54 protein-coding genes, 2 tRNA genes and 10 pseudogenes (1 of these 66 cut by a window edge) are annotated in these 50,924 nt (G+C 44.6%); 30 read left to right on the top strand and 36 right to left on the bottom strand.

Features of this window, described 5'->3' with window-relative positions:
* Nucleotides 1-588: HEAT repeat domain-containing protein (locus tag JCM16159_RS09860; RefSeq protein WP_243666542.1), on the top strand; the 588-nt coding region annotated here is incomplete at its 5' end.
* Nucleotides 589-733: 145 nt separating this feature from the next.
* Here the strand turns inward: JCM16159_RS09860 and JCM16159_RS09855 are convergent.
* Nucleotides 734-1,375, bottom strand: coding sequence for a class I SAM-dependent methyltransferase (locus JCM16159_RS09855; RefSeq protein WP_243666541.1), 642 nt, complete (start codon nt 1,373-1,375; stop codon nt 734-736).
* 49 nt (nt 1,376-1,424) lie between these two features.
* Here JCM16159_RS09855 and JCM16159_RS16755 point away from each other — a divergent pair, with 49 nt between their 5' ends.
* The 4 genes and pseudogenes from JCM16159_RS16755 (at nt 1,425) to JCM16159_RS09840 (ending at nt 3,592) form a co-directional block, all read left to right on the top strand.
* Nucleotides 1,425-1,586, top strand: a complete 162-nt coding sequence (locus JCM16159_RS16755; RefSeq protein ID WP_243666540.1) for a hypothetical protein — start codon at nt 1,425-1,427, stop codon at nt 1,584-1,586.
* Nucleotides 1,587-1,629: 43 nt separating this feature from the next.
* Entirely contained in the window at nt 1,630-2,277 is a 648-nt protein-coding gene (locus JCM16159_RS09850) for a DMT family transporter (protein ID WP_367834443.1), read from the top strand.
* 57 nt (nt 2,278-2,334) lie between these two features.
* Nucleotides 2,335-2,703: pseudogene (gene rplX / locus JCM16159_RS09845) on the top strand (50S ribosomal protein L24); the annotation flags it as partial.
* 147 nt (nt 2,704-2,850) lie between these two features.
* Nucleotides 2,851-3,592 (top strand): annotated as a pseudogene (locus JCM16159_RS09840) (30S ribosomal protein S4e).
* Here JCM16159_RS09840 and JCM16159_RS09835 read toward each other — a convergent pair.
* Complete coding sequence (locus JCM16159_RS09835; protein WP_054857706.1) at nt 3,586-4,236, bottom strand: hypothetical protein; 651 nt, start codon at nt 4,234-4,236, stop codon at nt 3,586-3,588. The pseudogene JCM16159_RS09840 and the gene JCM16159_RS09835 sit on opposite strands and share 7 nt — an antisense overlap.
* Nucleotides 4,237-4,255: 19 nt before the next feature.
* Nucleotides 4,256-5,547, bottom strand: a pseudogene (glyA, locus tag JCM16159_RS09830) (serine hydroxymethyltransferase).
* 134 nt (nt 5,548-5,681) lie between these two features.
* Between glyA and JCM16159_RS09825 the strand changes: the two are divergent.
* On the top strand, nt 5,682-7,484 hold the full coding sequence (locus JCM16159_RS09825; RefSeq protein ID WP_054857714.1) for an ATP-dependent DNA ligase: 1,803 nt from the start codon (nt 5,682-5,684) through the stop codon (nt 7,482-7,484).
* Between the two features lie 3 nt (nt 7,485-7,487).
* On the opposite strand, the gene JCM16159_RS09820 is transcribed toward JCM16159_RS09825, so the two are convergent.
* Entirely contained in the window at nt 7,488-8,033 is a 546-nt protein-coding gene (locus JCM16159_RS09820; protein ID WP_054857705.1) for a hypothetical protein, read from the bottom strand.
* A gap of 37 nt (nt 8,034-8,070) precedes the next feature.
* On the opposite strand from JCM16159_RS09820, the gene JCM16159_RS09815 reads away from it, so the two are divergent.
* The 5 genes from JCM16159_RS09815 (at nt 8,071) to JCM16159_RS09795 (ending at nt 11,542) form a co-directional block, all read left to right on the top strand.
* A complete protein-coding gene (locus JCM16159_RS09815; RefSeq protein ID WP_054857704.1) occupies nt 8,071-9,036 on the top strand; it encodes a carbohydrate kinase family protein in 966 nt (321 codons plus the stop codon).
* A gap of 282 nt (nt 9,037-9,318) precedes the next feature.
* Nucleotides 9,319-9,447 carry a hypothetical protein gene (locus JCM16159_RS19280; protein WP_367834439.1) on the top strand — a complete coding sequence of 43 codons (129 nt, stop codon included), beginning with the start codon at nt 9,319-9,321 and terminating at the stop codon, nt 9,445-9,447.
* Between the two features lie 6 nt (nt 9,448-9,453).
* Nucleotides 9,454-10,149 carry a nucleotidyltransferase family protein gene (locus tag JCM16159_RS09805; RefSeq protein WP_054857703.1) on the top strand — a complete coding sequence of 232 codons (696 nt, stop codon included), beginning with the start codon at nt 9,454-9,456 and terminating at the stop codon, nt 10,147-10,149.
* A 50-nt stretch (nt 10,150-10,199) separates the two neighbouring features.
* Nucleotides 10,200-10,982: a hypothetical protein gene (locus tag JCM16159_RS09800; RefSeq protein WP_054857702.1), complete on the top strand. Its 783-nt coding sequence runs from the start codon at nt 10,200-10,202 to the stop codon at nt 10,980-10,982.
* Entirely contained in the window at nt 10,979-11,542 is a 564-nt protein-coding gene (locus JCM16159_RS09795; protein ID WP_054857701.1) for a hypothetical protein, read from the top strand. Before JCM16159_RS09800 ends, JCM16159_RS09795 begins: the two co-directional genes overlap by 4 nt.
* Nucleotides 11,543-11,578: 36 nt before the next feature.
* On the opposite strand, the gene JCM16159_RS09790 is transcribed toward JCM16159_RS09795, so the two are convergent.
* The gene (locus tag JCM16159_RS09790) at nt 11,579-12,517 is read right to left on the bottom strand and encodes a hypothetical protein (protein WP_054857713.1); all 939 of its coding nucleotides are present in this window, start codon (nt 12,515-12,517) and stop codon (nt 11,579-11,581) included.
* 227 nt (nt 12,518-12,744) lie between these two features.
* Between JCM16159_RS09790 and JCM16159_RS09785 the strand changes: the two genes are divergently transcribed.
* Genes JCM16159_RS09785 through JCM16159_RS09770 form a run of 6 tightly spaced genes read left to right on the top strand, consistent with a single transcriptional unit; the run spans nt 12,745 to nt 17,727 of the window.
* Nucleotides 12,745-14,130: a cation diffusion facilitator family transporter gene (locus tag JCM16159_RS09785; RefSeq protein ID WP_243666538.1), complete on the top strand. Its 1,386-nt coding sequence runs from the start codon at nt 12,745-12,747 to the stop codon at nt 14,128-14,130.
* A gap of 28 nt (nt 14,131-14,158) precedes the next feature.
* Entirely contained in the window at nt 14,159-14,488 is a 330-nt protein-coding gene (locus tag JCM16159_RS19275) for a DUF2067 family protein (protein WP_367834438.1), read from the top strand.
* Nucleotides 14,485-14,802: a DUF2067 family protein gene (locus tag JCM16159_RS19270; protein WP_367834442.1), complete on the top strand. Its 318-nt coding sequence runs from the start codon at nt 14,485-14,487 to the stop codon at nt 14,800-14,802. Before JCM16159_RS19275 ends, JCM16159_RS19270 begins: the two co-directional genes overlap by 4 nt.
* Nucleotides 14,803-14,832: 30 nt before the next feature.
* On the top strand, nt 14,833-15,396 hold the full coding sequence (locus JCM16159_RS16750; RefSeq protein WP_243666537.1) for a glycosyltransferase: 564 nt from the start codon (nt 14,833-14,835) through the stop codon (nt 15,394-15,396).
* A gap of 14 nt (nt 15,397-15,410) precedes the next feature.
* Nucleotides 15,411-16,406 carry a glycosyltransferase gene (locus JCM16159_RS16745; RefSeq protein ID WP_243666536.1) on the top strand — a complete coding sequence of 332 codons (996 nt, stop codon included), beginning with the start codon at nt 15,411-15,413 and terminating at the stop codon, nt 16,404-16,406.
* Nucleotides 16,407-16,440: 34 nt separating this feature from the next.
* Complete coding sequence (locus JCM16159_RS09770; RefSeq protein WP_243666535.1) at nt 16,441-17,727, top strand: geranylgeranyl reductase family protein; 1,287 nt, start codon at nt 16,441-16,443, stop codon at nt 17,725-17,727.
* Nucleotides 17,728-17,741: 14 nt separating this feature from the next.
* On the opposite strand, the gene JCM16159_RS19265 is transcribed toward JCM16159_RS09770, so the two are convergent.
* Nucleotides 17,742-17,840: a hypothetical protein gene (locus tag JCM16159_RS19265; RefSeq protein ID WP_367834437.1), complete on the bottom strand. Its 99-nt coding sequence runs from the start codon at nt 17,838-17,840 to the stop codon at nt 17,742-17,744.
* A gap of 277 nt (nt 17,841-18,117) precedes the next feature.
* Complete coding sequence (locus JCM16159_RS09765; protein ID WP_054857699.1) at nt 18,118-18,942, bottom strand: metallophosphoesterase; 825 nt, start codon at nt 18,940-18,942, stop codon at nt 18,118-18,120.
* Nucleotides 18,943-19,064: 122 nt separating this feature from the next.
* Here JCM16159_RS09765 and JCM16159_RS09760 point away from each other — a divergent pair, with 122 nt between their 5' ends.
* Complete coding sequence (locus tag JCM16159_RS09760; RefSeq protein WP_054857698.1) at nt 19,065-20,003, top strand: hypothetical protein; 939 nt, start codon at nt 19,065-19,067, stop codon at nt 20,001-20,003.
* Here the strand turns inward: JCM16159_RS09760 and JCM16159_RS09755 are convergent.
* Nucleotides 19,998-20,633: an AAA family ATPase gene (locus JCM16159_RS09755; RefSeq protein WP_054857697.1), complete on the bottom strand. Its 636-nt coding sequence runs from the start codon at nt 20,631-20,633 to the stop codon at nt 19,998-20,000. The genes JCM16159_RS09760 and JCM16159_RS09755 overlap by 6 nt on opposite strands.
* A 69-nt stretch (nt 20,634-20,702) precedes the next feature.
* Between JCM16159_RS09755 and JCM16159_RS16735 the strand changes: the two genes are divergently transcribed.
* Entirely contained in the window at nt 20,703-20,873 is a 171-nt protein-coding gene (locus JCM16159_RS16735) for a hypothetical protein (RefSeq protein WP_243666534.1), read from the top strand.
* Nucleotides 20,874-21,080: 207 nt separating this feature from the next.
* Nucleotides 21,081-22,074, top strand: a pseudogene (locus JCM16159_RS19260) (Gfo/Idh/MocA family protein).
* Here JCM16159_RS19260 and JCM16159_RS09745 read toward each other — a convergent pair.
* The 5 genes and pseudogenes from JCM16159_RS09745 to glpK all read right to left on the bottom strand — a co-directional run bounded on the left by JCM16159_RS09745 (nt 22,048) and on the right by glpK (nt 27,150).
* Nucleotides 22,048-22,881, bottom strand: coding sequence for an alpha/beta hydrolase (locus JCM16159_RS09745; RefSeq protein WP_054857696.1), 834 nt, complete (start codon nt 22,879-22,881; stop codon nt 22,048-22,050). The pseudogene JCM16159_RS19260 and the gene JCM16159_RS09745 overlap by 27 nt on opposite strands.
* A gap of 49 nt (nt 22,882-22,930) precedes the next feature.
* Entirely contained in the window at nt 22,931-23,401 is a 471-nt protein-coding gene (locus JCM16159_RS09740; protein WP_054857695.1) for a CoxG family protein, read from the bottom strand.
* Nucleotides 23,398-24,690, bottom strand: a complete 1,293-nt coding sequence (locus JCM16159_RS09735) for an FAD-dependent oxidoreductase (RefSeq protein WP_054857694.1) — start codon at nt 24,688-24,690, stop codon at nt 23,398-23,400. Before JCM16159_RS09735 ends, JCM16159_RS09740 begins: the two co-directional genes overlap by 4 nt.
* Nucleotide 24,691: 1 nt before the next feature.
* Nucleotides 24,692-25,417 carry a glycerophosphodiester phosphodiesterase gene (locus JCM16159_RS09730; protein WP_054857693.1) on the bottom strand — a complete coding sequence of 242 codons (726 nt, stop codon included), beginning with the start codon at nt 25,415-25,417 and terminating at the stop codon, nt 24,692-24,694.
* 160 nt (nt 25,418-25,577) lie between these two features.
* Nucleotides 25,578-27,150 (bottom strand): annotated as a pseudogene (gene glpK / locus JCM16159_RS19255) (glycerol kinase GlpK).
* A 76-nt stretch (nt 27,151-27,226) separates the two neighbouring features.
* On the opposite strand from glpK, the gene JCM16159_RS09720 reads away from it, so the two are divergent.
* Together JCM16159_RS09720 and JCM16159_RS09715 are read left to right on the top strand one after the other, a co-directional pair.
* Nucleotides 27,227-28,252, top strand: coding sequence for a pyridoxal phosphate-dependent aminotransferase (locus JCM16159_RS09720; protein WP_054857692.1), 1,026 nt, complete (start codon nt 27,227-27,229; stop codon nt 28,250-28,252).
* 185 nt (nt 28,253-28,437) lie between these two features.
* Complete coding sequence (locus JCM16159_RS09715; RefSeq protein ID WP_054857691.1) at nt 28,438-28,692, top strand: hypothetical protein; 255 nt, start codon at nt 28,438-28,440, stop codon at nt 28,690-28,692.
* Nucleotides 28,693-28,844: 152 nt separating this feature from the next.
* Here the strand turns inward: JCM16159_RS09715 and JCM16159_RS09710 are convergent.
* The 4 genes from JCM16159_RS09710 to JCM16159_RS19250 form a co-directional block, all read right to left on the bottom strand.
* Nucleotides 28,845-28,932: transfer RNA gene (locus JCM16159_RS09710), tRNA-Leu, on the bottom strand.
* 39 nt (nt 28,933-28,971) lie between these two features.
* A complete protein-coding gene (locus JCM16159_RS09705) occupies nt 28,972-29,616 on the bottom strand; it encodes an METTL5 family protein (RefSeq protein ID WP_054857690.1) in 645 nt (214 codons plus the stop codon).
* 41 nt (nt 29,617-29,657) lie between these two features.
* The gene (locus JCM16159_RS09700) at nt 29,658-30,527 is read right to left on the bottom strand and encodes a PhoU domain-containing protein (RefSeq protein ID WP_243666529.1); all 870 of its coding nucleotides are present in this window, start codon (nt 30,525-30,527) and stop codon (nt 29,658-29,660) included.
* The gene (locus JCM16159_RS19250; RefSeq protein WP_367834436.1) at nt 30,515-30,646 is read right to left on the bottom strand and encodes a hypothetical protein; all 132 of its coding nucleotides are present in this window, start codon (nt 30,644-30,646) and stop codon (nt 30,515-30,517) included. The genes JCM16159_RS09700 and JCM16159_RS19250 overlap by 13 nt, the downstream gene beginning before the upstream one ends.
* Nucleotides 30,647-30,802: 156 nt before the next feature.
* On the opposite strand from JCM16159_RS19250, the gene JCM16159_RS09695 reads away from it, so the two are divergent.
* Nucleotides 30,803-31,273, top strand: a complete 471-nt coding sequence (locus JCM16159_RS09695; RefSeq protein WP_054854472.1) for a pantetheine-phosphate adenylyltransferase — start codon at nt 30,803-30,805, stop codon at nt 31,271-31,273.
* Here the strand turns inward: JCM16159_RS09695 and JCM16159_RS09690 are convergent.
* The 5 genes and pseudogenes from JCM16159_RS09690 to JCM16159_RS09675 all read right to left on the bottom strand — a co-directional run bounded on the left by JCM16159_RS09690 (nt 31,262) and on the right by JCM16159_RS09675 (nt 34,939).
* Nucleotides 31,262-32,410, bottom strand: a complete 1,149-nt coding sequence (locus JCM16159_RS09690; RefSeq protein WP_243666528.1) for a M28 family peptidase — start codon at nt 32,408-32,410, stop codon at nt 31,262-31,264. The two genes, JCM16159_RS09695 and JCM16159_RS09690, sit on opposite strands and share 12 nt — an antisense overlap.
* Entirely contained in the window at nt 32,362-32,772 is a 411-nt protein-coding gene (locus JCM16159_RS16705; protein WP_243666527.1) for a hypothetical protein, read from the bottom strand. The genes JCM16159_RS09690 and JCM16159_RS16705 overlap by 49 nt, the downstream gene beginning before the upstream one ends.
* Nucleotides 32,773-32,962: 190 nt before the next feature.
* Nucleotides 32,963-33,205, bottom strand: a complete 243-nt coding sequence (locus tag JCM16159_RS09685) for a hypothetical protein (RefSeq protein ID WP_054857689.1) — start codon at nt 33,203-33,205, stop codon at nt 32,963-32,965.
* A gap of 33 nt (nt 33,206-33,238) precedes the next feature.
* Nucleotides 33,239-33,667 (bottom strand): hypothetical protein, encoded by a 429-nt coding sequence (locus tag JCM16159_RS09680; protein WP_054857688.1) that lies wholly within the window; start codon nt 33,665-33,667, stop codon nt 33,239-33,241.
* A 58-nt stretch (nt 33,668-33,725) separates the two neighbouring features.
* Nucleotides 33,726-34,939: pseudogene (locus JCM16159_RS09675) on the bottom strand (acyl-CoA dehydrogenase family protein).
* 123 nt (nt 34,940-35,062) lie between these two features.
* On the opposite strand from JCM16159_RS09675, the gene JCM16159_RS09670 reads away from it, so the two are divergent.
* Nucleotides 35,063-36,223 carry a DUF763 domain-containing protein gene (locus JCM16159_RS09670; RefSeq protein WP_054857687.1) on the top strand — a complete coding sequence of 387 codons (1,161 nt, stop codon included), beginning with the start codon at nt 35,063-35,065 and terminating at the stop codon, nt 36,221-36,223.
* On the opposite strand, the gene JCM16159_RS09665 is transcribed toward JCM16159_RS09670, so the two are convergent.
* From JCM16159_RS09665 to JCM16159_RS09650, 4 genes and pseudogenes are all read right to left on the bottom strand, one after another.
* The gene (locus JCM16159_RS09665) at nt 36,224-36,670 is read right to left on the bottom strand and encodes a hypothetical protein (RefSeq protein WP_054857686.1); all 447 of its coding nucleotides are present in this window, start codon (nt 36,668-36,670) and stop codon (nt 36,224-36,226) included.
* A 39-nt stretch (nt 36,671-36,709) separates the two neighbouring features.
* Nucleotides 36,710-36,916 carry a hypothetical protein gene (locus JCM16159_RS09660; protein WP_054857685.1) on the bottom strand — a complete coding sequence of 69 codons (207 nt, stop codon included), beginning with the start codon at nt 36,914-36,916 and terminating at the stop codon, nt 36,710-36,712.
* Nucleotides 36,917-36,955: 39 nt separating this feature from the next.
* Nucleotides 36,956-38,506, bottom strand: a complete 1,551-nt coding sequence (locus JCM16159_RS09655; RefSeq protein WP_054857684.1) for a glycogen/starch/alpha-glucan phosphorylase — start codon at nt 38,504-38,506, stop codon at nt 36,956-36,958.
* A gap of 67 nt (nt 38,507-38,573) precedes the next feature.
* Nucleotides 38,574-39,334 (bottom strand): annotated as a pseudogene (locus JCM16159_RS09650) (adenosylcobinamide-GDP ribazoletransferase).
* 321 nt (nt 39,335-39,655) lie between these two features.
* On the opposite strand from JCM16159_RS09650, the gene JCM16159_RS09645 reads away from it, so the two are divergent.
* Both JCM16159_RS09645 and JCM16159_RS09640 read left to right on the top strand, forming a co-directional pair.
* Nucleotides 39,656-40,828, top strand: a complete 1,173-nt coding sequence (locus JCM16159_RS09645; protein WP_243666544.1) for an SLC13 family permease — start codon at nt 39,656-39,658, stop codon at nt 40,826-40,828.
* Nucleotides 40,829-40,886: 58 nt separating this feature from the next.
* A complete protein-coding gene (locus JCM16159_RS09640) occupies nt 40,887-41,288 on the top strand; it encodes a hypothetical protein (protein WP_243666526.1) in 402 nt (133 codons plus the stop codon).
* Here the strand turns inward: JCM16159_RS09640 and JCM16159_RS09635 are convergent.
* The 5 genes and pseudogenes from JCM16159_RS09635 to JCM16159_RS09620 all read right to left on the bottom strand — a co-directional run bounded on the left by JCM16159_RS09635 (nt 41,285) and on the right by JCM16159_RS09620 (nt 44,775).
* A complete protein-coding gene (locus JCM16159_RS09635; RefSeq protein ID WP_054857683.1) occupies nt 41,285-41,680 on the bottom strand; it encodes a hypothetical protein in 396 nt (131 codons plus the stop codon). The genes JCM16159_RS09640 and JCM16159_RS09635 overlap by 4 nt on opposite strands.
* Nucleotides 41,681-41,708: 28 nt before the next feature.
* Nucleotides 41,709-41,861 carry an AAA family ATPase gene (locus JCM16159_RS16700; RefSeq protein ID WP_243666525.1) on the bottom strand — a complete coding sequence of 51 codons (153 nt, stop codon included), beginning with the start codon at nt 41,859-41,861 and terminating at the stop codon, nt 41,709-41,711.
* Nucleotides 41,846-43,168, bottom strand: a pseudogene (gene asnS / locus JCM16159_RS09630) (asparagine--tRNA ligase). The gene JCM16159_RS16700 and the pseudogene asnS overlap by 16 nt, the downstream one beginning before the upstream one ends.
* Nucleotides 43,169-43,235: 67 nt before the next feature.
* The gene (locus JCM16159_RS09625; protein WP_054857682.1) at nt 43,236-43,562 is read right to left on the bottom strand and encodes a hypothetical protein; all 327 of its coding nucleotides are present in this window, start codon (nt 43,560-43,562) and stop codon (nt 43,236-43,238) included.
* A gap of 38 nt (nt 43,563-43,600) precedes the next feature.
* A pseudogene (locus tag JCM16159_RS09620) lies at nt 43,601-44,775 on the bottom strand (DUF1512 domain-containing protein).
* Between the two features lie 87 nt (nt 44,776-44,862).
* Between JCM16159_RS09620 and JCM16159_RS09615 the strand changes: the two are divergent.
* From JCM16159_RS09615 to JCM16159_RS09600, 4 genes and pseudogenes are all read left to right on the top strand, one after another.
* Nucleotides 44,863-45,925, top strand: a pseudogene (locus JCM16159_RS09615) (TIGR04084 family radical SAM/SPASM domain-containing protein).
* 43 nt (nt 45,926-45,968) lie between these two features.
* A tRNA-Arg gene (locus JCM16159_RS09610) sits at nt 45,969-46,045 on the top strand.
* A gap of 95 nt (nt 46,046-46,140) precedes the next feature.
* Nucleotides 46,141-46,371 carry a hypothetical protein gene (locus JCM16159_RS09605; protein WP_054857681.1) on the top strand — a complete coding sequence of 77 codons (231 nt, stop codon included), beginning with the start codon at nt 46,141-46,143 and terminating at the stop codon, nt 46,369-46,371.
* Nucleotides 46,372-46,471: 100 nt separating this feature from the next.
* Entirely contained in the window at nt 46,472-47,434 is a 963-nt protein-coding gene (locus tag JCM16159_RS09600) for a site-specific integrase (protein WP_054857680.1), read from the top strand.
* Nucleotides 47,435-47,607: 173 nt separating this feature from the next.
* On the opposite strand, the gene JCM16159_RS09595 is transcribed toward JCM16159_RS09600, so the two are convergent.
* From JCM16159_RS09595 to JCM16159_RS09575, 5 genes are all read right to left on the bottom strand, one after another.
* A complete protein-coding gene (locus JCM16159_RS09595; RefSeq protein ID WP_054857679.1) occupies nt 47,608-48,108 on the bottom strand; it encodes a DNA-processing protein DprA in 501 nt (166 codons plus the stop codon).
* Nucleotides 48,109-48,685: 577 nt separating this feature from the next.
* Nucleotides 48,686-48,943, bottom strand: coding sequence for a hypothetical protein (locus JCM16159_RS09590; RefSeq protein WP_243666524.1), 258 nt, complete (start codon nt 48,941-48,943; stop codon nt 48,686-48,688).
* A gap of 26 nt (nt 48,944-48,969) precedes the next feature.
* The gene (locus JCM16159_RS09585; protein WP_054857677.1) at nt 48,970-49,884 is read right to left on the bottom strand and encodes a P-loop NTPase; all 915 of its coding nucleotides are present in this window, start codon (nt 49,882-49,884) and stop codon (nt 48,970-48,972) included.
* Between the two features lie 208 nt (nt 49,885-50,092).
* The gene (locus tag JCM16159_RS09580) at nt 50,093-50,371 is read right to left on the bottom strand and encodes a hypothetical protein (protein ID WP_243666523.1); all 279 of its coding nucleotides are present in this window, start codon (nt 50,369-50,371) and stop codon (nt 50,093-50,095) included.
* Between the two features lie 103 nt (nt 50,372-50,474).
* Nucleotides 50,475-50,924, bottom strand: partial view of a hypothetical protein gene (locus tag JCM16159_RS09575; protein WP_054857675.1) — the 3' portion only. It continues 27 nt past the right edge of the window; 450 of the gene's 477 nt are visible here — the last part of the coding sequence; its start codon lies beyond the right edge, outside the window — the gene reads right to left on this strand; the stop codon is at nt 50,475-50,477.

The raw sequence follows: 50,924 nt of genomic DNA, 5'->3' as shown, positions 1-50,924 counted from the left end.
GGGTGTCAGGCTGAGGCCGCCAGGCAGTCGGTAGTAGGTACGGAGGACGCACTCAAGGCGCTGCTCAACGCATTAAATAATGAGAGGCACCCAAGGGTTAGGCAAGCCATTGCGGAGGCCCTGGGCAACTTCAAAGGAAATGGGGACGTGGCTAGGGTACTTACGTCAATCCTTGAGAATACATCCGAGAGCTACTACGTCAGGTCAAGGGCTGCCCAATCACTCGGTAAGTTGGGAATTCTTGATTACGCAGGAGAACTCACTAAGGCCCTTGATTACCCAAGCCATAACTACGTAATAACCCAGGGCGCGTTACAGGGGCTTTCCGAGCTGGGCATCGATGAGGCGGTTGACACGTTAATTAAATATACGGAACTCGGTAAGCCAACCCTCGTTAGGATGGTCGCGACCCAATCCCTGGGAAAGTTCGTGGGCATTAGGAGGGTTTATGATAGGATTAGGGAGCTGCTTAAGGACCCGTATTACAGGGTTAGGTATGCCGCCGTGGCGGCCGTGGAGAGCTCCCTGGACCCGAGGTTCCTGGATATACTCGATGAATTAGCCAGTAGGGACTTGGATGCCGTATAAGGCGTTATGCGAGGGACGTTGTCAGGAAGATTAGGGAGCAAATGCAGAGGGGTGTTGAGTATGCGAGGTTGAGGGAGGAGATTGAGAGGATTAGGGAGGAGCAGAGGAGGATCATGGATAGGTTAGACAGAGTGGAGGCGAAGGGCTAACCCATGACTTTAGCCACATAGGCTATGTAATTACCTGACTTGGCCAATCTCTCCACAATGTCATAATTACCATATAGGATCTCCTCAAATCTCGACCTCAACTTCTTCGGCACAACAATCTGCAGTAGGCCGCCGGGTTTGAGGTGATCCTTAGCCTCAATTATCAATCTCCTATTTAAGTCGAGACCTGCCGTTATTGGTGGGTTTGAAATGACTGTATTAAACCTCTCACCCTGGACTGCGCTGTATAGGTCACTTAGTCGAACTTCCGCATTGTCCACCCTATTAATCTTAATGTTAATAGCCGCTAGTTTAACCGCGAGCTTGTTTATGTCAACCATGACCACCCTACCCCTCGGCGCTAGCTTCGCAGCCACAATACCGAGGACCCCATAACCACATCCCATGTCGAGTATGTCCCAATCATTCATTATAACCATGTTCTCAGCCAACAACCTAGTCCCCGCATCCACATCCTCACTCGAGAAGACCCCGGGAGCTAGCACGAAGGTCAATGGAAACCCCCTAATCACGGTATGGATACTCCTAACCCTCATCTCCTTAAAGACTGGTTCCCTATCGTAATAATGCATCAATACTCTAAAGACCCTTAGGGACAAGTCTTTTATCCCTTTCATTGGTTTCAGGAGGAACGGTTTTTAAGCACGCCATAACCCGTCATTGTTGATGAGGAAATCACTATTCATTGGCTACCTACTGATTTACGTATTCTCGGCATCATTTAATTACTTCTTCGTGAAATTCGGATTAAGATATGCAACGCCATTGGGCTACATGGCGATTAGGTACGCAATAGCCGGGGCCTGTTGGCCATGGCAGCTGCATTAATTAATGGGAGGTACTACGTAATACTGAACAGGGACCTAGCCTCCTGAGCCTATTCTCCTCATTAAGCACAGCGCTTTGGGCCTATGGCCTGGTTTACATAGACCCAGGATCATCAGCCATATTCGGCTACACAATGCCCCTATTCGCAATACCGCTATCGATCATACTAATCCACGAGAGACCAAGGACGCTTAACGTTATTGGGGCGGTTGTTGGGTTTATTGGCGTTATTATTTATGGTGCGTCCTCGATAATGAGGGGTGTCTCATTAATTGGTGCGTTGCTTACGGTGGTGAATGCCGTATTTTGGGCCTTGTACAGCATATACTTTAGGAGGTTGGGTAATAATGATGGGTTGATTGTCGTGTCCAACATGTTCATAGTTGGTTCAGTACTACTTGCCATAATGGGATTATTACTTGATGGTCCCAGGGCATTCACGAACATTGAGTGGGTGCCTGGATTCATCGGTAATTTACTGGGCACATCCGTGGTTGGTGGTGCAGTTCTGTTTCTCGTTTGGTACCTACTTGTTAATTCTATTGGGGTTGCTAACTCAACGCCGTATATATTCACAGTCCCTGCACTAACACTCGTGCTTAACTACTTAATAATGGGTATTCAACCAACCATGCCGGAGATTATTGGTTCGGCGGTGATGTTCGTCGGTATTTACCTCGCCTCGACCTAATCGTGACCCATTGGCGTACTAAAAATTTTTAAGTAATTAGCTTAAGCGGGTTCTTGCATGGCCACATTAACAAGGTCTAAGCAACCGAGGAAGCAGAGGAAGGCATTATTCAACGCGCCACTTCATATTAGGCATAGGTTAATGACAGCAAGGCTTAGTGAGGACCTACAGAGGCAGTACGGCGTTAAGAGACTGCCTGTTAGGAAGGGTGATACCGTGCTTATACTCAGGGGGGACTTTAAGGGCGTTAGGGGTAAGGTTGTCGATGTTGATTTGAGGAAGATGAGGATTTACGTGGAGAACGCGACCCTGAAGAAACCGAGTGGCGAGACCGTTTATTACCCAATACACCCGTCAAAGGCCATGATCGTTGAGCTTGACACAAGTGATAAGAGTAGGCTTGAGGCCATTGAGAGGGCTAGGAAGCAGCGTGAGGAGTACCTGAAGAGGCTTGAGGAGGCTAAGGAGGCCAGGGCGTTGAGGAAGCCTGAGGTCATTGTTGTTGGCCAGGGCGGTGGCAGTGAGCAGAAGCAACAGTAAGCCTTTAAATGGGGTTCCCCACGGTGATGCCTAATGCCCAGTAGGCACTTAAGGCGTTATCAAGCACCTGAGTGGTGGCCAATATCGACTAAGGAGCCGTGTGGGTTGTTAGGCCGAGCCTGGACCGCATCCATTGGCCAAGTCATTGCCGCTGGCATTACTCGTTAGGGATGTCCTTAGGTACACGAAGACTCTCAGGGAGGCTAGGTACGTAATTGGTAAGGGATTGATTAAAGTTGATGGTAGGGTAAGGAGGGATTACAAGTACCCCGTTGGTTTAATGGACATTGTTGAGATAGTACCAACCAATGAGGTTTACCGAATGGTTCCACACCCTACCAAGTTCCTATGGCCAATACCAATAGGCCAGGAGGAGGCTAGGTATAAGCTTTGTAGGATTGAGAATAAGACAATGGTTAAGGGTGGGCAAATACAGCTTAACCTGCATGATGGCAGGAACCTACAACTACCCTATGAGGAGGGCAGTAAGTACAATACGCTAGACTCAGTACTCATTGACATTAATGAGGATAAGATCGTTGATTACATAAAGCTTGAGCTAGGCTCGCTGGGGCTCATTGTTGATGGTAAGAACGTGGGTCACTACGGCAAGATAACCGAGATAATACAAACCTATAGGAAGAGGGGGTCCACTGTGAAGATTGTGACAGGTGATGGTAAGGAGGTCAGGACAATAGTGAATTACCTATTTGCACTGGGTAGGGAAAAGCCCTCAATAACAATAATGCCGCAACAATTAACGCAATCTCAATAAAATTTGACCACGATATTCATACTTGCGGATTTTCTAATGACCCTATTAATTAATGTTTTAGCAATATCAAGCTTTATTCTCTTTACATTATCGTCTCTCTTCACGACCCTGCCTGGATTAAAGCCATAAATCCTAATTTCCCTGGCACCCATGTAATAAGCAAGATAAACAGCCCTGTCGCCATCGGTAAACCCAGGGATCAGTAATGAACAACCCCTAGGCCATACCTGAACCGTAGGTAGTAACTTCCTAACTCTGGACGCGTACTTAGGGTAGTATGTAATGTTATCTCCGTGCGCATGACCAAGCACTAAGCAATCACAATCAATCAGTTCCTCAGGCACGAAGTCAAAGTCCGTAATAGCAATGTCAGGGCTTAGTCCCCAATCACGAAGAAGCCTAACCGAGTAACCCTCAACCACGATCAACAAACCATCATCACCAGGCCTTACCTCGGCTGGCGGCATCACTATATTAACCACATCCCACTGGAATTCCCTTAGATCACCATCATAGTTGCAAAAGCTGGGCGCCAGCTCAGCCGCCAGGTAATCATCCTTAAAGTTTAATTGTGGAAGCATTGCCATGTAGTAATTCCTAATTAACAACCACTCCATTGGGTCAAGAACAATGCCGCCACGCATTTTAACCTCGGTGTCTGCATTACATTAGCATGTTTATGCCAACGTCAATACCAACGTCCTTAGGTGTTAAGCCATACTTAACCTGGGTAAACTCCCTCCTAAACTCAATAACCTCCTTCCTAACACTACTTGGGTCCTCCCTCCTTATGAGGACCCGCGCCATGAATTCGGCAATAACCCTCATCTCATCCTTACCCATGCCAAACCTCGTCATCTCCTGAACACCAAGCCTAAGTCCACTTGGGTCTCTGAAGCCCTTGTCCCAGGGAAGCGCGTTCCTATTTACAATAATATTAGCCTCCTCAAGTAAAGCCGCTGTTTTCGTACCGCCACCAATCCCCGAAACATCAATAAGTACCTGGTGCGTTCTTGTGAAACCCCTGTTCTCAGCAACAACCCTGAAACCCACCGCATGTAATTCCTCTGCCAATGCCCTTGCATTATTAACAACCTGCTCTGCGTATGCCTTACCGAACTTCATCATTTCAATGGCAGTTACGGCAGTAGCGGCATACCTATGATGGTGATAATTAGAGGTTAGTCCAGGGAATACGGCCTTCTGAATCGCCTTAAATAAGTCCTCCCTGTTGGTAAAGATTACGCCGCCTTGGGGTCCAGGGAATGTTTTGTGGGTCGACGATGTCATGACATCAGCGCCCAAGTCAAGTGGATTTGGAAACGCGCCGCCAGCTATTAAGCCAAGCACATGGGCTGAGTCATGAAGTAATACCGCATTAACCTCATGAGAGATATCGAGAAGCTCCCTCACTGGATGTGGAAATAGGTATACAGAACCACCAAGTATCACAATCTTTGGCTTAACTTCCCTAATCAACTTAATGCTCTCATCAACATCAACGTTGAACTCATCATTATCCCATGGCAAATCCACAACCTTTAACCTGAAAGTTCCAGCGCGCCGGTTGTTTTATGGCTTATATGACCACCTGAGTTAAGTGGTACCGACACTATAGTATCACCGGGTTGCGCCAAGGCTGCATATACGGATGCATTAGCTATAGTTCCAGATATAGGTCTAACATCAACGAACTTGGCATGGAATAGCTCACCCATTAGATTTGCGAGGAGGCCTTCAAGTTTGTCAATATACTTAGTGCCTTGATAATACCTACTACCTAACGTACCCTCGGCATACCTGCCCTCCATATCATTTAAGTAAATGTACTCGGCCAGTGGTGACATTACGTTCTCGCTGGGTATGAGATTTATCGTCTCTAGCCTACGCCACTTGTTATGCATCTTCACTATACTTAATACGTCATTCAGGGCTGAGTCCGGGTCTAATGGCATTTACTAAGGTTTAACGATAATCTATTAAAGCTTTAGTGCCCTGCCCACTCGGCCTATTCTTAGGGTATTACGGAGCGGTGGATTAATTAATCTCTATAGTATGTATAAACATGATGTCTACTGTTAATAATGACATTAAGTTTCTGGATGTTGTAAAGGCTCTTGAAAGTATTGAGGCAACCACGCAGAGAACCGTGATGGCGAAGCTACTTTCAACACTCCTCAAGAAGACCCCACCTAACGTTATTGATAAGGTCATCTACTTCATACTCGGCCAGTTAAGACCTGACTGGGAAGGCGTGGAGCTCGGCGTCGCCGAGAAGCTCACCTTTAAGGCCATTTCTAATGCCACAGGGGTATCCGTTAAGCAGGTTGAGGATCTTTACAAGAGGCTTGGTGATGTTGGCGAGACGGCTAGGAGAATAATGAGTAGTAAGCCTCAGCAGGGTGGCGGTAAGTCAATACTTGAGTTCTTCGGTGGTGGGGGTGGTGAGGAATTAACAATGGGTAAGGTCTACGATACTTTAATGTCGATAGCCAGGGCGAGTGGTGAGGGTGCTCAGGATACGAAAGTTAAGCTCCTCACGTATTTATTTTCGAGGGCTAAGCCTGAGGAGGCTAAGTACATTGCCAGGTTCGTAATTGGTAGGCTGAGGCTTGGTGTTGCTGACATGACAATACTAGATGCATTATCAGATGCCTATAAGGTGTCAAGGGATGCCCTGGAGAGGGCTTACCATATTTATCCAGACCTTGGTTATATTGCGAAGATGGTTGCTCAGGAGGGTCAGGATGCCCTGGGCAAGATACACGTGACACCTGGCGTGCCAATACAGCCAATGCTTGCGGAGAGATTGAGTACGGCCACTGAAATATTGGCTAAGCTTGGTGGTACCGCAATGGTTGAGTATAAGTACGATGGTGAGAGGGCCCAGGTGCATAAGACTAGTGATGGTGAGGTTAGAATATTCAGTAGGAGACTTGAGAATATAACTCATGCGTACCCGGACGTTGCTGAATACGTTAAGGAGGCTATCGATGCCAGGGAGTTCATTGTTGAGGGTGAGATAATAGCTATTGACCCAGACACGGGTGAGTTTAGGCCCTTCCAGGAATTGATGCATAGGAAGAGAAAGCATGATATTAAGGAGGCTATGAAGGAGTACCCGGTTAATATATTCCTGTTTGATGTAATGTATGTCGATGGTCAGGACCTAACGAACCTACCACTCATTGATAGGAAGAGGAAGTTGCTTGAGATACTTAAGCCCAGTGAGTATGTTCACTTGGCAACGTGGAGGGTAATTAATGATGCCGAGGAACTTGATAAGTTCTTCCACGAGGCAATAAGTGATGGCTGTGAAGGCGTGATGTGTAAGTCCATTAAGGCTGACTCCATTTATGAAATGGGCGCCAGGGGTTGGCTCTGGATTAAGTATAAGCGTGACTACAGGAGTGAGTTGACAGACACGCTTGACCTAGTAGTCGTGGGCGCCTTCTGGGGCCGCGGTAAGAGGGCCGGCACATACGGAGCACTGCTTATCGCGGCCTACGATCCGAAGACCGATCAGTTCTACACAGTGAGTAAGGTGGGTAGTGGATTCACGGATGAGGACTTAGTAAAGCTTAAGCAGATGCTCGACCCGTATAGGATACCGCATAGGCACCCGAGGGTTGTCTCCAAGATGGAGCCTGACGTGTGGTTCGTGCCTGCCGTGGTCCTTGAAATAATTGGCGCAGAAATAACCCTAAGCCCACTCCACACCTGCTGCATGGGCGCCGTTAGGCCTGATGTTGGTTTGGCCATTAGGTTCCCGAGGTTTACGGGTCGTTATAGGACGGATAAGTCACCAGAGCAGGCAACGACCGTCGATGAAATACTCGAGATGTATAAGGAGCAGAAGAAGGTAAAGGTTGATGAGGGTGCCAATCCATAAAATTCATTGCTCACTGCCTTCCTCCTTCAATACCCTTTCTAGCATCCACCTCGCCGCCCTGATTATCTCCCTGAGTCTCTCATCACTTCTGTAATTCTTAATGACCATACTGACCACGTTATCACCATCAAGTTTAATCTCATAATTAAAAGCCTCCTCACGCCTTAATTGCCCATCCTTAACTAACTTATCATCCTCCTGCTTGAAGCCCTCAAGTATCTTATCCCTGAAGAACCTCCTGAAGGCCGTGTTATCCTTATTGAAGGGCTTTATTGGCTTAATGCTCACCCCGTTCTCATAGACCTCGACAGTACCCAATAACTCATTACCAACCCTAGACCTAATCTCCCTGGTCTCCACCAACTTACCAAGGTCCTGCGGCCTACTGACCAGTTCCGTGGCAGGGACTATTGACTGCGACTTAATTATACCGTCAATTACGCTCTTGATCTCATTCAATAGGTTAAGCTCTTCCTGAAGCTCCTTAATCCTACTGTCCAGTTTATCCCTAAGCTCAAGTAACCTCTTTACATCCACTGCATTATCCACGGTTAAGAATTAATAAGTCCAGTTAATAAAGCTACTCGTGAATAATAAACCAATAGTACTCTCAATAGGTCATTTAAACCTGGATATTTATGTGAAGACTGATGCGATACCAAGGCCCGATGAGTCTGTTGACGCATATGAGACATACATGGGTGGTGGGGGTTCCGCAGCTAATTTCTCAGTTGCCGTGGCTAGGCTTAGACTTGGTTCTAGATTTCTTGGGTCCGTGGGTAATGACCAATTTGGCGATATGTTGATTAAGGAACTGGAGACCGAGGGTGTGGACACAAGGTTCATTAAGCGTATTAGTCATGAGAGGACGGGCACCGTAATAGTCATTGTCGGCCTTGACGGCTCTAAACGAATGATTAGGTACTCAGGAGCTAACCTGGGATTGACACCCAGTGATGTGGACACTGGCGCTATGAATGGTGTCTCGCACATACATGTTGCCCTTGGTAGGACCGAGATAATCGAAGCCTCAAAGCGTATTGCTAGGTCCATGGGATTAACAATATCCGTTGATGGGGGTACGTCGTTGGCTAAGAAAGGGCTTGATGTGATTAGGGATGTGATGAATGATGTTGATATTTGGTTCATGAATAGCTTTGAAGCAAAGGAACTGGGTCATTCAGAAAACGTTGTCAGGGCCGCGGAGAACATAGCAAGTAAGGTTAGGGTTAGGGAGTTAATAGTTACTCTTGGTCCTCGTGGCGCATTACTTCTTAGGGATAATGAGGTTAAGTACTCGGACGCATTCAAAGTTCCCCCTGTGGATACCACAGGCGCTGGCGATACGTTCGCAGCCGCCTACGTCGTTGCCTCGATACTCGACCTAGACCCAATAGATAAGCTTGTCTTCGCTAACGCAGCGGCATCGCTTAAGGTCACAAGGAGAGGCGCTAGATCATCGCCTAGGTTAAATGAGGTCGTTGAATTCCTGGAATCCCTCGGTTACGCCAAACTAGCTAATGAGGTAATGAATAGACTTGGATCTACCTAATCAGCTAGTTTAGTAATGGAAAAAAACTTATATATGTAAGGAAACTACTGAGTATTAGGGTTAGGGGATTACCGTGTCTAAGGTTAATGTCCAGGTTAAGGTTAAGTATTGTGACGGTACTTGGTGCAATTTCCAGTACTTCAGGTGCGCCAAGAAGGCATTGAAGGTCGTTAGGCAGGGTAATAAGGTCACCACCCAATGCACGTTATTCGGTGGGTCCTGCATTGGCTATAAATGCCAGTACGCCGTCTGTGAGGCACACGTAATGGCTCCTGACGGTAGGTGCTACTTGATCTTAGGAATATGGAGGCTAAGGAGAGGGATATTGTTGAGGAGGCTAAGAAGCTCGATCAGCAGGCCTCGGTGATCAATAGGCATTTAAAGAAGCTTGGGCTTAAGGACTACATGTAGATCCCAATGATTAGAATAGTAATATTGACGGCCGGATTAGGCGAGAGACTTAGGCCCCTTACTTACTTTGTTCCTAAGCCATATTTACCGCTCCGTAGTGGTTTAATAATAGAACGCATAATAAATTGGGTCAGATCACAGGGTTTGGATTATGATGATATAATCATAGTAACTGCATACATGGCCGATAGAGTACTTTCATTATTGAAGGATACGTTGATTGGTGTCAAGTTTGTCGTTGCCGATCAATTACTGGGTACTGCTGGGCAGTTATGGTATGTGCAGGATTTGGTTGATGATAATGATGATGTTATTGTAATAAATGGTGATGTAATAACCAGTATATCCCTGGCAAAGGCCTTTGAGTATCACAGGTCGAGTAACGCGGATGTCACAATAATCTCGATTAGGTACAAGATAACCGCTAGGTATGGGGTACTTGATGTGGGTCCCGGTGGTGAGTTCAGGGGTTGGCTTGAGAAACCCACAATTACCTTACCAATAGTTGTTGGTATGTATGTTATGAAGGGTTCATTAATTAAGAGATTGAACAAAGAAAGACTCGATATGAATAAGTACATTGAGAATTTGCAAAAAAATGGGCCTAAGAGTCATGGTATTCCTATCAGATGGCGATTATGTAGACCTTGGGGTACCTCAGGACTACTTGAATTCGTTAGTATCGTGATCATTAATCAATAAATCAATGAACGCAACATATATAAAACAATAAAGTATATGAATTACCAATAATGTCCAGGGCTGTTTGTCCAGGGCTTGAAAGGACCGCAAGTGGTTATGTGTGTACTTATGCACAACGCCCAATTAATCCATTCCAGTGGTATTGCTTTGGCGATTATTTTGAGTGCCCAATATACGTACAGTACATGAAGACAAAAGGTGCGCAAGCAAAGGCTGAGGTCAAACCATCACAAACCGTTCAACCATTACAGCAAGCCCAACAACAAACGCAACAGGTAGTTACAGCTCCAGTTACAGTGACCACTACACGTGTTGAGACCACGGGTGACGCTGAGGACGAGTTAATTAGGAATAGCGAGACAATAATATCAAAGTTCGAGGGCAATGCTAAGGCACTTAATGATAAGTGGAAGGATTATGAAAACTCCGTGCAAGCAACCAGACAGAGCTGGGAGTTGGAGAAGGCTAGGCTAAAGAGATACATTATTATTCTTGAGAGAATTCGTAATAAGTATAGTGAGGATCTTAAGGAAATTGAACTCAGGAAGAACATGGGCCTTATTAACAATGATGCCTATAATAAGCTTAGGGACAGTATTCAGAAGAAGCTTGATAAGATTAGTGATAAGCTTAAGGAGCTAAACTCTAGGTATCAAGATGTTGAGACAACAATAACACAGCACTACAAGAGACTTTTGATGACTACGGTAACGCCCGAGGTCAGTAAGCTCAAGCTCTCGCTGGCTAAGCTTGAGGAGATGTATAGGGATGGTAAGATCAGTAAGGAGGTTTATGAGAAGCTGAAGGCCGAGATTGAGGGGGTGATATCATGAGCGAGGAGATGCTGAGGATCTATGAGGAGCTGTTAAGGCAGATTAATAAGACGTATGACAGTTATACAGAACAGGTAAAGCGTTTGAATAGTATGTGGTCTGATTACAAGACTGCGGTTAGTAATGTTAAGAGAAATTGGGACGCCGATAACATATTATTAGCACTTAGGGTAAATGAACTCAAGGCTAGTATTGATTCAATACGCGAAGAACTTGACATGCTTAAGGTTAAGAAGGAACTTGGACTTGTTGATGAAGAGGAGTACTCAAAGTTATCGACTGAATTAACAGATACATTAACAAAGCTAACTAATATGTATGATGAAGCTAAGTCTAAAATTGATGAAATTGATAAGGGCATTAAGGAACACTGGTTCAGGTCAATGGATGTAACATCGCTAACCACCGACCAAGTCGATAACATGATTAAGGAACTTGAGGATAGTAAGGCTAAGGGTGAAGTACCTGAAGATGTATATACCAGGGTTAAGGCGGACCTAGAACTTGTAAGAAGAGTTGTTCAAGCCCTAGCACTAATAAAGACAGAAACAAAATCCTAAATTACTAAATAATGCTCATTAGATTAAATACTAAATTTATTGAGATTTCATATTTTTATTTAATGCTGAGGAGTTTAGCCTATGTAATTTAACGGCCTCCTTATACGACCTTATTATACCGTATAGACCAATTATACCAACCACCGAGATCACCAGTAGGAAGCCTATGTCTATTGCGTCTAGGTTTGGTATTGGTATCCCGGTGCTTATTGCCCAGGCATCGATTTGTGGCAGGAAGATTATTAATAAGCCAACTAGGGCAAACACGATTCCTCCGTAATAAAGCGTTATTCCTGCTGTCTTCCTACCAACGTACTTAACCTCCTCCTCCGTGAACTTCTTAGCCCTTAGCAAACCACCAAATATTGCACCAAGTATTATCTGCATAATCATTGTGCCTATACCAAACATTAAGCCAGGCAATGGCGCATACCAAATGCTTGGCATCTGTGGAGCAAGCACAAACGTTATTATAGATGCGTAGGCGCCAAAACCGAAGCCCGCTATTAATCCATGTATAATGGTCATCTTTATCGGTACCTCCCTTGGGTGAGCCTCATGAAGCGGTATTCTCCTGGCCTCATTAGTGTGATGCTGGCGCCCACCAAGCAATACGTCAATTGGTAGATGGAAGTACCTGCCCTTCAATATGTATGAGCCCGCTATTGCCATTACCAAACCAACTACGAAGTAAACCGGGCCATCTAGGTTATACTTCATGTAGAAGTAGGCGAGCCCTACATAACCTAGCGTTGTTAAGAGGGCCCTCTGTATCGTGAAGCCTAGTGAGAATAGGAAGCCTGCCTTCATGCCTCCCCTCGTACTGTATTCACCAACTGCGTAGCTGAAGGTTATTGGCCATGTGTGTTCATCAGGTGTTATCCCATGAAGCATCCCTAGAAACAGGGACACTATCAGTATTTCAATGACGGGTAACTGGCTTGGCGGGTTTAGTAGGTAGTTTATGTTGAATATTCCAAGCCCAAGCACCACCATGGCCAGTGCAAGCAATATTAGATTTGCCGACTGTATTAGCCCAATTCCTGTTTTTGGTATCATTAGGGTTACCCTAAAGTTGGGATTAATAAACCCTTCTCCAGCACTCCGGCAGTTAGTTTTATAAATTGATATCGGATCAGTTATCGATTTAGAGCATGCCTAAAGATAGGTTAATTAGCAATTCTCGGGATAATGAGGTAGGCATGAGAGGCCTTTACACGTACATGAGTAATGAGAAGACGAGGGTTGCCCTATTCTCATTACTAGCGTCAGTACTAATAACCGCTATGAACATAACCGCATGGCTACTCACGAATTCCCTCGCCGTTCTTGCAGAGGCCATGCATACATTCCTTGATATTTTCGTAACAACAATAACGTTAATAGCCGTTAATGTAGGCTCTAAGCCTCCCGATAAGGAGCACCCATTTGGCCATGGTAAGGCTGAGAGTATTGGCGGACTTTTCGGCTCTTTATTCATAATCGTGGCTGGCATACTCATCGGTTATGAAAGTGCTGAGCGTATAATAACTAGGACGCCGTTTAGTCCTGATGTTATTGCCATAGTCGTTATGGCAATAGCGATAGCCATTGATGCAAATAGATCGAGGACATTAAGGAGGGTAGCGACTAAGTGGAATAGTAGGGCCCTTGAGGCTGATTCTTACCACTTCCTGAGCGATGTTGCCATTGAGGTTTCCGTCGTTGCCCTTATGATCATTGGCTTATTAATGGAGAGATTTAGAATCGGCTTATTTAATGAGTGGGGCACGATCCTTGATGCCCTGGTTGCCTTTGTAATAGTCATTTACTTCTCAATAATTGGTGCACGTATAATGAGGACCTCAATAGATGAGTTAATGGATAGATCCTCTGAGGAACTTACTAATAGGGTCGCTAACATAGCTAAGTCCGTGCAAGGCGTCGTTTCGGTGAAGGACATTAGAGCTAGGAGGATTGGTTCAATAGCGCATATAGAGGTTACAATAGGTGTTTCTGATCATTTAGGCATCGCTGAGGCGCATAGTATTGCTGATAATGTGGAGTCGGCGATAAGGCGTGAGGTTGGCCCATCAATAGTCATGGTCCACGTGGAACCCGAGCTCCGTGAAAAGATAGAGAGGGCACTCGCCAATGTCAGTGATCCGTTAATTATTAATATTCATGAATTGAACATTATGAAATCACAAAGCGGTGCAATAGTTAGTATGCACATGGTCATAAGGGGCGATGCCAAACTAAGCGATGCCGATAAAGCCATAAATGAGGTGAAGAATATCATAAGGCAGGTATTACCTAACGCCTTGGTTTGGGTTCACCTTGAGCCTGACATGAAGATCATAAATACGGATGATGTGAGAAGAATTGCTGATCTCGTTTGCTCTAAGTATGGTGGATATGTCGGCGATATTAACGTTATCAATATCGAGGGTGTTAACGCCATACATATTCTTGTGTATTTACCGCAGAATATGAACATTGTTGAGGCACATAATGTGGCCACCGAAATAGAGAGCGAGATAGCTAAGATCTATAGCATGCCTCATCATGTGACTGTTTCGGTACTACCCAATACCAAAGCCTTATAACCTATTGTCTATATCATAAGTATGATCAATGGTGCACAGAAAATTCGTGTTTGTATTCAATAGTATGGATGAAGCATTAACGTTCATAGAGGCAATTACTAATAAGATCAAGAGTAAGGAGCTGCTTATTCGGTATGATGTAGGTAATGGCATTAGGGTTTGGGTTTCAATGCAGGGTGAACCTCATGAAATTGAGCTTTACTCCATGGAGATTAAGCGTGCGTATAATGATATTAAGTTGATGAGAGGTAAATTCGGCGTCCGCACATACGACATATCACTAATACTTAGTAAAGCCAGGCTTAGTGCCGCCATGCCCATTGACTTGATAATCGACCTTCTCCACATTAAGGCATAAATGCCGAGCTAAATGGCTCTAAAATAAGAGTTGTTGGCGATATTAAGCTTGAGGACTTGGTAAATCTCGTTGAAAGAATATCTAATATCTATAATGAGTTAATTAACGTTGACGTATCCGCACAGGCCAAGAGAATAATCACGCTCTATTCATTATTAATGAATAGAGATATCAAGGATAGCATTAGGGATTTACTCGATAAAGGATTACTCTCTAGGTATGGCGATACGGATTTAATCGTGCTTTCCATGGATTATAAACACGCATTATCTAAATTACAAGAAATTACGGAGAGTAGGAGTAATGCATATTAAGAGGAATGTACTAATACTTGGCATTACGTAATGAGCAATAGTGAATATACCGGGCTTAAGGAATTACTATTGAAGCAGATAATTCAGCAATACATAATGAATCAATATCCCTGGGGGATCATAACAAGGCCACTAACACCAATGGCATTAGTTATACTATCAATAGCGTATGCAGTAACGGTTGCAATGCTCATGTTAAGCATGATGCAGATAGCAATGCTGATTAAATATGGTATAGTAAATTTAATGTATATGAGGGCACACGGCAATAGGGTTAATGAACGCGGTAAAGTCAATACCGTGCCGGCGCATAAATTACCATTCGTATCCATACTAATACCCATTAAAAATGAGAATATAATGACCATAGAAAGAAGTCTGCAGACCATAGCATCGCTTAACTACCCTAGGGAATTATTTGAGGTTTTATACATAAGCGATGACCCTGAGTATTACGTAAACAGCCTTACGAAGATAATAATCCCCATGTCACGTAGGCTAGGTATAAATGTTAAAGTAATACGCAGAACAGTTAATAAGGGCTATAAAGGCGGTGCCTTAATTACGGTATTAAGCATGCCAAGGGCGATGTAATCGCCGTATTCGACGTGGATACAATAATGCCCAGTGATTATCTTCAAAAGGCCGTGATCGCATTATTGAATGGCTATGACGCAGTTACTGCGGTGTGGAGAGGTTATTACACAGTTGATAATTCAGTTTCAAGACTTTTGAAATTCATGTATGACCTGTATAGCGATGTTTTCATAAGGGGTAGATTTCTCGGCAATGGTTTTCCAATAATAACCAGCAACAACTTGGTGATTTGGAGAAAGATCCTTGACCTTGTTGATGGATTCTGCGAATGCACAGGCGAGGACCTTAACCTTACTATCAAATTAAGGTCAAGGGGGTATAGGATAGGATTAATAGATTCCATTGTTTACAGTGAAGTACCACAGACATACCTAGCATTTAAGAAGCAATTTAGTAGATGGTTATTTAATGGCATTTGGAGCTTAAAGCATGATTTAAAACTAATACTAACATCTAGGGAAGTCACGATTTGGGAAAAGATAGATAGTATACTCTGGATGTTGCAGATCCCAAGTACGTCCTTTGTTCCCTTATCAATACTAATAACAATAGTATTATCAGTAATAGGTGTTTTAATTCCACCAATATCAATAACTCTTCTCGAGATATTAAACACCTCAATCTCAGCGATTTTAGGCATAATCCTACTGCTATTCTTTAAGAAAATGGGCTATAAAACTTGGGATTTTCTAACGAACATGGCAAAGGCAATTTCACTTATGATACTTATTTCATTTCCAATGCTTGTTTACTCAATAGAATCATTGATAACTGATGAATGGGAATGGATACCAACGCCAAAGGGACCGTCTCCTCACCATATGCGCATAGGTTCGTTTAAAGACTTAGTACATGAACTTTTCGCCATTTTAATTTTGGTAATAGCTATGGTAGTCCTCATCCTCTATAAGCAATTACTAACAACAATATATGTGCTAAGCATAATGTTAATAATGATGTATAGCCTTAGATTTACCATACCACAAAAAGCATTAGTTAAGCAATAGATAATAAGGGGATGCAGGAGCATTACGGTAGAGCATGGATATTATGTATGATGCAATAATAGTCGGTGCCGGACCGGCAGGATCTATTGCAGCCTACGTGGCTTCAAAACTTGGATTTAAGGTACTTATTATTGATAGATTTCGCTTTCCAAGGTTTAAACCCTGCGGTGGAGGATTAACCCAAAAGTCTATTTTATTACTAAGGAGCCTTGGCCTTGACTTAAATGGTGTAGTTAGGGATGAGTGCCGCAGAGTCGTTGTTATTAATAGTGCAGGTTCTTTCATCCTTACAGACAATGACCCAATAATAACCGTGGTTTCTAGAGACGAATTTGATAATTACCTACTATCCAATGCCCTGGAGCTGGGTACTGACTATATCGTAGATAGGGTGGTTAATGTTCGTACTAATGGAGACCATGTAAATGTCATTGGCATGGATAACACGTATATCGGTAGATACGTAATAGCGGCTGACGGTGCCAATTCCATAATTGCCAAGTACCTTGGCAATGACATAAGGAGAAATGCAGCAATGGCATTTATGACCATAGCACATGGGAATTACTTTGATAATATATGTGTAATAGATATGACGAGAATTAAGTGGGGCTACTCATGGATATTTCCGAGGAGTGGTGGTGAATATGATATTGGTATTGGTTCGATACATTGGGATAACTATAGGACTCAATTAATTAGGTATGTACATGATGCTGGATTACGGGAAGGGGAAATACGTGGTCATCCTATACCGATTAAACCCCGCGAAAGAATAACCTCTAAGCGCATAGTCCTAGTTGGTGATGCTGGTGGGTTTGCAGATCCAATCACGGGGGAGGGTATTTTCTACGCCATGTATAGTGGCGCCTTGGCTGCATTGGCATTAAAGCATTCAAGCAACCCAACCGAGTTCGCAAATAATTACCTAAGGACCATTAGGCCATTAATTAAAAACTTGTCATTGGCATATTACTTATCACTAGGCACCTATGGGATTGATCATTTAGTTATGGGAAGGCTCGGCTTGAGCGCATTCTCTGTGGCCAGTACCAGGAATTTGATAAAGAAGGTAATGAAGGGAGGTACTTGGTACCATCAAATGCCAATTTCCATCATTAAATTCTCAATATTGAAGGGACCTCGATTAATGCTCGAAAAAAATACTGCACGGATGATTTTTAGATTATTAATAGAGGATAAAGCCCCGTTATTCCTCAGATTCTTCTTCAAACCCTTCAGTTCCCATTTCCTCAGTGCCCTCTGGCGATTCCTGCGAAGACTCGGTTCCTCCCTGTGTAACCTCAGCTACAGCGTATGACCTACCAACCCTCGTTATCTTAACCTTAACCTTATCCCCTGGCTTTGTATTGGCACAAAGATCACGAAACCCTTCACCCTGGCTATACCGTCACCTCTCTTAGACGTCTCCACTATGCTTACCTCTATTACATCACCAACATTTACTGGCTTAGGACCCCGTGGACCTCTACCCCTACCTCTTTGAAAGTTTCTCCTTCTCGGTCTTTCGGACTCGGACGTAGTAACCGCCTTACAAGTGATGCTGTGCGAGAACCCCTTTATAAATCATTCTGGTTCAATATATTTAAACCACCTCACTAGTGTAGGCATGTGATGAACACCTCTGATTAGGACTCATGACTGAGCCAAGCCCCAGACTGAGTGGTTCATTTCATAATTGCATAAGGTATTACGAAACACCAACGATATTGAGCGATTCACCATCGAGCAGTATTACATGAGGCTCCGCTGCACTATAAGGACCGGCCCTAGACGTGAATATTGTCAAGACCTTATTCCCATGGTTCCACTTATAACCCCGTGGTGTGTATTCGTGGCCTCGAATAATAATCCTCAACCCACTGCTATTGAGAAAGTTTTCCGTTAATACAGGCCCAAATACGTATGTACCTGGTCCTCTAATAACGTTATGTTCATAGTACTTAACTTCATCTGATGGGTCGTTCCATAGCAATTGGAATGTTATTTCATTGCTAGGTATTTCGTCGGGTTTTGGTAATTTAGCTATACTATCAATGCTAATGTTGTTTATGGGCAAGCCCCCATGCACTAGAAAGTACTTATCATTTAGGATAACTGATATGGGCATTTGCGCAAATACTTCCTTTAACTTATCATATACGTAATCACCATCATAATGCCCAAACTTTCTTAGTAATTCCGTGTAAAAACCATACTCGTAATTCGTCAACGGTGATTCATGATTACCCCTCAATAATATGGCCTTATGCTCAAGAAAAAGCCTTAACGCAAGGTATAGCGTCTCTATTTGATGCTCACCCCTATCCACGTAGTCCCCAAGCATTATGTAAATCCACTTATCCGGTGAATAGTTATTTATTATTCGTAATAGTGTATCCACATCACCGTGTAGATCACCGATGATCACGGCCTTATCAGCCGTAATCCTGAGCAATGGCTCATACGTACTAAGTTCACCATATACCCTATCAATATTCTCCTTAAGGAATCCCTTAATTGTTAGGATATCCACATTATAACGTACTAATATGGAATTTAAATAAGTTATACCTAAGTTCAGGGACTGGTAATCGACGTAGTGACGATCAAAATCAGTTGATAAGTTTTTAAATTTTAATTTCAATCATTAATTAAATGAATGCGCTTGAGATACTAGTGAGGATTAGGAAGATAGTTGAGGATATGGTTAAGGAAACCTTCATAGTAAAGGCGCTCAAGGAAGGCTCAATAATGTCACTCAGCACGGAAGACATCATCAATTTATACCCATATAATGCATACGACTATCGCGTTGATGGCAAGAACATAGATTATATAATTACTGAGGATTCAGTAACACTACTTGCCGACCTTGCCAAGATAAATAATTGGTCTATTGATAACATTAAATATGCGGAATTCAATGACTGCTTGTCAATAAGCGTTAATGAGGGCGTATTATCAGTAACGTGTAAGGATAAAACAATACGTGAGGGAGAGAGGGTTGCGTATGTCGACAAGATGCTAATGAGGAGGTATGGTATTGAAATTAAGTTAAGGAACATTAATGGCGAACAAATAGCACCGCTTGAGAAGTTATTTGAAAGACTAACAAGCATAGATGTGGAGAGCTTAATAACATTGCCCATATACTTCGTAATAAACCCAACGCATTTAGGTCTTGATGTCCTAGCGGATACCTACATATACCTCCTGACCAAGGGCTTGAATAGGGTGCCCACGAATACTGACGCTGCCGAATACTTAATAAATAATAATAAATTGAACGATAATTACATCAAGGCGTACGTACTGAAGGAAGATATTGACATGCTTAAGGAGTACTTCGACATCAAAATTGACGAGAAAGACCATACCACTGAGTATTTAATAAATGGCGAGTATGCCCTTACTGTATCGACCGTTCAAGGAAGTATTAATCCTAACCTCCTCAAAATAACCTGGATTAATCTAGAAACACTTAAGATTAATGGTATTGGAATAAACCTGATTGACTTAGGAAGCACCAACGTGCTTGATTGCTCAGAGATGCTCATTGAGAAGATGAAGCAGGAATTCCGCGGAATTCTATAGTACTACATTGCCATCATTAAGTACCCTACTTAGCGCCGAATCGTTATTACCACTCAACCTCCTAAAATTCCTTAATACCATACCTGGGGTTCTCATTATTGGTCTAACATAGTCAATACCAATCCTTTGCGCAAAAGCCCTTAGTTCATCATCACGATACTCAATGGCAACCCTAGACGCTGAACGTAAAAGCATTATTAATGGTTCAAGCATCTCTAAATCATTACTCACTAACAACGGTACTGTTAGTGTAACAACTATGGTACCATTGAACCCCAATAACTTATTGACGAAGCCCTGGGCAATCTTAGGCACTGCAAACGCGGCATCAATATCATCAACAAGAATTACCCTTGCGTTTGAATCATTATGGCAATCAATAAGCTTTATAGACTTAAGCCCAAGCTCATTGTATGAGTTTACATAGGCCACCGGTATCCCTAACTTCCTTAGTCTATTCATTATCGCCAATAATGCCGTAGTTTTGCCACTGCCGCTCTCTCCTGTTATAACCAAAGCTCTTTCTTTCCTCATTATTTTATCCACAGCCCAATTAATGATCTCCTTAATCGATGCGCCAACCAATGAATCCTCGTTAACCCTTCCACAATTAATTACGTAATCATACATCAATTACCAGTAATTATACGAAATAAAATTATCATATACTTACAATAATCGATAATTCATTAAGAATACATGAATAATATAGTTAGGACGAGAAAAGGTATATTCTATGGACTACTCCATCCGAGACTGACGGTATTAATAATCACGTTATGCCCAGGCAATATAATAAATACAATGCCTTCAGCTGGAATTTACCTCATATCTAAAGAACCACCTGCAATTGATGAAGGTTATGAATAGGTTAGATGTTGGTGAGAGTACGTTGTTTGTGTTTAAGGAATTGAAGATGAAGTTAAAAGTGAAGCCAGTAGTTCGTTGATGATTAAAGTATTAATTTTAACAGGGTAGACCAGCACTACATGGTTCTGGCAGGTTTTTCATAGTGTTGACCCAAGAAAGGCCCCTGCAAAGAAATCATTTAAATAGACCGTACCTTGGGTTAAATCAATGGCCCTTAAAATCGCTGTTATTGGGTGCAGGGGTTTTGGCCGGGTTCACCTAAATGCGTTGTCGAAGTTACGTAATAGGTATGGGTTAGATATCTACGTGTTTAGCAGGACTGAAGAGTATGCGAAGGATTGCTATAGGGAGTATGAGGCGAGTGGATACTTTACGAGGTATAGCGATGTGCTAAGGTCTAATGTCGATGTCGTGGATCTCGTGGTTAGCCATGATGCGCACATGCCAATGAGTATAGCCGCCCTTGAGGCTGGCAAGCACGTGATGCTTGAGAAGCCTATAGCGAGAACAATCGAGGAGGCCATGAACGTTATAAACATAGTTAAATCAAGCGGTAAGAAATTCATGGTCCTAGAGAATCATTTCTTCGATACATCAGTATGGAAGGCCAGGGAGCTAATGAGACAATTGGGCAGGGTCTCAATGATAGTAGTTAGGAGCTTCAGTATAACTCGCCAGGTGGTTGGAGGAGGATTAGGGAGTTAATGGGTGGTGGTGCACTTATTGATGGGGGTATTCACTACGTTGATACTCTGTTAAACCTTGGTGGTGATTATACGGAGGTTAAGTTAGTATGTGCGCACGGCTTTGCTGGACTTGAGGGTGAGGACATTAGTGTATCAATATTTAGGTTCAGGAGTGGCGCTGTGGGTGTCCTGCTTTATTCCTGGTCGTCGCCAGGCGGTGATAGGCACCGGCCTTCGAGATCTATGGCGAGCACGGCTTCATAATGGAGGATCCAAGTAGTCGTGTCCCTGGTAAGCCGTACGGCGATTTACTAATAAGTATTGATGGTAGGCAGGATAAGGTGGTTGTCGAGAAGGTTAATACTGTTGAGAGGGAAATCGAACTCTTCATTCAATCAGTGCTTAATAATACCGATGTCCCAATGCCGCCTGAGATTGCACTACGTGATTTAAAGGCCGTGTTAGACGCGTATAAAAACTGCGGTGAGTTAAGTATGGGCTTTCAACCAGTTTAGCACATCCTCATAAACCGCCTTCTTATTCAACTCATTTAGTATTTCGTGGTACATACCATCGTAGATCCTCATCACCTTATCACTAACCCTTAATTTACTGAATACCTCCTGGGTGGCCCTTGGCGGTACCACCTTGTCCTCACCACCATGCATCATCATTATGGGTACCGATATGTTATCAATGTACTTCCACACCTCCCTTGATGCCTTAACGAGCTCATGCAGCATCCTTACTGTGGGCTTCTTAAAGACGAGCGGGTCACTTACGTACTCCTCTACGACCTTCTTATCATGCGTTAGAAATTCGGGATTTATTGGTAGACTTAACCTATACCTTGGTGATAATGCGTTTAGCAACGATAACATAAACCAGGAACCAGCACTTACACTTACAATCGCCGCCGCGCCACTTGTTATGGCGGTATGCACACCCTTGCTAATCCTACCTAAGTAATGAAGGACTATTAAGCCACCCATTGAGTGCCCAAATAGGAATACTGAGCCAAAGCCTGTCTTCTTGAGCATGGACTCTATGAAGTCCTCGAGATCATTTAGAAATAAGTCGAAGCTATCCACGTAACCAAGGTCCTTAGGGCTTGCCGTCAATCCATGCCCCCTTAGGTCCTGCATGCATAGTGAGTATCCGTTACTTGATAGGTAATTACCGAAGTCATTATACCTACCGCTGTGCTCTGCGAAGCCGTGAACCCCAATCACAAGACCCAACGGCTTATCAGCCAACCAACACCTATAATGCACATTAATACCTGTACTAAGCCGAATCTTCTCCTCAACCCTCTGAGGCATAATTGATGCTTCATTGCATGCTTTTAAGGGTATAAAATAAATAAATTACTTACTTTGACAAGCATTCTATAAATCCATGGATAGTGTCCTCGGAGATCTTTCTAACCAAGGAATCAATGTTCACAAACCTACCCACCAATTGAAGAAGCCTACCCAGGCTTGCCGTAGCATCCCAATCAACTTGGGAACCACTACCTGTTGCATTAACTCTTATTGTCAATAATATACTTATTGCGCTACCCGCAGCCCTACCATCAACCCTGTACTTAACCTCATTTCCTGACCACCTAATCAGCTCCACAACTGCGTCAGTAGTTATTCTCCTCAACTCAGCAATTGGGACCTCATTGCCAAGGTCGACCCTAAACCTGGCCCTGACCTTCTCCTTATCAATTACTTCGTGGTTAATTATATTAGGTATGCAGGTAATCGCCCTAGGTAAGTCCGTAATGAAGCCTATCACATCGCCGGGCGCCTTATTAATAGTGAATGACCCATTATAATGCAATTCGCTACTCATGTAGACCACCCAATCAATGACCTACTCCTATGGACTATGTGGTGCAGAATTAACGTTAATGATGCAATTAAGCCCCTCTCCTCATCAATAGTTCCCTCGAAGGACTTAACTATTGATATTGTTTCTTGATCCAAATCCTTAATATCAGAACTTGGATTGGCTCCAAATAGCGTGTGTTCCTTAGTCCTTGAGGCCTTACTAACGCCTAGAAACTTCGAAACTTCATCCGCCAACCTCTCTCCAACCAACCTACCTGTTGTGAATTTACCACCAATTACCGAGACCAAGTTCTTTGGTCTCTCATGCCTCACTACCATGAAGTCCCTAGTCGCCTCCCTCCCTGTAACCCCCGGCATATTTATCAAGGGTCTAACCGATGCGTAAGCCCTAATAACTGGTTCCCTGGCCAATGCAGGGACCATTTGGGAGCCCTCAGATGTTAGGAACTCAATATCGTCCTTACTTATCGTTAAATTGTCAGGATCATCCACAATGACGGCGGTCGTCCCCATAATCGATACGTGGCCGTAAGGCACGAGTATGTCACCATCGGATGGGGGTCTCATCCTATTAATGACCCTCCTCGCAAGCCTATGCCTATAAACGACCATAACACCCATTGTTGGCATGATATCAACGTTTATACCGGCCATACCAGCTACACGTCCAGCCCAGGGACCTGCTGCGTTAACGAAGACCTTCGCATTCACACGTTTAATATCGCCTTTAGCCCCATCCCTAACCACCGCACTTGTTATTTCATCACCATTGATATTAAGGCCTACGACCTCGGCGTTTTGAATAACCAACGCACCCTCTATGTAGGCAGAAATAGCTGCGCTAATTAATAATTCCCTCGCATACACGACCTTATCGGGAACCTCAATTACAGCCTTAACCTCAGGGTTTAGGTTAGGTTCCTCCCTAACCGCATCCCTAGTATCGATGATTTTATAATCGATGTTAGCCCTCCTTAAACCACTAATGAACTCTTCCTGGAAGTCCAGGTCGTCCTTGGTAACCGCCACAAAATAACCGCCAGTATCATCAACCACGTGAGGGGCTATCCTGGCAATGATTTTATTCTCCTCCGCGCACTCAACCGCGGCCTTTGGGTCAGTAACCACGTACCTAGCACCACTATGTAACAGACCATGCATTTTACCCGATGTGCCGCCACCAATTACTCCTTTCTCGAGGAGTACTACCTTCAATCCCCTAAGTGCAAGGTCCAATGCCGTGAATACACCATTAACTCCACCACCGATTATAGCCACATCAAACTCCATGCTAAATCACCTTACCAACCTTAACACTGCGTATAACCCTATCTGGATAATTACTTGTAATGTCGTCAACACCCACGTCAACAAGACGCCTCGCCTCCTCCTCATCATTCACAGTCCAGGCACCGACCTTCAGCCCGAGCCTATGTGCCATCTCGATGCCCTTTCTATCAATTAAATCATGAGATGCATGTAGCCATTGCGCATTTAGTTTCTTAGCGATGTCAATGAACCAAGAAACCCTGCCAACAAATATTACGCCAATCTCCATGTCCCTATCAATAGCCCTAACATTACTCAGAGCATCAAAGTCAAAGGAAATTATTTGTGCGTCAACATTATATCGCCTAATTAAATCAATAACCTTACCCTCAATGCCAGGGTAATAATCACTACCACGCTTAATCTCAACCTTATACTTAATCCTCCTACCAAACTCCCTAAACACCTCCTCAAGCGTTGGTACCCTAACGTCACGCCACTTACCACCAAACCTAACACCCGCGTCAAGCCTCTTTATCTCCGCCAGAGTTAAGTCCTTAACAAAGCCACTACCATTTGTCGTCCTATCAACCGTGAAGTCATGAATAACCACGACCTCACCATCCCTAGTCATGTGGACATCAAGCTCAACACCATCAACACCCATGTCAATGGCCATCCTAAATGATGGCAACGTATTCTCAGGGGCATAACCCATGGCACCCCTATGGCCAAAAACCAAAACCATATCCTTGTCGTTTTAACCTAAAATGATTAAAGTAATTAAACATTACTGACGTCTCTCAATACCTGGGATTATTAAGCCTTGAATGAATACTTAACGCTTTAGTTCTCGCTATGGTATTGTATTACGTATTTATTATATTTATTCTCTGTGTATTTATAATCTATAATCCATATGCCCACGGAATCTCCCTAGCCCAACCCAGGGCTCTCTGTACAGCTGCCCTCCAGCCCTTATACAATCGTTCCCTTGTTTCCACGTCCATCCTTGGTTTAAACACCCTGTCTAATTTCCAGTTCCTTGCGATTTCACCTAGACTCTTCCAGAGGCCCACGGCTAATCCTGCCAAGTAACCTGCACCCAATGACGTTGTTTCAAATATTACTGGTCTCCAGACCTCAATACCCGTTATGTCGGCCTGGAACTGCATTAGGAAGTTATTCCTGGCTGCGCCACCATCGACCTTAATCCTCGGTATCTTAATTCCCGTATCATTAATCATAGCCTCGAGAACATCCCTATTTAGATACGCTATTGCCTCAAGGACAGCCCTGGCGATGTGTTTCCTCTCCGTTCCACGCGTAATGCCTATTATGAGACCACGGGCATACTGATCCCAATACGGTGCACCAAGCCCGGTGAATGCCGGTACAAAGTAAACACCGCCAGTATCGGGGGCTGAGACTGCCAATGTTCTATCTCGTCGGAAACCTCTATTATCTTGAGACCATCCCTCAACCACTGCACGGCCGCTCCGGTGATGAATATACTACCCTCAAGCGCGTACTTAGCCTTGCCCTCCTCAATGGAGTAGTAAACCGTGGTTAATAGATTTGCCTTAGACCTTACTGGTGCATCCCCAATATTCATTAATATGAAGTTCCCGGTACCATAGGTCGACTTAACTTCACCGACATCAAAACCGACTTGGCCGAATAAAGCAGCCTGCTGATCACCAGCATCACCACAAACAGGTATGCTCACACCGCCTAATAATTGAGAAACCTCCGGGCCCGTATAACCGTATATCCTCCTATCACTTGATGGTCTTGGTAATGGCAGTATATCCCTAGGTATTTTGCCTCAATCTCGAGCAATTCATCATCCCAATCAAGCTTATGTATGTTAAAGATCATGGTCCTGGAAGCATTACTATAATCGGTAACGTGGGCACCACCCATCTCCGGTGTTAATACGTCCTTATTGCCCCTGGTCAGGTTCCAAATTATCCAGGTATCTATCGTACCAAAAATAACCTCACCCCTTTTCGCCTTATCCCTAAGCCCAGGTACATTATCAAGAAGCCACCAAATCTTTGTCCCGGAGAAATAAGCGTCAGGAACAAGGCCGGTCCTTTCCTGAATAACACTGTGGTAATTCTGCCTTAGGTAATCCACGAGTTGTGACGTTCTCCTATCCTGCCAGACTATGGCGTTGTGGATTGGTTGTCCATTTCTTGGATCCCAAATGACCGTGGTTTCACGCTGATTAGTAATACCGATTGCCGCTATCTCCCTTGGGTCAACCTTAGTATATTCAAGGACCTCCTTAATCACGAGCCTCGTCTTCTCCCAAATCTCCAATGGATCATGCTCGACCCAGGCAGGCTTTGGGTAAATCTGTGTATGCTCGTGATATGCATAGCCTATTATTGAACCATCTCGAGAAACCAAGGCAGCCCTCGTACCAGTGGTTCCCTGATCTATAACCAAGACAAAACTCTTCTCATGCGTCATGACCTAGTAAATACGCATGCATTATTTAGGGTTTACCCAAGTACTGCTTAATAAGTGAGGAATAGTTCGTTAATTTGTGGAGATCGGCCATCTCACGTGGCTACGGACCCACAACGCTAAGTATAACGTATCAAGTAGCGGAGTACTGCCAATACCATTAAACGAAATAGAGGGCCTTGGCGAAGCAGGTAATTTAACCGATGAATTAATGCACATTTACGGCGTTGATAGAGGGAATCTGGCAATCACACATGGCACTCAGGAGGGCAATTTCGCCGCCTTAACCGCACTTAGGGAATTGGGACTTATCGAACACGTAATTACCGTAATACCCGAATACGAACCAATAAGGGTATTGCCTAAATTCTTACATTTAAGGCAAACGGAATTAAACATCGATGATTCATTGACTGAGTTATTTAATCATATCGAGATGGGCTCGGCACTCTTCTTCTCAAATCCAAACAACCCACTCGGCATATTCTTGAACAAGAAGTTGCTTTGGGAGTTAAGTGATGAATTGAGGCGGAAGAAGGCCTACGCCGTTATTGATTCAATATTCCTGGAGTTCGTGGAGAACAATCTCAGGGGACTACCTATGGAGAACATGATATTCACCTTCAGCACATCGAAATTCTACACGATGAATGAACTCAAGGTTGGTTGGGTAATCGGCGATAATAAGGTAATAAAGGAGATAAATGGAGTAATTGATTTAGTTAGCCCTCTCGTTATTGACCTAAACCTAAGGTATACATCAATACTCCTACGAAACAGGAATTGGGTTAAGGAGAGGAATTTAGGTATTATTGTGCCGAACATTGATACCATGAGAAAGATGATTAATGACGCCCATGATTACGTCAATATTAGCTACGTCGAGTACATGCCGATATTCTACATGAGAATTAGATGCCAGGGAATCACAGGAAGCGACCTTGCAAGAAAAATGCTAAGTAAGGATGTACTGACAGTACCTGGGCAATACTTTGGTAAAGATGATGGTATTAGGGTTGGTTTAGGGTCGGTTAAGAGAGATATATTTGAGGAAGCAATGAGAATAATAATGAATGTAATCAATGAAGAATGCGGAAGAAAGTGAATGTATTGGGCTCCATGCCCGACGGATGCCGGCTCACAGGCCCGCGCTCCCGCGGGGCTCATCGGCACGGGAATCAATAAGAACTAATAACTTCAGCAAATAAGTCTTACTCATGATTCAACATGAATTAATAAAACACCATAGTGCAATGAATATTTAAATTAGTACATGGCAAAGTAAGTATTATGGGATTAAGAATAACGATAGTACTAGTGACTGTACTATTCTCAATAATAGCCATAATAATTATCGCTCATCAATTATACACAATAAATACTCACAGTAATCCTCCACTTAATGAAACAAACCGTATTAATAATACAATGATTACGCAAGCGATGAAGAATTATAATGGTAGTGGGATTAATTATACAACAATTATGATCGAGAGGGATACAATGGCTAGAAATAAGCATGTAACTAGGTTATGTAATGGTTAATCAGCGGCGGGATCTATCATTAAGGCTCAGCCCGAAAAATAACACCAGAGGAATAATCCCGTCAACATCACTAAATCCGCAATACTTAAACCAAGAACTTTAAAGAAATACCTACAAAACATCAACATTAAAGGCCGGGATAATTCAATTTCTGGTGCGGGGGGTGGGATTTGAACCCACGCAGGCCTTCGCCAACGGGACCTGAACCCGTCCCCTTTGACCTGGCTCGGGCACCCCCGCGGGGTAATGCTTCTTTACGGGATTTTTTTAACTTTTTAGTTATTTTCCTGGGCATTCTATCCGTGCGAGGAATGCCTCGGTTTTGTATATCCTTCTTCTGTGGTGTTTGTATGTTAGTGGTATTGTTATTATCACCTTGTCTAGCACGTTCATTACGCATCCCCAGGAGTTAACCTTATTGTGTACATAGTCTAGGGTATTCAGTTTATGTATTGTGTATACCATGTTGCCATGGTTTATTGCTGTTGCTAGGAACTTAATATCAAGACCCCTCTCTGACTGTATTCCAAAGGGTGGATTTTGAAATACTACGTCGAACCTACCCAGTAATGCTATGTTCCTTACATCACTTGCAATAAAATCCACGTTATTTAATCCATAATTGTTGGCTGATTCCTTGGCTATGGCCAAGGCCTCTGGGTCGATGTCTACGCATATTACCTGTCTAGCACCCATTAATGCCGCGGCTATTGCAAACCTGCCGGTGCCGCATCCCAGATCGAGTATCCTGGCGTTTGCTAGGTGATTCCTCATGTATGCGTCCCAGATAGCTACGGCAACAATATTTGCATCTGTTATATATTGCTCAAGATTTAATTTCGGTGATTTATAACCCGGTATACCTTGAATGAGTAGTTCGAGGTCTCGAAGTCTACGAATATCAGCACCTCTGACCATCCTCATTGATCAGCTACCGACGTGTTCATCACATTACCTAATTAGGATTACTCCTCACTATTTAACTCCTCGCCAGTGACTATCCTAGCGGGCTTGGCGATACTTCTAACATGCCTGCTGAAGGCTGCCTCCGCTATGTCGGCCGCCAGCGCAACCATTAATTGCCCCTCGTGTATTGAGGCCGTTAGTAATCCACTCAGTCCTACGCAACCCATGTTGGCTAGCTCGAGCATGTTATTAAGCATGTGTTCCCTATCGAGTAGGACCTTCAAGGCATTGTTTATGTTATTGTCCAGGTATGAGTAGACCGCCCTCATTATGTACGTCCAAACATTCCTGAGTTTCTCGCCTATTTCACGCCTACACTGGGTTGCCTGCACTCTCATGAAGGCATTTGATAGCCTGTCAAGGGCGTCTGCCGCGTGCTCTAGGTTCTTCACGACTATGGTATCGTCAATGGCCCTCTTTGGGTCCCTGAAGGATAGCTTCTTAATTGTCCTTAGCGCCAGGAAGTATAGCTTGTCCATCTGATCGTCAAGCTCGAGCACCTCTTTCAATAGATCCTCTTTGTTTGACTCCAGGTAATCAATGAATTTGCTGAACATGGAATTTAGTATATTAGCCATACTATTAATCACCTCATTAAGGTCGACATTAGACTCGCTGGTGGCCACCTTAATTAATACGCTACCATCACCCTCGAGCATGAGCGAGCCCGGCAACTTCTTCTCGACGCTTGAGAAGGCCTTTCTAATCACGTCCTTCTGCCCAATAACCTCAACATTATCATAACCCTCAATGTAGCTGGCAATGATTACCCTAGTCGTCTCATCAATTGAACCGCCAAGCGATATGCTGACCTCATTGGTCTCGCCACCGGCCTGCGTAATTGGCTTAACAACGATTACCTTACCCACAAGCTTATCTCAACAACATCGCCAATACCAACACTAAGTACATCAAGCCACCGCTTAGGCAGTGTGATCCCAATACTCTTCTCACCAATCCTAATAACCCTCCTGTAAATTGAGGACACGCATATAGGGTATAACTGGGTATAAAAAACTAAGCCTTAAGTAATATTTCTCTACCCCATATATACCAACCCCCGCCAAATATATAGTTAGCGACAGCTGGGTATTAGAAACCTAAGTAATCAAGATTTATTAAGTACTCAACATAAAGTAGGTATATGCAGAGACCTAGGTTTAGGAAGGTGGCCGTTGGTGGGACCTTTGATACACTGCATACAGGACACACTGCATTATTATTTACGGCACTTAACTACGGACGCAAGGTACTTGTTGGCGTCACAAGTGATGAGTTCGCCCAAGCCTATAAGACATATAAGGTTAAACCATTGAAGATTAGGTTCCTCAACCTTAGGAGCTTGATTAGGGAGCTAGGCGGCAATGACCGTGATGTGATAATTGACGTTATTAATGACCCATATGGCCCAACGATTGTTGATCCAACCGTGGATGCGATAGTGGTGAGCCTGGAGACATTACCAAGGGCCATTGAGATTAATAACCTTAGGAGGGAAAGAGGATTACGGCCTCTGTATATTATTGCAGTACCTATAATTAAGGATGGATTCGGTAATAAGGTATCTAGTACATTAATAAGGGATAGGACAGGCACCAGAGAACTAAGTGACTAGGTTTATACTCATGTCCTCGGTCAGGGACTCTATTACTTGGGATATGTATTGACTTAATTGCCTGACGTTTCTTATGGTGCTCGTGTCCATGATCACCCTGCCAGTACCCATCTCCTCAACCCTGAGCGGTACTTGGTTAATGTCATTTATGTTTATGAACCTCCTGACATAGGATAATATAGAGTTCGTGTATATGGTCTTCACTGAACCATCACGCCTATACTCAACCAGGTACTTAGACAGCAGGTACTTAACGAGCCTATAGGTTTCCCAATCCTCCCTGAGTTCTATACCGAGACCCACGCTAATTATGTCTCTATTCAATACCGATATGTATGGCGATGGAGTTAAATCATTAGTTAATAAGTAATTAAGCAATTGGCTTGCAACCTTAAGAGCAGAGTCTACGTCCTGCCGGTTAGCCTTGTCCTCAGTATCCTTGTCTGTGTGGTAGACGTCCCAGTAATTATCAAGGCTTGACAATGTCATTGACGGTATGCCATTCATTTCGAAATTAAGAGAGTCAAAGTAAGGCTTTGGCAACTCCCACTGCGTACTAATTAGTTGGCTTAATTGCATTGATAAGTCCTCACTCGTGTGTATTACGTACTGCCTACCAACAACGTCTAAGTTAAGCACGGCATACACATTATTAAGCAGGTTCCTCCTTTCGAGGTACTCGACGTACCTAGTGGATCCATAGGCCCAATAAAGGCTTGCAAAACCTGGGTTACCAGCCTCCTCGGCCGTAAATGAAATGAATATCAAGCCCCTCTTCATGGATGATCTCTCCTTAACCGCATCAAGTAGAATGGAAGCCCCTAAACCAACGCCTAGGCAATTGTCTGCATATCCGGTTAACCAATGATCGTGGTGCACGGCTAATATTACCGACTCCTCCTTGTCACTCTCGAGATTGACAATGAGATTATAACCAGTACCCAATCTAGCCTCCACATCACTCACGAACTCCACCTCCTCACCAACGTGCTTGCTCAGCTCATCACCGACTTCCTTAGATACCGTGAGTGCAGGCATTACAGGTGGTGGCGCCCTATCCCAGGAATAGTCGGGTGTTGCCGTCACCACTATCCTCCTAATAACGCTGGGGTACCTGTCCCTAAAAATAACTGCCAAGCGCCCTTCTCCATCGCCCTTATGTATATGTACTTCGCATCATCCATGTCCTCGGGAAAATCCGTAAGCAGTACCTTACCCTCCGAGTCATTTATGTCCATGGTAAGCTTACCCCTATCGGAACCGCCCAATGTCAGTGGCATGCTTAACGCCTTAAACTCGTTATTACCGTGCACCACCCTCGAAAACCTATCCCTCCAGACAAGGACACTGACAGGCTGTAATTCATATGAGAATAACGGATTATCTATCTGGTTTAGGAACCATTCTATGAAGTCGTACTCAGCAACGGATCCGCCCACCAGGTCTGTGTATGATGAGCACTTCTTAGCGATATTAAACGCTATTGTTAATTCAGACACATGGGCTAATGCACAGAGATAAATATAAGTATAGCGTAGCGGTAAAGGATATGGATGGCCGGTCTAAGGCGTATAACGAGATATTATAGGCGTTTAATAACCGCAGTGTTACTCATGGTATTGATTATTTTAATCATCATTAAAGGCCGTAACTTTAACATAGACAGAATCTACAGAAAGTCAGAAAAATTCATCGAGAGGTCTGTGAAAAATAGGAGATTATTTCGTTAAGGAGATTGGATACATATTCGTAATCCCTCCTACGCCTAGCCTTGGCGAACCTCGGCTTTAGGTTTGGGTATTCCTTAAGGACTTCCCTGGCTATTATCCTCAGCAATGTCATCCCTTCACTATTTAATACACCGTCTGAGTAGTACATTGAGTATGGATTCAGTAATTCCTCGATATACCTAATCACGGCTTTATTGACCATTTTAATCCTAGGGCTATTACCCTAAGGGCCTATTTATGGCTTCCATGTGATGGCCAGTATTGAACCAATCAAGAGCAATATGAAACCAAGTAGCCCAAGGAAGAATCTATCCGAAACGAAAAATCCTATTATTGCTAATACGAGAAGTATAATACCAGTACTATGCACAGCATTTGCCTCGCTTAACCTGCCCAGTATTATTGAGAAATAAATGGCTAATATGCTTATTATGAGGCCTATAATGCTTATGATCATTAATATCATTGGTAGTAGTGGTATTACAGACAACATTGGGTAGTAATTGAGCCTATGGAGGACGTAGTAATGAGGTAATAATATCCTGGCAAATACCGCGAATAAAAGCTCAATTACTGAACTAATTACCATAAAGATACTGCCTATCAATGATAATACATATGCAGTGCGTGGAGTTGCACCCTGCGTCCCTGGTTGTTGACCCATACCATGAACGGTCATGCAATATTCCTTAAAAACTATTCTCACTTTCATTTTTGAGGAATCATTCAACCTCCTTTCCTATAAGGTTCCTCGCAATTATTAGTCTCATTACATTCTGCGTTCCCTCCGCACCAACGTAGTAGCTCAGGCTCCTAGGAATGCCCTGGCTATTGGGGTCTCCTTGAAGTAACTAACGCCGCCAAACCACTTCATGACCTCTAGGCCAACGTCTATCGCGGCCTCCACGGCAAGCATCTTAGCCATGGCCCCTGCATTGGCAATATCGAGTATGGAAACCGAGGAATCACCCCTATAGAACTTGTCCGCAAGCCAGGCAGCCCTATATACCATGAGCCTGGCAGCCTCAAGCCTAGTACTTAACTCGGCATATTTGAAGCTTATTGATTGGTATGAGGAGATTGGCTTACCAAAGACAACCCTACTCCTTATCCATTCCCTGCCCTGCTCAAGCATCCAACGGGCCGTCCCAAGGGCCGCGGCGCCGATCAATGTCCTGGCAACATCGAAGCCTCCATGGCTATCTTAAACCCGTTATTTACCTCACCAAGCACGAACTCGGATCCACAGGTGCACCATTAAGTCTCAGATAGCCAGTTGGTATTCCCCTCCTACCCCACTCCTCGTAATCCCTTGTTTCAAATCCCGTGTTAACGACCCCATTCCTCTTGACCATGAATAGCATGGTCGTTATAGCCCTATGCTTAGCCTCAATGGTCCTGTCCTCGTTATTGTTACAAAGCCACCACCATAGGGAAGCCTAAGGGCTATTGAAACGCCGGTCACCATGTTCTTCTCACCTGTGATTAGCCACCTACCATTGACGAGCTTCGCCTCGGTCCTCTCGCCAGCCACGTCACTACCTCCCTGGGGCTCCGTGGATGCTATACCGATCCAGGCCTCACCCTTGGTCAGCCTCGTCAGGACCTCCTCCTTAACACTATCCTTAGCGTAACGCTGAACTATGAAGGGCCAGGCAGTCTCTAGTAAAAAGTATACCGGGACCGCGAGGCTCGGGTCTGCGTAGGCCAACTCCTCAGCGGCTATTGCCGCCATTAGGAGGGAACCCTCCGAACCACCGTATTTAGAACTGAGTGTTAAGCCAACTAAGCCGTGCTCGGCGAGCCTAGGTATTAATTCAAGGAGTGAGTACTTACCCTCATCAAGGTCTACCCAGTGAGGTTTTATGTAACGCTCGCCAAACTCCCTAACCGAATCCCTGAACAGAACCTCCTCCCTACTGAGATCAAAATCCATTAATGATCAAGATTTAAGGGTACATAAAAGCATAACCTTATGACCATTATACTAATGAGAATTCACTATGATAATGCACTAAGAACGAAAGAACTATATATTAGTCATTAAAAATACAGTTATGTGAGTGTTTCGGGGTTTGCGGATTTACCGTTACATACGGGCCACGTACCACCGTGGCTCTACAGTAGGATGGTTAAACTTAGTGGACTTATTGTTGAGTTACTGGTTGATGAGCACGGTATTAGGGACACCATTAAATTATTCTCTAATCCACTCTTCTTTCAGGCATTTAATAACATGATTGGTATGGATTGGGACTCCTCAGGCAGTACCACGATAACCACCGCGGCGCTTAAGGAGGCATTATCGAAGAAGGATGTGGGTATTAAGGTTGTTGGTGGCAAGGGGGTTTACGCAATTAATACGCCCGTTGAGATTGAGGAATTGGGTAGGGTTTGGGATGTTGATGTTGAGAGACTTAAGCTTATGTCTAGGCTTTCGGCTAAGATTGATAATACGGCGTTGCAGGACGGTTATAGGCTTTATCACCATGCAATGATGATTGGTTCCGATGGTACCTGGGCAATAATTCAACAGGGTATGAATGAGAAGACCCGGTATGCAAGGAGGTACCACATTTGGATGGAAAACGATTTACTGAATGAGCCTCACACGGGTATTGTTGGTGTTAAGGGTAATTACGCACTTAACATGGTAAGTAGAATGAGCAGTGATGCCAGGGTAACCATACTTGACCTGGTTCATCAAGACGCTAACAAGGTGATTAAGGATTGGGCATTGGTTAGGGCTATGATGAGGGGCGACTCCACAATACTCACGTACTTGGGTAAGGAACAGCCTAAGTACTATAATCCATACATAAGCGGTGTCTTTAGGCCGTACATGGCCTCAATAAATGAGGATGCCATTAAAAGGGCAAGGGATGCAAGTGACTTTAAGGATCTACTGCTCGTTAGGGGCTTGGGGCCTAGCACGATGCTCGCCCTGGCATTAATAGCGGAGTTAGTCTATAGGGACCGTGTTGATTGGGAGGACCCGGCAAACGTTGATCCAAGGAGATATACATTCGCGCTTGGTGGTAAGGATGGATCTCCATACCCAGTCAATAGGGAGGTTTATGATGCGGTAATTGATGTAATGCAAGCAATAGTTGATGCGGCGAAAAGGGATAGGGGATTAACCATGTATCTAAAACATTTAGCAAAGGTTGCTAAGCAATGGAATCTACCCACCGACCTGGTGAGACCGACACCGCCCTAATTATGAGCGAGCCATTAATACTTGGGTTAATTCATCAGTAGTTATCTCATTAATTACAATGCCCATTTTGGTTAGGTTATTAATGACTGCGTTAATGTCCATGTCAGGGTACATGATTATTGATAATTTTGATGTTGCTCGATCATACATTAAACTCACGATACCATCAACGGCCTTGCTCATCGCAATCTCTAGTTCATTAAAATCCACGTCACTTTTGACGCTCACGTTCATTATTACCTTCCTAAGTAATAACCCAACACCTAATGAAAGCACTGACTGCGCAATGTCGCTGAAGTTAACATTACTTGTATCGTAGGTTATTACAAGGTCATTATTGAAGAATTTCATGAGCAATACCCCGTTCAGCATTGACAATGCATTCATTACTAGGTCAAGGCATTCCCTACAGTTAGATTGTACCTTAATAATCCTAGTAACCTCCACGGTATGTCAAGTAATTCAATTAGAATTAATACCATTCTTCTAAATGCTGATCAAGTAATTCATGTGTTTACTCTCAATTAACGCCTCATTAATTAGGTGATGTCTCATGAATCTAATAGACCTATACTTACTGCCACATACTGGGCATCTCCTAGACCTTGGTATCTTACTACACTCACTATGTAAGTGCATGTAAAGCTCTGTCATTGTGTCAAATGACTTCCCACAGAGTTTGCATGTTGGCATTGACGGTCAGAACTACAGGGGAATTAAAAAGCTTTAACCTCATTCCCTAACGAGGTCTGGGTAATACTCACGAAGAACCCTCTTAATATCGACCCTAGGCGCGAAACTAAATATGGCACTTAGACTTATCAAGTAGAAACGCTCCTTATCCGAGTTGTATAGGTCATACACCTGGGAGAACTTCGCCTTAAACTCCGTGTACTCCCTCTCGTCAATCTCCTTACCCCTTGGATCATTTACGAAGTCTATCAACTCCCTAATATCACTACCGAATAACCAGCCATTCACGCCATCTGTTATTAACTCAACTGCGGCGCCATCCCTAGACGCTATGCTCGGCACGCCATTTATTGCGGCCTTCATGAAGCTCGTACCACTGGCCTCCCAGCCAGGGAATGGCGTGAACAGTAGTACGTCAATTCCCTTGAGTATTGTCTTGGCCTTGTTAACGTCATAGTCATGTATATAAACAACGTTTTTGTACTTCCTGTGCAACTCCCTGAACTTCTTCATGTATATCAAGCCGTCCTTATCCATTGGATGCGACTTACCACCTAATACGAAAATAACATCATTAAATTCATCCTCCTCTATTAACCTAACCATAAAGTGAGGTCTCTTGTACAGCGTCATTCTCCTAACCCACGCGACGACAAATGAGGTGTCATTCAACTCGATGGATTTATACGACCTAATTAGACCCTGCAGCTCCTTCTTTAATCGGGACTTAATGAGGGCGAGGCTCTCCCTCGTTAGTGATCCCCTCTCATAGAGCATCCTTATTTCCGGGTCCATCCACCTATTTAGGTCGACGCCGTTTGTTATGAACCTGGCCTTATTAATGAATTGAGGTATTACCTTCCTCATTATGTCGTAGTGCTTTGATGAAACCATTATCACCTCCCAGGCCATTGCAGCCCCAATGCTCGTTAGGACCACGGGGTCCTCAATAAACCTGTAACCAGTCTCCTCCTCAAAGAGCTTGTTTGGGAATGACGGATGCCCCCAGGGACCTGGCGTGTGAATAATGAGCCTATACCTGCCAGGTATTCTCAGTGTTATTGGTACCATGGCCGCGTAAGCCTCCTGAAGGTCTATGTACCTAACATTCTCAAGCCCCACATTCCTCCTAATGAACTCCACGGCACCCCTCGCAAGGAATATGTACTTCAGAAACTTCTCCTCAACACTACTCTCTATGTATATCCTATCCGTCAACCTCAAGGCCCACTCGGGCCCCCTAGGCTCTAGGAATACTGCATGCGCGGAACCTAGGCGGTACTCCCATGCATTAACCTCCACATTCTCATTCCTTAACCTAACCGTGAAGGTATCCACAAGCCTTAATGACCCAAGGAAGGACTTAGGTTGCGGTTGTGGCTTTGGTATTGGATTATCATACTCATCAAAGTCATAGTCAACATAACCATTCCTGTACAAGAGGGTTACCACGTAGTAGTTAAGGCCTAGTGCCGCGGCTCCGTAGAACTTATCACCCTCAAGAACACCAAGGCCGCCAGCGTATGTATATCCCATGTCCAGTGCTAGGTCAGGCGTTATGCTGATTACCGCATTTGAGTAATCATCCATACAATACCAATAACACAAGACAGTATATTAAAGTAGTACCAATAATGGAAATAGGCTTGATAGCCATTCACGAGAAAGCAGTGATTAGTAACGATAGTAATACTAGGGTTATTACCCTCGAAATCTCAAGAATGAAACCGTAAAGGTCACCAACGGCACCCCCAAGGCTTTTCTGAAGCGCCGTAAATATTAATACGCTGAGGGCAATGGTCACCAAGGCCACTAATATACCAATTAATCTCAGCAACAGATAGGTAATCATTAGGCCTGCAACTAACGTGATAACGATTAAATGGACCCTCTCCTTACTATACCTAGTCAACTGCCAACCCAACCCCCTATGGCGAGGCTCCTTACCGATCACACCGCAGAGACAGCATGAGGATTTAGATACCACCTCTGCAATGAGTAATGACTGCCACAAGATCCCTATTAAATTAGATATTGATGAGATAGCCAGGACTATCAGTAACACGACCATGGCTATCGATGCGGAGCCCCTATGCGGTCCTTAAGCACCCTTATCCTATCCTCAATTGACCCTCTAACCATTAATGCATCAATAATGTCTGCAAAGCCATCAATGTGATTAAGCCCCGTCAATACGAGAAGTAGTAAGTATGTAATTGATGCAATAAATAAGCCATTATGTATAAAGAAACCCAGGTAATAACCAAGAAGTCCAGGTAATAACCCCGTTATTGGCGGTATAATTATTATTGCAATCCACGCGTTTATTAATGCCCTTGAAACATCGTGAGAGCCACCAATTGGTATAATTGTGAAGAACGTAATCACAGCCCTTAAATCGTCAATGATATCCCTCATTCCCATTTTAACCTCACCAACTCACCGCAGAATTAATCCATTTAAGCATGTTCAGTAAGGCCTGCGTTATTATCATTAAATCAAACCTCTCGAGCCTCATCATCAATAACCCGCTATCTATCCCAGCTAATTAAGTTTATTTGATTAATTCTCCTTGATCGGTATCGAAGATAAAACTTTTTATTCTACATCACTGTAGAGGAACGACTAGGTAAGCTATGGTGCCATTGAAATTTATTGAGGATAGTGTCATATTGGCAATTACGTATGGCCTAATAGCCTGAGAGGGGTTGGTAGGATTAATGTACAACCTGGGTGGCCATGCTCTTAGGTGCGGCGCTCACGATGGTGCTTGGCATACTCACGCCTAGTCAGGCTTTATCCTCCGTAAATCTTGATGTTATTCTATTCCTAATCTCACTATTCACGATATCATCAGCACTCGAGGTTAGTGGATTCTTCAGTTATCTGGCATATAGGTTATTAATTAGCAGCCGTAGCATGAACAAGTTAATACTCAAGGTGTTTGGGTTATCAGCCCTATTATCACTCGCCCTCTCGAACGACGGCATTGCCGGCTCATTTACACCGGTGATAGTATCTATGAGAAGGCAAGCTAAGATCAGCGTCAAGCCATTACTTTACGCACTGGCCTTTGGTGTAACCATAGGCAGTGTGGCGTTGCCCGTTGGTAACCCACAGAACTTGCTAATTGCTCTAGAGTCAGGTATGCCGAAACCCTTCATATTATTTGCATTTTATTTATTACCACCAACAATAATTAACATATTGATAACATACCCACTACTGCTCCTATTATTTCATGGAAGTAATGACGATATCGTAATTAACGAGACAAGGAGACCTGAGGAACTACTTGTCAACAAGAGACTTGCTTATACGGCAATAATAATATTATTAACGCTAATACCACTCTATTTCATAACAGACGTCTTCAACGTAAGCCCATACCTAACCCCCGTGACTCTAACATTCATGGGCGCTTCAATAATTTACCTAGCAAGCGGTAGCGATAGGAGAGTTGTTGCTCATAATGTTGACTGGACCACGATACTATTCTTCATGGGATTATTCATAGTTAGCGAGGGAGCTCTTGAGTCAGGCGTACTTAATGTGCTGGCTAATTACCTGCCGCAACCAACGACATTAATAGGAGTTTTTATATCGGGTTTATTCCTTAGTCAAGTCATTAGTAATGTTCCCATGGTGGCGCTTTACATACCATTAATGAAAGAGTTAGGGGTTTTACCGAGTAATTCCGTTATTTGGATTGGTTTGGCCGCGTCAAGTACGATAGCGGGGAACTTAACATTAATTGGTGCTGCGAGTAATGTAATAATCAGTGAAGCCAGTGAGAAAAGGGGCGGTGAGGGCTTCGGGTTTTTGGAGTTCATGAAATACGGCGTCCCTATCACGATTGTGAATACCGCGATTTATTATGCATGGTTAAGTTACGTTCATATACCGATCTAGCTCTGTTTTTCAATAGTTATTGGACAAAATGTTTTTAAACTATAGTAATGCTGATGTGATGGAGATTGAAATGCGTATCTACGGTATAGCCATATTTGAAGTTAATAAGGACTTCGATGTGGCTATCCTCGATCTCGAGAATTCTGGCTTGCATAGGCTCGAGTATATGGAAATCGATCCAGACCTAGCCACTTACTTAGACATGGCCGAGGAGGAGTTTGGAGACACCCTTGGTAAGTATAGGACGATTAAGGATTACATCTTTGAGTATGAGAATGAGAGGCTAGTGCTCATTAGGTTCTTCATGCAGGGTAAGCGTGTTATTAAGGTATTACTCGTAAGCCTTAGGGCTGGTACACTTAGAAGCATCGTTAAGAGGCTCGAGAATATTGGTTGGAATAGGCTATTCATGTTCGAGATCAAGAGATTAATGAGGAGCGTTAAGTACACTGATCACTAAGTCGAGCATTCATCCAACTCCTTATCAAGGCCTACTAGGAATCCAGTATCAAGTATGTCGAGCCAATCAACAACACCATTAATTGGATCACCCTTTAGTACATGATCAATCACGTACTTAACAATCTCCTGTACGCTCTTACCCGTTGTATCCACCTCAATTACCTTATCCTTACCAAATAGATCAATGGCCATGCTTAGTGATGAACCAACAACCTCGGCAAGCACATTCTCAATAACCTTGCACCGGGGCCAGTTCCTCGTTATTAACCTGCGCATTAACTCGGTGGGGTTGAGCCTAAGTACGATACACCAATCAATCAATGCCTTATCAATCAAGTTTATGGCCACCGTATCAATTATGTATGAACCCAAATCACTTAGTCTCCTCATAATTAATTCACGTGCCTCTTTTCATCAGTTACGTAATTCGTGAGAAGCCTAGGTCCCATTTAAGGAGTGGCCTTATAACCTCGTTCACATCTATTAATGCTGTGTTGAATATCCTAGAAAGTTCTGTGGCTACCGTGGTCTTCCCAACACCTGGGGAACCGGTTATTAATAGTCGAACCATTTTGAACCATCACTATTCATTTCATGCTTAACACGCCTTACATCCCTTGGGAATGGCACCGCATCCCTGATGTGATCAAGCCCGCAAACCCACATCACCAGCCTATCAACACCGAGACCAAAACCTGCATGTGGCACTGAGCCATACCTCCTAAGGTCCAGGTACCAATCATAATCCTCAGGCCTAAGCCCAAACCTCTTAATCTTACCGAGTAGCTCCTCATAGTCGTAAATACGCTCACCACCACCAACAATCTCCCCATAACCCTCCGGTGCAAGTACATCAACACTCAGTGTGTCTCCGGCCTACTTGGGTCATTCCTGTGATAGAATGCCTTAACCTGCTCAGGGAAGTGGTGTAGGAGGATTGGCTTATCGAACTGCATCGTTAACACCCTCTCCTCATCAGCCCCAATATCGTCACCCCACTTAATCTTCAACCCCTTGGACTGAAGGATCTCAATCGCCTCATCATAACTGACCTTGTAAAACGGCGGCTTTACATTCTCCAGAATCTTCGTATCCCTATTCAATAGCTTCAACTCATCCTGTCTCTCCTCAAGGACCTTATTAACGATGTACGTGATTAAATCCTCAAGCAGGTTAAGCAGTCCGTCGAATTGAAGCCAAGCCTCCTCAGCCTCGGCATGCCAAACTCCGTCAAATGCCTCCTAGTCCTTGAAGGCTCAGCCTGAAGCTGGGCGCCACCGTGTAAACCTTCTCAAGGGCGTATATCAAAACCTCGAGATAGAACTGGGATGACTGCGTTAGGTATACGTCCTCCCTATCAAAGTACTTAACAGGGAATAACGTGGCACCACCCTCGACGGCTGCCGATACGAACATAGGCCCCTGAACCTCGTAATAACCCCTGGACCTGAAGAATTCATGAATTGCGCCAAACACCGTATGCCTAACCCTAAGCACAGCCCACATCCTCCTACTCCTAACCCACAAATGCCTAACATCAAGTAAATACTCACTGTCTGCCTTGGCGGCATCCTCATTTATTGGGAATGAATCACCAACGTAATACCAATCAATGCTTTTGACATGGATCTCAGCACCACCTGGCGCCCTCGGCTCCTTCTTGATGGTACCCGTTAACACGAGTGATGATTCTATGTTCAGTTTAGACGCTATGCCCGCCACATTGGGGTCGGACTTACTAACAACAGTCTGGATTATGCCACTACCGTCCCTAATAACCAGGAATATCTTATCCTTCAACTCCCTCTTCCTATATACCCAACCCCTTATTGTAACCTCGGCACCCTCGTTTAGGCTAAAAACATCTTTTATGCTCATCGCCTTATTCCATATTAAAATGGGTCACGAATCTTGTAAACAAACCAACCAGTTATAAAGCTTATCTTCATAATGACTGCTCAGCAGGTCTTGAGGAGTATATTGCGTGGACTACGAGCCTCTCGCCATCATTGGGGCATGTCTCATCAACCACCTTACCAACATAATCCCCAAGCCTATACGGTATCGTCTTAGAATAGCCACAACGAGGGCATGTCAAAACCTCAACATCACCACCGATTGCCGATGGACCCTTTAACTCGGCCTCCCTAACCTGTGTAAGCGACTCCTTAATAACCCTATAATACTTATTATTCATTATTATTCCAATTAGCAATGCCACTACAAAAATTACGAGACTCACCACCGTTATGTAGTAGTACTCGAAACTCACCGCGTATATGAGAACTGAGCATTTAAATAAATTACTAACTACTGAGCAACACCGCCCGTATTACCAACACCAATAAGTATAACCTCCTCATTCTCCCTAACGTTCTCCCTAATAACCCTCTTAACCCTCTCCACAGCCTCATTAACCGCACTCTCAACATCCTTAGTCATGGCCGATAAGGCTCGGGTAAGCCCATCTTAATTAGTATGGCGTAGAGCGGTATTCCATATTTACTGGCGGTCCTCTCTATATTGAACCTCTCAACGCCAATACCGCCCATGGCAACGCCAATGCCCTCGGCTATTGAACCCGTCTTCTCTCCCTCAAATTTTAGCGCGGCATCCACGGTGATTATTATCCTTGGCTTAACACCAACCCTCTCTATCAAATATATTATGCCATCATCGAGATTACCAACAGTGCCCCCAGGACCCCTAGCCTTAACAACATAGACCCTCCTACCCTCAAAGTCGCAAAGTCCTATGTACGTGTCCTTAACATTATGCGTAAGTTCAGTTAATCCCGAACAACTCCTCATGAACCTGTACGCCGTTAATGGGCCTGCTGCGTCACCAACAGGCTGACCCTTTAGGAAAGTTGATATTGCACCGTTCAATGCGTTGACGTACTCCCTAATGATTGGTAATATCATGTATAATTGCATCATTAACGCCGGATTCTTATACTTATTACTCAGCCTATAATAATGCATCACCACCTTATATAGGTAGTTCAACTCCCTTAAACCATCGACTGCATCAACCACATTCTGGACAAGGGGCCTATCGATATTCGGTAATAAAGTCCTTATTGAGTCCTCAAGTTTTTCATTATAGGAGGTCACAAGCAATTTAAGGGTCCTCATCAATCCCGTTGGTTCAGCGCTAACGGGCTCTATGACCACAAACTCCATGAGATCTTGTATTGTTTTCTCGATTAAGCCTTTATTCGTTGGTTGGGATGAACCATTTGACTTTAGTAGTTGGTTAATGTGATTAATAACTAGGTTAACGTTATTCGTTATTAACCTACCTAGGCTATTGAGGAAGTTTCCCACGCTGTATGAGTACCACATTATTGCCATGTAATTCTGGAAGTAAGGTGTGAGTGATAGTATGATTATTATACCCCAGATGATCCAAAATATTATCGTTGAAATATAGGAGTTGCCTTGGTTACTTCCAGCCTGTAGTAATACCTGAAGTAAAATCATGAGTATGTTCATCAATTAACAATGATAAGTACTAGTTTTAAAAACATTCTGAGCATGAGTGATCAAAATTAGTATGGGTGTTAAGAAATGCTGTGGCTCCTATTCACGACAGGCGCGTGTAACTTGAAGTGCTCATACTGCGGAGGATCCTTTGAACCACGCGTTGTGCCCTGGAAAGTGACTTATAATGCTGATAAGTTGAAACGATTAATTGAGGGGGATGCTGACGCTACCGTGATTTTTTTACGGCGGTGAACCACTGCTTAATCCACGCTTTATAATGTGGGCCATGGATAACATTAAGGCGAAGAGGTTTGGAATTCAAACTAATGGTACCCTCGTTAATTTACTGCCCAGGGATTATTGGAGGAGGATGGACGTAGTTTTACTATCCATTGATGGTAGAGAAATCGTTACCGACGCCAATAGAGGTAGGGGTGTTTATAGGGCTGTTGTCAATGCGTTCAATTACCTAAGGAATATAGGCATCAAGAGGCTTATTGCCAGGATGACTGTTACGGAATTAACGGACATCTATGATGATGTCACGCACCTGCTGAACCTTGGTTTTGACTATGTTCATTGGCAGTTGAATGTTATATGGACAAGAAAATGGGACGTTATGGTATGGGCAAACAATAATTACCTGCCAGGTATTAAGAAGTTGACGGATTTATTCCTAAAGAATGCAGAGAAGGGTAGGGTATTAGGTATAGTGCCGATACTTGGTATATTAAACGCATACCTATTTAGGCCATACGAGGGACCACCCTGCGGTGCAGGTTATAGGGCGGTCGCCGTATCAACCGATGGCAGGGTACTGGCATGCCCAATAGCCGTCAGGGAGGGGTGGGCGGTCCTTGGTGATGTTAATAATGGATTTAGACTGATGGAAATAAGGCTACCTGAGATGTGCATGAAGTGCGAGTTTAGGCCCTATTGTGGTGGTAGATGTCTATACGCGTTAATGGAGGGTGAGAAGTACTGGGGTAAAGATGGTGTTGAGGCCGTGGACTACGTGACTAGGGAAACGATAAGGACCGTGCTGACGATAGCACCTCAGATAAAGGAGCTTATGAATAAAGGCATCATCAATAGTAATGAGTTGATTTACGACCCAATACTTGACTCGACGGAGATAATACCATAGGTGCACCTAAAAAAATAAAAGGGAAACGCTAGGGATAATACTAGGCCCCGTAGCTCAGTCAGGAAGAGCGGCGGCCTTCGGAGCCGTAGGTCGTGGGTTCAAATCCCACCGGGGCCGCCACTTTTACATTCAACCCCTAATTAATCATCACCATAATCATTCCCGATACCCATGTCAGCCATTCACGGAAGACTTAAATACATGCTTGCCAGCCAATGGCTGGCAAGCCCATGGTTGATTGCCAGCTCATGAGCATTGGGGAGATAAATAATGAGCAGAGGCTATTAATCCTTAATTATTTATTAAGTAAGGGTGTCAAGCCCCGTGACCTCGGCGTCACATATGACTATATTAGCAAGGTCAGGCGCGGCGCCGCCAGGTCGGTGACGGCTTATTATGCTCGATGCTCAGGCTCCTCACGGTTGAGGAGCTCCAAGCCCTACTAAAGGCTGGGTACCGGAGAAGCGTGCCACACTTAGTGATGCCCTTAGGGTAATCATCACGGCAAGGGAAGACCCCTCATTCAGGGAGCAGTTCCTGGCCTTGTTGTCGAGGTACCTCGGCGATTATGTGCAGGCTATTGGCAAGACCTGGCATGTGACTCGGGAGGACATTGAGGCCTATGTCAAGGCAATGAGGCTCAGGGGTGTTAAGGATAAGACCTTGAGGGATAGGCTCTACTACATCCAGCGTGCCCTGTCCGACATGGATTGGACACTCAGTCCCGAGGGTATTCGTGATTATCTCGCCGAGGTTCTTGAGGAGGATGGGCAGAACGTGGCTAGGCACATTTCGGCTAGCCTGAAGTCCCTACTGAAGAATGTGCTTCAGCCCCGTGATCCAGGGCTGTTTGGCATCCTCTATAATAGCTTCAAGGTCATTAAGTCCAGGCCTAGTAATAGGGCCAGGCTACCAACCCTTGACGAGCTAAGGCAAGTCCTGGCTGGTATTGAGTCGATAGAGGCTAAGGTGTATTTCCTAATCCTTGCTGAGGCTGGCTTGAGGCCGAGTGAGCCCTTCCTAGTCACAATGGATGATGTGGACTTGGAGCATGGGATGCTCAGGATTGGTAAGGTGACTGAGACCAAGCGTGCCTTTGTGGCCTTTCTTAGGCCTGAGACCCTCGAGTTCATTAGGAGCCAGTACCTGCCCAGGCGTGACAAGTTCGTTAGCAACATAACCAAGCCCATTGAGGCGAGTAAGTGGTTTGGGCAGGAGGTCATTGATAGGCTCAGGCAGAGGTTCCTACCCTTTGACCAGGGCAGGCTTAGGCGTGAGATTAAGGAGTCGGCTAGGCAAGTCCTCAACAGGGACTTTGAATTGTATGAGCTTAGGAAGTTCTTTGCCACTTGGATGATTAGCAGGGGCGTGCCAGAGAGTATTGTTAATACGCTCCAGGGTAGGGCTCCACCGAGTGAGTATCGAGTCTTGATTGAGCATTATTGGTCGCCAAGGCATGAGGAGTTGCGCCAGTGGTATTTGAGGCATGCTCCATGCCTATTATGCTGATTGGGGTAATGCTTAAATAGGCCGGGCTCAAGTCTCATCATGGTGGGGGCGGGGCCCTTGATTTCGAATGAATATTGAAAAGAATGTAATCGCAATAAAGAGTAAGGCCATAAGGGCAACCCCCGCCCGACGGATTTCGAAATGAATAGCCCCGCCATTCGGCGGGGCTGGCTTCATAGGATTCTCACGACATCATTAATGCCCACAATCCTAGCCCCAGCCCTTTCAAATACTCCCAAGCCCCTTTCCAACTCCTCATCAAGCCCTATACCATAACTCCTTGGGTTAATCACGTAGACTGGCTTTGCATTAGCAAACCTAGCCAGGTGGCATGTGCCACAAACGCCGTTACTCCTCAATCGTGGCTCTATAATGATTATTAACTCCGCAATTTCACCCATGCGTATTGTCCTACCCACGAAGTTCCTGCCGGCAGGAATAATGCGTATTGGTAGTCCTAGGCATTTATTGAACCAGCCAGTGGCCTGGCTTGGTAGGTAAGCCTCAATAATGCCACCACTCCCAATTGCCCCCTGGAGGGCATGCCAATCGACGCCACGGGCACAGCCGTTAATGAGGGTGTGGCCCCGCTTGGCGACTAAACTGCCGAGCCACTTGGCAATCATGAGGCTCTTAGGGCTAGCATCCCTGGAGCCCGCAATGAGTACCCTCATAAGTCACCTACCCAAGCAGGCACCTCGTGATGCAGTCATTATAGCACCTCCACCAATCCTCACTACCCTCAGTATGGGTCTTACACTTCCTATCGCATTTCTCCTGGCACTTAAGGAGTCTCATGGGCGTTGCCCAAAGCCGGTAACCCGTAATTAGTTAGAACCCAGGGGCAATGCCCCTGGGATGTATTGGAGGGCGTGCACATTATGGCGCCTTCATAATTTCTGTAACTTGATTCTCCATATTGCTTATGCCGTCCAGCACCCTCTCCCTGGCGATATTAAGTAATTCATGCATCAATGTTAATATTACATCCTTTCTTCGCGTGAAATACATTCTTGGCGTTTCAATATAAACGGCTCTAGGTTCAATGCGTATTATAATTTCTTTTTTTTCGCGGATATGCGTATACTCGCCCTCTTGTATTCTCTATCAATGAATAATGTAACGCTAAAGGAACCCATCCAAGTGGCAGTTAATTCGTCGGGCCATAACTTGACGTGTAAATCCATTTCCCTCAATATTTTAGCCAAGTACGGCGCAGTGGGCACGGTTTAGGGTTGGGGAAGCCCCTAATTAGTCCTCAAGCCCAAGCCTCCTGAGGGTTGCCCTCGAGAATGCCCAGTACAGGTCACGCTCATCAAAACACTTGATATTGCCCCTATCCAAAATGGGCTTTACTACCCTAGCCAACGCCCTAGCCCGCCTCTGGCGGGCTTGGTTAATGGCGTTAGTGATTATTGGCTCGACCTCATCGAGCCACTTCCTAAGTCCCTCAATGTCATTCCTGGCCAGGTACTCCCTCACGGTTTTGATTATCCCAAGCCTATCCATTAAGCCCCTTACCAAGGGGCTTTTAATTAGGGCCTTTTGAAGGGTATCCTAGCCACCTTTGGAGCTTGTCTGGCTACTTCGTACTCATTCCTGGCAATCGCCAGAATGGTCTCACGCCACTGCCTAAAGAACTTGTCCTGGGGCACGTCATACTTAATTGCTAAGTCCTTCATGTAGTCAGTAATGTAGTGGACGGCGGGTGAGTAGGGGAGTACGTAGGTGCCCCTCATTGGGGCTCCACGGGACTTCAATTCATTAGCCGTATTATCACCGGGCAGTGCCTGGTTCACTATTAGGAAGACGTCTGGCGTGGGCACGCCCATTTGGGCTCGTTGGTTAATCACCGCACTCACTAGCTCAAGCACTTCCATTGCCTCGTCCTGGTGTGTTGAGCCGGCCTTGACGATGACATTCACGACTCTGGCCATCATTAGTACTGCCCAGGCGAGGGGCTTGAATATTGTGCTTGGCACATCAATGAGGACTAGGCTAGGCATGTAGCGGGCAAGCTTGTTGATGATGAGCTCGGCAAGGTCATTATACAGTGCCCACCCGACCTTGTCAGGGTCATTATTCATTTTCGAGAGTATGTAGGATAGTGCCCAATCAATCCTGTGCGCTTCAATAGTCCCACTGGGTATTAGGGCTATTTGCTGGGTTAGGGCTGGCGTGATGTCAGGGCTTGAGTCCTGGTACGGGTAGTACTTTGCCGTGATGTAGTTCCAGAAGCCATTGCTCCGTAATGGTGGTACTCCGAGGAGTTTTGATAGTGTACTATTGGCTCCATAGGCGAGGTCGAGGACGCCAATATTGCCGAAGCCGGCCCCAGCCTGGCCTAGGGCGTAGGCCATATTAGCCGTAATCGTGCTAGTCCCAACGCCGCCCTTGCCACCGGCTAGGTTCACGATGGTTGGTATGTTAATGCTAGCTCCACGAGCCATGCCTTGGGAGGGCTTTTAATTAGGATTGGGTGGGGAAGGGGGAAAGAAATTGATTGTTTTTAAGGAGCATGCCTTGTCTTCAAGGCCTCTTAACCACTCACGTAGCCCTCGAATGACTTGCCACTTGGCGTGTAGGCGTAGACTTGGTAGGCATTGCCCAGGCCGCAGGAGCCGGTGAGGCGTATTGTGACGGCGCTCCCTGGGCTTATTACCTGCCTACCCCAACTCGTGAATGAGCCACTGGAGTTATAGACTGCCAGTGTACAGCCACTTGGTAGTGTGCTGGTAGTGTTAGTAGTGTGTTACCGCTTGGGTCGTAGATTGTTATACTCGTTATTGCCACCGTACCGCCACTGGCGGTTAGCTCGATGCTTAAGCCCTGGGTTCCTATTAGGTTACCGCTTATCGTCACCGTACCCATGCTAGCCACTGTCCTCGACATTGGCCCATAGACTAGGAACACTAGTACCAAGCCTACTACTACCACTACTACACCGACTATTAGCACAGTATGTTTCCTATTTCACCAGCCCTCGCCCTATTGACCATATTGGTCAATCTAGTCGGCTTGGGGTTTTTAATTAGGCCTCCTAGCCCCTCAATCTTAGTGCCGGCACAACATTCCTCGCGTCAGTGACCGTGAAGGAGCCCCTGAGGGGCTCTAGGTCAAGGGCTAGGCGTTGGTAGTTAATCCTCACCTTCCCAATTGAATCCCTCAATTCCTCACTCCACTGCCTCGAGTCCTCAGTGATGAGCCTTACAAAGGCGTACATGTAGGCCAGAATAACCTCGGGCATTATGCCGAGACTCAAGCCCCACTTGATGGCATCCTCAATGCCAGCCTCGCTGAAGAAGGGGCTTACTAGCCTGATTATTTCCTCACAAACACGCCTATTCTCCCTACCACAGTACTTTGCCAATCGCCTCGTATTAGCCCTTAAGGGCTTGAGGCGTAGCCTGAGGCTAGTTCTTCTCAACCTACCACTGGCTAGCATGCCGGCGACTTGCTCAATGCCTGCCGCGTACTGGGTGATTACCCG

This window comes from Vulcanisaeta sp. JCM 16159, from assembly GCF_001316265.1.
Taxonomy (GTDB): Archaea; Thermoproteota; Thermoprotei; order Thermoproteales; family Thermocladiaceae; genus Vulcanisaeta.
Note: the sequence above shows the minus strand (reverse complement) of the source record. Positions and strands in the feature narration are given on the sequence as shown.

What these genes read in the sequence shown, in the direction of transcription:
- JCM16159_RS09635 (WP_054857683.1), bottom strand. Translation starts at nt 41,680, where the DNA reads ATGAGGAGACTAAGTGATTTGGGTTCATACATAATTGATACGGTGGCC.
- JCM16159_RS09705 (WP_054857690.1), bottom strand. Translation starts at nt 29,616, where the DNA reads ATGAGGATGGTCAGAGGTGCTGATATTCGTAGACTTCGAGACCTCGAA.
- JCM16159_RS09785 (WP_243666538.1), top strand. Translation starts at nt 12,745, where the DNA reads ATGAGAGGCCTTTACACGTACATGAGTAATGAGAAGACGAGGGTTGCC.
- JCM16159_RS09685 (WP_054857689.1), bottom strand. Translation starts at nt 33,205, where the DNA reads ATGGTCAATAAAGCCGTGATTAGGTATATCGAGGAATTACTGAATCCA.
- JCM16159_RS09595 (WP_054857679.1), bottom strand. Translation starts at nt 48,108, where the DNA reads ATGAGGGTACTCATTGCGGGCTCCAGGGATGCTAGCCCTAAGAGCCTC.
- JCM16159_RS09755 (WP_054857697.1), bottom strand. Translation starts at nt 20,633, where the DNA reads ATGTATGATTACGTAATTAATTGTGGAAGGGTTAACGAGGATTCATTG.
- JCM16159_RS09640 (WP_243666526.1), top strand. Translation starts at nt 40,887, where the DNA reads ATGGAGATTGAAATGCGTATCTACGGTATAGCCATATTTGAAGTTAAT.
- JCM16159_RS16700 (WP_243666525.1), bottom strand. Translation starts at nt 41,861, where the DNA reads ATGGTTCGACTATTAATAACCGGTTCCCCAGGTGTTGGGAAGACCACG.
- JCM16159_RS09795 (WP_054857701.1), top strand. Translation starts at nt 10,979, where the DNA reads ATGAGCGAGGAGATGCTGAGGATCTATGAGGAGCTGTTAAGGCAGATT.
- JCM16159_RS09800 (WP_054857702.1), top strand. Translation starts at nt 10,200, where the DNA reads ATGTCCAGGGCTGTTTGTCCAGGGCTTGAAAGGACCGCAAGTGGTTAT.
- JCM16159_RS09760 (WP_054857698.1), top strand. Translation starts at nt 19,065, where the DNA reads ATGAATGCGCTTGAGATACTAGTGAGGATTAGGAAGATAGTTGAGGAT.
- JCM16159_RS09740 (WP_054857695.1), bottom strand. Translation starts at nt 23,401, where the DNA reads ATGAGTAGCGAATTGCATTATAATGGGTCATTCACTATTAATAAGGCG.
- JCM16159_RS09855 (WP_243666541.1), bottom strand. Translation starts at nt 1,375, where the DNA reads ATGAAAGGGATAAAAGACTTGTCCCTAAGGGTCTTTAGAGTATTGATG.
- JCM16159_RS16750 (WP_243666537.1), top strand. Translation starts at nt 14,833, where the DNA reads ATGAGCAATAGTGAATATACCGGGCTTAAGGAATTACTATTGAAGCAG.
- JCM16159_RS09805 (WP_054857703.1), top strand. Translation starts at nt 9,454, where the DNA reads ATGATTAGAATAGTAATATTGACGGCCGGATTAGGCGAGAGACTTAGG.
- JCM16159_RS09735 (WP_054857694.1), bottom strand. Translation starts at nt 24,690, where the DNA reads ATGGAGTTTGATGTGGCTATAATCGGTGGTGGAGTTAATGGTGTATTC.
- JCM16159_RS09770 (WP_243666535.1), top strand. Translation starts at nt 16,441, where the DNA reads ATGGATATTATGTATGATGCAATAATAGTCGGTGCCGGACCGGCAGGA.
- JCM16159_RS09680 (WP_054857688.1), bottom strand. Translation starts at nt 33,667, where the DNA reads ATGGGTCAACAACCAGGGACGCAGGGTGCAACTCCACGCACTGCATAT.
- JCM16159_RS09605 (WP_054857681.1), top strand. Translation starts at nt 46,141, where the DNA reads ATGGCTGGCAAGCCCATGGTTGATTGCCAGCTCATGAGCATTGGGGAG.
- JCM16159_RS16735 (WP_243666534.1), top strand. Translation starts at nt 20,703, where the DNA reads ATGAATAATATAGTTAGGACGAGAAAAGGTATATTCTATGGACTACTC.
- JCM16159_RS09730 (WP_054857693.1), bottom strand. Translation starts at nt 25,417, where the DNA reads ATGGTTTTGGTTTTTGGCCATAGGGGTGCCATGGGTTATGCCCCTGAG.
- JCM16159_RS09645 (WP_243666544.1), top strand. Translation starts at nt 39,656, where the DNA reads ATGCTCTTAGGTGCGGCGCTCACGATGGTGCTTGGCATACTCACGCCT.
- JCM16159_RS09585 (WP_054857677.1), bottom strand. Translation starts at nt 49,884, where the DNA reads ATGGCTCGTGGAGCTAGCATTAACATACCAACCATCGTGAACCTAGCC.
- JCM16159_RS09745 (WP_054857696.1), bottom strand. Translation starts at nt 22,881, where the DNA reads ATGCCTCAGAGGGTTGAGGAGAAGATTCGGCTTAGTACAGGTATTAAT.
- JCM16159_RS19275 (WP_367834438.1), top strand. Translation starts at nt 14,159, where the DNA reads ATGGTGCACAGAAAATTCGTGTTTGTATTCAATAGTATGGATGAAGCA.
- JCM16159_RS09655 (WP_054857684.1), bottom strand. Translation starts at nt 38,506, where the DNA reads ATGGATGATTACTCAAATGCGGTAATCAGCATAACGCCTGACCTAGCA.
- JCM16159_RS09590 (WP_243666524.1), bottom strand. Translation starts at nt 48,943, where the DNA reads ATGGATAGGCTTGGGATAATCAAAACCGTGAGGGAGTACCTGGCCAGG.
- JCM16159_RS09835 (WP_054857706.1), bottom strand. Translation starts at nt 4,236, where the DNA reads ATGCGTGGCGGCATTGTTCTTGACCCAATGGAGTGGTTGTTAATTAGG.
- JCM16159_RS09695 (WP_054854472.1), top strand. Translation starts at nt 30,803, where the DNA reads ATGCAGAGACCTAGGTTTAGGAAGGTGGCCGTTGGTGGGACCTTTGAT.
- JCM16159_RS09660 (WP_054857685.1), bottom strand. Translation starts at nt 36,916, where the DNA reads ATGCCAACATGCAAACTCTGTGGGAAGTCATTTGACACAATGACAGAG.
- JCM16159_RS09715 (WP_054857691.1), top strand. Translation starts at nt 28,438, where the DNA reads ATGGGATTAAGAATAACGATAGTACTAGTGACTGTACTATTCTCAATA.
- JCM16159_RS16755 (WP_243666540.1), top strand. Translation starts at nt 1,425, where the DNA reads ATGAGGAAATCACTATTCATTGGCTACCTACTGATTTACGTATTCTCG.